At 67.5% G+C, this 57,671-nt stretch carries 42 protein-coding genes and 1 tRNA gene (2 of these 43 cut by a window edge); 13 read left to right on the top strand and 30 right to left on the bottom strand.

The window, feature by feature from the left end; translation table 11 throughout:
• Window positions 1–1,376: the 3' portion of an FGGY family carbohydrate kinase gene (locus AC07NF_RS09540; RefSeq protein WP_494632006.1), read on the top strand. 73 nt of this gene lie to the left of the window's left edge; 1,376 of the gene's 1,449 nt are visible here — the last part of the coding sequence; the start codon falls outside the window, past its left edge; the stop codon is at window positions 1,374–1,376.
• 130 nt (window positions 1,377–1,506) lie between these two features.
• Here the strand turns inward: AC07NF_RS09540 and AC07NF_RS09535 are convergent, their stop codons facing one another.
• Entirely contained in the window at window positions 1,507–3,876 is a 2,370-nt protein-coding gene (locus tag AC07NF_RS09535; RefSeq protein WP_494632007.1) for a glycoside hydrolase family 31 protein, read from the bottom strand.
• 107 nt (window positions 3,877–3,983) lie between these two features.
• Window positions 3,984–6,917, bottom strand: coding sequence for a TonB-dependent receptor (locus tag AC07NF_RS09530; RefSeq protein ID WP_494632008.1), 2,934 nt, complete (start codon window positions 6,915–6,917; stop codon window positions 3,984–3,986).
• Between the two features lie 558 nt (window positions 6,918–7,475).
• On the opposite strand from AC07NF_RS09530, the gene AC07NF_RS09525 reads away from it, so the two are divergent.
• Window positions 7,476–8,954: a nucleoside hydrolase-like domain-containing protein gene (locus AC07NF_RS09525; RefSeq protein WP_494632009.1), complete on the top strand. Its 1,479-nt coding sequence runs from the start codon at window positions 7,476–7,478 to the stop codon at window positions 8,952–8,954.
• Here AC07NF_RS09525 and AC07NF_RS09520 read toward each other — a convergent pair.
• From AC07NF_RS09520 to AC07NF_RS09505, 4 genes are all read right to left on the bottom strand, one after another.
• Window positions 8,938–10,293 carry a pectinesterase family protein gene (locus AC07NF_RS09520; RefSeq protein WP_494632010.1) on the bottom strand — a complete coding sequence of 452 codons (1,356 nt, stop codon included), beginning with the start codon at window positions 10,291–10,293 and terminating at the stop codon, window positions 8,938–8,940. The genes AC07NF_RS09525 and AC07NF_RS09520 overlap by 17 nt on opposite strands.
• Window positions 10,290–11,885 (bottom strand): pectate lyase, encoded by a 1,596-nt coding sequence (locus AC07NF_RS09515; RefSeq protein WP_494632011.1) that lies wholly within the window; start codon window positions 11,883–11,885, stop codon window positions 10,290–10,292. The genes AC07NF_RS09520 and AC07NF_RS09515 overlap by 4 nt, the downstream gene beginning before the upstream one ends.
• 116 nt (window positions 11,886–12,001) lie before the next feature.
• On the bottom strand, window positions 12,002–15,463 hold the full coding sequence (locus AC07NF_RS09510) for a TonB-dependent receptor domain-containing protein (protein WP_494632012.1): 3,462 nt from the start codon (window positions 15,461–15,463) through the stop codon (window positions 12,002–12,004).
• Window positions 15,464–15,594: 131 nt separating this feature from the next.
• Window positions 15,595–15,912, bottom strand: a complete 318-nt coding sequence (locus AC07NF_RS09505; protein WP_494632013.1) for an HU family DNA-binding protein — start codon at window positions 15,910–15,912, stop codon at window positions 15,595–15,597.
• 348 nt (window positions 15,913–16,260) lie between these two features.
• Here AC07NF_RS09505 and AC07NF_RS09500 point away from each other — a divergent pair, with 348 nt between their 5' ends.
• Both AC07NF_RS09500 and AC07NF_RS09495 read left to right on the top strand, forming a co-directional pair.
• Entirely contained in the window at window positions 16,261–16,854 is a 594-nt protein-coding gene (locus AC07NF_RS09500) for an RNA polymerase sigma factor (protein WP_492814117.1), read from the top strand.
• Window positions 16,832–17,770 (top strand): FecR family protein, encoded by a 939-nt coding sequence (locus tag AC07NF_RS09495; RefSeq protein WP_494632014.1) that lies wholly within the window; start codon window positions 16,832–16,834, stop codon window positions 17,768–17,770. Before AC07NF_RS09500 ends, AC07NF_RS09495 begins: the two co-directional genes overlap by 23 nt.
• Before the next feature lie 111 nt (window positions 17,771–17,881).
• On the opposite strand, the gene AC07NF_RS09490 is transcribed toward AC07NF_RS09495, so the two are convergent.
• The 6 genes from AC07NF_RS09490 to kduI form a co-directional block, all read right to left on the bottom strand.
• The gene (locus tag AC07NF_RS09490) at window positions 17,882–20,716 is read right to left on the bottom strand and encodes a TonB-dependent receptor (RefSeq protein WP_494632015.1); all 2,835 of its coding nucleotides are present in this window, start codon (window positions 20,714–20,716) and stop codon (window positions 17,882–17,884) included.
• A gap of 379 nt (window positions 20,717–21,095) precedes the next feature.
• Complete coding sequence (locus AC07NF_RS09485; protein ID WP_492814112.1) at window positions 21,096–21,887, bottom strand: IclR family transcriptional regulator; 792 nt, start codon at window positions 21,885–21,887, stop codon at window positions 21,096–21,098.
• Between the two features lie 109 nt (window positions 21,888–21,996).
• Window positions 21,997–23,247, bottom strand: a complete 1,251-nt coding sequence (locus AC07NF_RS09480; protein WP_494632016.1) for a DUF2264 domain-containing protein — start codon at window positions 23,245–23,247, stop codon at window positions 21,997–21,999.
• Window positions 23,248–23,256: 9 nt separating this feature from the next.
• Window positions 23,257–24,468 carry a glycoside hydrolase family 88/105 protein gene (locus AC07NF_RS09475; protein WP_494632017.1) on the bottom strand — a complete coding sequence of 404 codons (1,212 nt, stop codon included), beginning with the start codon at window positions 24,466–24,468 and terminating at the stop codon, window positions 23,257–23,259.
• Window positions 24,465–25,772 (bottom strand): MFS transporter, encoded by a 1,308-nt coding sequence (locus AC07NF_RS09470; RefSeq protein ID WP_494632018.1) that lies wholly within the window; start codon window positions 25,770–25,772, stop codon window positions 24,465–24,467. The genes AC07NF_RS09475 and AC07NF_RS09470 overlap by 4 nt, the downstream gene beginning before the upstream one ends.
• A 12-nt stretch (window positions 25,773–25,784) precedes the next feature.
• A complete protein-coding gene (gene kduI / locus AC07NF_RS09465; protein WP_494632148.1) occupies window positions 25,785–26,633 on the bottom strand; it encodes a 5-dehydro-4-deoxy-D-glucuronate isomerase in 849 nt (282 codons plus the stop codon).
• A gap of 351 nt (window positions 26,634–26,984) precedes the next feature.
• On the opposite strand from kduI, the gene AC07NF_RS09460 reads away from it, so the two are divergent.
• The gene (locus tag AC07NF_RS09460; protein WP_494632019.1) at window positions 26,985–27,956 is read left to right on the top strand and encodes an alpha/beta fold hydrolase; all 972 of its coding nucleotides are present in this window, start codon (window positions 26,985–26,987) and stop codon (window positions 27,954–27,956) included.
• A gap of 34 nt (window positions 27,957–27,990) precedes the next feature.
• Window positions 27,991–28,887 carry a LysR family transcriptional regulator gene (locus tag AC07NF_RS09455; protein ID WP_494632020.1) on the top strand — a complete coding sequence of 299 codons (897 nt, stop codon included), beginning with the start codon at window positions 27,991–27,993 and terminating at the stop codon, window positions 28,885–28,887.
• A 115-nt stretch (window positions 28,888–29,002) separates the two neighbouring features.
• Here the strand turns inward: AC07NF_RS09455 and AC07NF_RS09450 are convergent, their stop codons facing one another.
• Window positions 29,003–29,290: a hypothetical protein gene (locus AC07NF_RS09450; RefSeq protein WP_494632021.1), complete on the bottom strand. Its 288-nt coding sequence runs from the start codon at window positions 29,288–29,290 to the stop codon at window positions 29,003–29,005.
• 244 nt (window positions 29,291–29,534) lie between these two features.
• Here AC07NF_RS09450 and AC07NF_RS09445 point away from each other — a divergent pair, with 244 nt between their 5' ends.
• The 3 genes from AC07NF_RS09445 to AC07NF_RS09435 are packed head-to-tail and all read left to right on the top strand — an operon-like array spanning window position 29,535 to window position 32,725.
• Window positions 29,535–30,146 (top strand): glutathione S-transferase family protein, encoded by a 612-nt coding sequence (locus tag AC07NF_RS09445; RefSeq protein WP_494632022.1) that lies wholly within the window; start codon window positions 29,535–29,537, stop codon window positions 30,144–30,146.
• A gap of 27 nt (window positions 30,147–30,173) precedes the next feature.
• A complete protein-coding gene (locus AC07NF_RS09440) occupies window positions 30,174–32,228 on the top strand; it encodes a 2Fe-2S iron-sulfur cluster-binding protein (RefSeq protein WP_494632023.1) in 2,055 nt (684 codons plus the stop codon).
• A 32-nt stretch (window positions 32,229–32,260) separates the two neighbouring features.
• Window positions 32,261–32,725, top strand: a complete 465-nt coding sequence (locus AC07NF_RS09435; protein ID WP_494632024.1) for a nuclear transport factor 2 family protein — start codon at window positions 32,261–32,263, stop codon at window positions 32,723–32,725.
• On the opposite strand, the gene AC07NF_RS09430 is transcribed toward AC07NF_RS09435, so the two are convergent.
• Complete coding sequence (locus AC07NF_RS09430) at window positions 32,726–33,094, bottom strand: hypothetical protein (RefSeq protein WP_494632025.1); 369 nt, start codon at window positions 33,092–33,094, stop codon at window positions 32,726–32,728.
• Window positions 33,095–33,122: 28 nt separating this feature from the next.
• A tRNA-Arg gene (locus tag AC07NF_RS09425) sits at window positions 33,123–33,199 on the bottom strand.
• A gap of 79 nt (window positions 33,200–33,278) precedes the next feature.
• On the opposite strand from AC07NF_RS09425, the gene AC07NF_RS09420 reads away from it, so the two are divergent.
• The 3 genes from AC07NF_RS09420 (at window position 33,279) to AC07NF_RS09410 (ending at window position 36,276) form a co-directional block, all read left to right on the top strand.
• Window positions 33,279–34,556 carry a dicarboxylate/amino acid:cation symporter gene (locus AC07NF_RS09420; protein WP_494632026.1) on the top strand — a complete coding sequence of 426 codons (1,278 nt, stop codon included), beginning with the start codon at window positions 33,279–33,281 and terminating at the stop codon, window positions 34,554–34,556.
• Window positions 34,557–34,777: 221 nt separating this feature from the next.
• Complete coding sequence (locus AC07NF_RS09415; protein ID WP_494632027.1) at window positions 34,778–35,923, top strand: sensor histidine kinase; 1,146 nt, start codon at window positions 34,778–34,780, stop codon at window positions 35,921–35,923.
• Entirely contained in the window at window positions 35,920–36,276 is a 357-nt protein-coding gene (locus tag AC07NF_RS09410) for a response regulator (RefSeq protein ID WP_492814091.1), read from the top strand. Before AC07NF_RS09415 ends, AC07NF_RS09410 begins: the two co-directional genes overlap by 4 nt.
• 6 nt (window positions 36,277–36,282) lie before the next feature.
• Here the strand turns inward: AC07NF_RS09410 and AC07NF_RS09405 are convergent, their stop codons facing one another.
• Window positions 36,283–37,173, bottom strand: a complete 891-nt coding sequence (locus AC07NF_RS09405) for a LysR family transcriptional regulator (protein ID WP_494632028.1) — start codon at window positions 37,171–37,173, stop codon at window positions 36,283–36,285.
• A gap of 122 nt (window positions 37,174–37,295) precedes the next feature.
• On the opposite strand from AC07NF_RS09405, the gene AC07NF_RS09400 reads away from it, so the two are divergent.
• Window positions 37,296–38,141: an oxidoreductase gene (locus tag AC07NF_RS09400; RefSeq protein ID WP_494632029.1), complete on the top strand. Its 846-nt coding sequence runs from the start codon at window positions 37,296–37,298 to the stop codon at window positions 38,139–38,141.
• Here the strand turns inward: AC07NF_RS09400 and AC07NF_RS09395 are convergent.
• From AC07NF_RS09395 to AC07NF_RS09330, 14 genes are all read right to left on the bottom strand, one after another.
• Window positions 38,138–39,220: an esterase-like activity of phytase family protein gene (locus tag AC07NF_RS09395; RefSeq protein WP_494632030.1), complete on the bottom strand. Its 1,083-nt coding sequence runs from the start codon at window positions 39,218–39,220 to the stop codon at window positions 38,138–38,140. The genes AC07NF_RS09400 and AC07NF_RS09395 overlap by 4 nt on opposite strands.
• A complete protein-coding gene (locus AC07NF_RS09390; protein WP_494632031.1) occupies window positions 39,217–40,386 on the bottom strand; it encodes a glycosyltransferase family 61 protein in 1,170 nt (389 codons plus the stop codon). Before AC07NF_RS09390 ends, AC07NF_RS09395 begins: the two co-directional genes overlap by 4 nt.
• Before the next feature lie 3 nt (window positions 40,387–40,389).
• Window positions 40,390–41,301, bottom strand: a complete 912-nt coding sequence (locus AC07NF_RS09385) for a glycosyltransferase family 61 protein (protein ID WP_494632032.1) — start codon at window positions 41,299–41,301, stop codon at window positions 40,390–40,392.
• A 116-nt stretch (window positions 41,302–41,417) separates the two neighbouring features.
• Window positions 41,418–43,874, bottom strand: a complete 2,457-nt coding sequence (locus tag AC07NF_RS09380; RefSeq protein ID WP_494632033.1) for a glycoside hydrolase family 99-like domain-containing protein — start codon at window positions 43,872–43,874, stop codon at window positions 41,418–41,420.
• The gene (locus AC07NF_RS09375; protein ID WP_494632034.1) at window positions 43,871–44,791 is read right to left on the bottom strand and encodes a class I SAM-dependent methyltransferase; all 921 of its coding nucleotides are present in this window, start codon (window positions 44,789–44,791) and stop codon (window positions 43,871–43,873) included. Before AC07NF_RS09375 ends, AC07NF_RS09380 begins: the two co-directional genes overlap by 4 nt.
• Complete coding sequence (locus tag AC07NF_RS09370; protein WP_492814078.1) at window positions 44,788–45,540, bottom strand: ABC transporter ATP-binding protein; 753 nt, start codon at window positions 45,538–45,540, stop codon at window positions 44,788–44,790. Before AC07NF_RS09370 ends, AC07NF_RS09375 begins: the two co-directional genes overlap by 4 nt.
• Before the next feature lie 9 nt (window positions 45,541–45,549).
• Entirely contained in the window at window positions 45,550–46,341 is a 792-nt protein-coding gene (locus AC07NF_RS09365; protein WP_494632035.1) for an ABC transporter permease, read from the bottom strand.
• Between the two features lie 129 nt (window positions 46,342–46,470).
• The gene (locus tag AC07NF_RS09360) at window positions 46,471–48,489 is read right to left on the bottom strand and encodes a glycoside hydrolase family 97 protein (protein ID WP_494632036.1); all 2,019 of its coding nucleotides are present in this window, start codon (window positions 48,487–48,489) and stop codon (window positions 46,471–46,473) included.
• Between the two features lie 159 nt (window positions 48,490–48,648).
• The gene (locus AC07NF_RS09355; protein WP_494632037.1) at window positions 48,649–49,365 is read right to left on the bottom strand and encodes a DUF6445 family protein; all 717 of its coding nucleotides are present in this window, start codon (window positions 49,363–49,365) and stop codon (window positions 48,649–48,651) included.
• Window positions 49,362–50,402, bottom strand: coding sequence for a cupin-like domain-containing protein (locus AC07NF_RS09350; protein WP_494632038.1), 1,041 nt, complete (start codon window positions 50,400–50,402; stop codon window positions 49,362–49,364). The genes AC07NF_RS09355 and AC07NF_RS09350 overlap by 4 nt, the downstream gene beginning before the upstream one ends.
• Window positions 50,395–51,870 carry a tryptophan 7-halogenase gene (locus AC07NF_RS09345; protein ID WP_494632039.1) on the bottom strand — a complete coding sequence of 492 codons (1,476 nt, stop codon included), beginning with the start codon at window positions 51,868–51,870 and terminating at the stop codon, window positions 50,395–50,397. The genes AC07NF_RS09350 and AC07NF_RS09345 overlap by 8 nt, the downstream gene beginning before the upstream one ends.
• Entirely contained in the window at window positions 51,867–53,408 is a 1,542-nt protein-coding gene (locus AC07NF_RS09340) for a tryptophan halogenase family protein (RefSeq protein ID WP_494632040.1), read from the bottom strand. The genes AC07NF_RS09345 and AC07NF_RS09340 overlap by 4 nt, the downstream gene beginning before the upstream one ends.
• 58 nt (window positions 53,409–53,466) lie before the next feature.
• Window positions 53,467–56,829, bottom strand: a complete 3,363-nt coding sequence (locus AC07NF_RS09335) for a TonB-dependent receptor (RefSeq protein WP_494632043.1) — start codon at window positions 56,827–56,829, stop codon at window positions 53,467–53,469.
• A 466-nt stretch (window positions 56,830–57,295) separates the two neighbouring features.
• Window positions 57,296–57,671 carry the final stretch of an MFS transporter gene (locus tag AC07NF_RS09330; protein WP_494632151.1) on the bottom strand. 1,073 nt of this gene lie beyond the right edge of the window, so only the last 376 of its 1,449 coding nucleotides appear in the window; its start codon lies off the right edge, out of view — the gene reads right to left on this strand; its stop codon occupies window positions 57,296–57,298.

Genomic DNA, 57,671 nt, shown 5'->3' with positions numbered 1-57,671 from the left:
TGGCCCAGGCCTCGCGGCCGACGGCGGTCCGCTATCCGCAACCCGGCTGGGCGGAGTCCTCGGCCGACGACATCTGGGCCAGCGTCGCTGGCGTGATCGAAGAGATCGTCGCCATGGGCATGCCGGTCGCCGCGATCGGCCTCTCCAACCAGCGCGAGTCCGTCGTGCTGTGGGACGCCGCCACCGGTCGTCCGGTCGGTCCCTGCGTGATCTGGCAATGCGGTCGCTCGGCCACGCGCTGCGAAGCGTTGAAGGCCGAGGGCTACGAGCCGGACGCTATCGCCCGCACCGGCCTGACGCTCAATCCGATGTTCTCGGCCGGCAAGCTGGCCTGGCTGCTGGACCACGCGCCCGACGGCCACGCCCGCGCCGCCCGTGGTGAACTCAAGGCCGGCACGGTCGACGCCTGGCTGCTGTGGAACCTGACCGGCGGCGCGCAACACGCCACCGACCACAGCAACGCCTCGCGCACCCAGCTGATGAACCTCTCCAGCCTGGCCTGGGACCCGGAGATGGCGCGGCTGTTCGACATCCCGCTGGAGGTGCTGCCGCAGATCCGGCCGTCCGACAGCCTGTTCGGTGAAACCGCGCGCGGCGCGACCGCCCTGCCCACCGGCGTCCCAATCCACGCGGCCATGGGCGACTCGCATGCCGCGCTCTATGGCCACGGCCTGGACGGGCCCGGCCGGATCAAGGCCACCTGCGGCACTGGCTCGTCGCTGATGACCGTGACCAAGGAGCGGATCTGGTCGGCCCATGGCCTGTCCAGCACCATCGCCTGGAGCCGGGCCAGCGGAGCCTTGCACGCGCTGGAAGGCAATATCTCGGTCTCGGGCCACACGGTGGCGTTCGTGACCAAGCTGCTGGGCCTGCGGGACGAGCACGCCCTCACGGACCTGGCCCTCACCGTGCCCCACAGCGGCGGCGTCGCCCTGGTGCCAGCCCTCGCCGGCCTGGGCGCTCCGCACTGGCGCGACGAGGCCCGAGGCCTGGTCAGCGGCATGAACCTCGGGACCACCCCCGCCCATCTGGCCCGCGCGGCGTTGGAGGCTGTGGCCTTGCAGATCCACGACGTCTTCATGGCCATGCAGGCCGACTTGCATGGCGACCTGCCAGCCCTGAACGTCGACGGCGGCGCCTCGCGCAACGACGTGCTGATGCAGCTGCTAGCCGACCTGATCGACCGCCCGGTCATCCGCGCGGATGCCGCCGAACTCAGCGCCCTGGGCGCGGCGCGGCTGGCGGCCGAGGGCATGGGGATCAAGGCGCCGCCGGTGCGGCCGGCGGAGCGGACCTTCGCGCCGAGCATGAGCGCCGATGTCCGCGAGGCGGCTGTGGCTCGGTGGCAGGATGCCCTGCGCCGGGCGATGCTCTAACGCCCACAAAAATTCCGCTCATCCCCGCGAAAGCGGGGACCCAAGCTGACTCTCGGGATTGGGCGCGGCCGAGCCAGAATTGCTGACTCGGCTTGGGTCCCCGCTTTCGCGGGGATGAGCGGTGTGGGGGTTAGAAGGCGATGTCTATTGGTGCGCCGCTGTACCGAACGGTCTTCACCCGCTCGCGACCGCCGTCGATCAGCACGACCTTGAACGTCCGCTCCCGCACCATCCCCGGGAAGCTCCCCACCCGCGCGCCGATGGTCAGCTTCCGGCCGCCATCGCTCCACGCCAGCGGTGTCACCGCCCGCTCGCCGCGCTCGTAGGCGTAGCTGTCACCAGCGTCGTCATAGAGCTCGAACTGGCCGTCCGCGCCGGCATAGACCCGCAGCTCCAGCGGCCCCTGCGGATCCTGGTCGGCATAGGTCACCGCCCCACCCAGCGGCAGTATCGCACCAGCCTTCGCATACAGCGGGATCTTCTCCAGCGGCGCGGCGGCGTCCAGCCACTGGCCGCCCGCCAACTTCTTGCCGGTCCAGAAGTCGTACCAGGGCGCGCTCCCCGGCAGGAACACCTGCCGCGAGCGCTGCCCCGCGTTCATCACCGGCGCGACCATCAGCGAAGGCCCGAACAGGAACTGGTCGCCGATGTTCCAGGTCCGCTCGTCGGTCCGCCAGTCCATGACCAGCGGCCGCATGATGGTGTCGGCCTTGTCGGTCACCCGCCAGGCCAGGCCGTAGATGTAGGGCATCAGCCGATAGCGCAGCCGGTCGTAGTCCAGGAGGATCGGCGTCTTATCGCCATAGGCGAACAGGTCGTTGCGGTTGTTCTCGCGCTTGCCGTGGGTGCGGAACAGCGGGTTGAAGACGCCGAACTGGTACCAGCGGACATACAGCTCCTGGAACGCCGGGTCGGTGGTCGCCGGCCCCGTCGGCGGGTTGTCCAGCACGCCGCCGTAGTAGCCGCCGATGTCGGTGGTCCAGTACGGCATGCCCGACAGCGCGAAGTTCAGCCCGCCCTGCATCTGGCGCTGGAACACCGGGAAACCGTTGAGGATGTCGCCCGACCACGAGGCCGCGCCGTAGCGCTGCACGCCGGCGAACGACGAGCGCGACAGGATGAACACCCGCTTGTCGTCGCGCTGCTTTCGCCAGCGGTCCGACACCGCCGCCACGTGGGCCAGCGGGAAGGCGTTGCCGTAGAGCTCGCCCGGTCCGATCGCCAGTTTGCGGCCGTTCAGGGTGCGGTCGGTCTCGGCCATGGTCGGCAGGTGCAGCTCGGGCTCGGAGCCGTCCAGCCAGAACGCGTCCCAGCCCTGGTCGAGCAGCTTGGATCCCAGGTGCGACCAGTAGAGGTCGGCGGCTTCCGGGTTGGTCGGGTCGTACAGCGCCGTGCCGGGGATCAGCCAGCCGCGCTTGTTCATGAGCTTGTAGAGCTGGGACGACTTGGACAGCAGCGGCCACATGCTGAGCATGGTGTGGACCTTGCGCTCACGCAGGGTGTTCAGCAGGCCCGGCACGTCGGGATAGCCGTCGGGCCGGAACTCCGGATCGCCCATCCGGCTCCACCACCGCCAGTCCTGGACGATGACGTCGACCGGGGCGTCGCCGTCGCGATAGCGCTTAGTGACATCCAGCAGCTCCTGGCCGCTGGCATAGCGGTCCATCGACTGGAACAGGCCATAGGCCCAGCGCGGGAATAGCGGCGCCGCGCCCGTCATGTCGCGGTACTTGGCGACGACCTGGTCGAACTCGGGGCCGTAGACGAAGACGTAGTCGATCGCCTGGCCGACATCAGCGGTCAGTGTCAGTTCAGTCGGGAAGCGGTTGTCCAGGGTCGAGGCCGAGGCGGTGTTCCACAGCAGGCCGAAGCCCTCGGTCGACATCATCAGCGGATGGGCGATGTCGGTATTGGCCTGGGCCAGGCGCACCACCGCGCCCTGGTAGTTGAACTGGCCGGACTGGTGCTGGCCCAGGCCGTAGAGCCCCTGGCGCAGGGCCGGGTGGAAGCGCTCGGTGACCTTGTAAGCCTTTGAGCCATCGGACAGCGCCTGGGGTTCGTAGATGCGCGGCCGCTCGCCCATCTCCTGCAGCAGGATGCGGTCGTCGGGGGCCAGGAAGGTCAGGGTCCCGTCGGACAGCGAGATCGAGACGCGCAGGTCGCCGGTCGTCAGCACCTTGGCGACGGCCTTGGCCGTGCCGCCGCCGGCGGCGGTGTTGACGCCCGTGCCGGTCGCCGTCGCGTCGGTCAGGGTCACCGCCTGAGGCATGCAGGGTTTGGAGAACCACGGCTGCTGCGGCGACGAGCCCACCGCCTGGCCGTCGGGGCTGGCCACCACCCGCACCACGCCGTCGGCGCAGACTGACAGCCGCATGACATCGGCCCCGTTGCGGACCTCGACCACCTCGCCGACCTGGCTGACCTGCACCTCGGCCAGGGCTGCGGCCGGCAGGGCCAACATCGCCAGAACCGCCAGTCGAAGCGCCATACGAGGGGCCATGTTCTCAAACCTCGCCGGGAAACAAAGGCGGCGCCGGTCGGGGGGACCGGCGCCGAAGTACGGTTTGCGCAGGAGGGCACACACCGTTGGTGAAGGCTAGCGGGCGGCTAGAAGGTGTAGCGCGCGCCCACGTAGAACTGACGGCCGCCGACCCGGTAGTTCTCGAAACGCTGGGTCGTGGAGTCGATGTACGAGATGTCCTTCTCGTTGCTCAGGTTCAGCGCGTCGACGCTGACCGACAGCTGGTCGGTGACCTTGTACGAGGCCGAGGCGTCGAAGAACGTGGTCGACAGGTTGCCCTGGACATCTTGGTTGTAGCGGCCCGGGACGGCGGTCAGGTACTTGTCGCGATAGTTCACCGACACGCGCGCCTGCACCTTGCCGCGCTCGTAGTAGAGCGTGGCGTTGGCGGCGTTCTTCGACAGGTTCAGCAGCGGCGCGTTGATCTTGGCCGCGCCCGCCGCCGTGGTGGCGAAATAGTCGATGCTGCTATCGACATAGGTGTAGTTGGCCAGCACGCCGAAGCCGCGGAACATGTCGGGCAGGAAGTCCAGCGGCTGCTGGTAGTTCAGCTCGAAGCCCTTCAGCGGACCGCCGGGGGTGTTGATGACGTTGGTGATGCTGAAGTCGTCATTGGCATTGACGCCCGTGCCGTCCAGCAGCGAGACCGGCAGGCCCGTCGACGAATAGGGCGCCACGGTGGTGATGGTCTGAACGTAGGTGCTGATCTTCTTGTAGAAGAAGCCCGCCGACACGATCGTCCCCGACTTCGGATACCACTCGATCGAGAAGTCGGCCGACTTGGCGCGGTAGGGGTCGAGGTTGGCGTTGCCGGTCGAGACCGAGCGCGAACCGCCGGCCACCGAGACGCTGGTCGCCGCCGCCAGGTTGCCCAGGGCCGGACGCGCCATGACCTTGGCCGCCGAGAAGCGGACCTGCAGCTTGTCGGTCGGCTCCAGCACCAGGTTCAGCGACGGCAGGGTGTCGGTGTAGGTCCGCTTGACCGTGGTCATCACGAAGCCGGCGGCGTTCACCGAGGTCGGGACGTTGGTGTAGAAGTTCGAGGTCTGGTTGGTCTCGACATAACGGACACCGACGTCGCCGCGCACCCGCCAGCTTCCGACCTCCTGGTCGAAATTGGCCATGACGTAGCCGGTCTTGTCCTCTTCTTTCACCGAGCGGTTCTCGCCGCGCACGCTGGCGACGGTCTGCGAAAGGGCCGTGCGGCCGGTGTTGGAGTAGATGTTGTAGGCGGCCTGGAAGGCGTCGATGTTCGGCGTCGTCCAGCAGGTCGGGGTCGGCGTCGGCACGTTCATCTTCGCCAGGCCGCAGAACTGCTCGGTCAGGCTTTGGATGGTGTAGCCGGCCGGGATGGCCGGGAAGTTCGCCTCGCCCAGGGCGTAGCGATAGGACTGGGCGCTGAAGTCGTACTGCTTCCAGTTGGCGCCGGCGCGGACCGTCAGGCCGTCGTTGAGGGCGTACTTACCGTTGACCTGGACGGTCTTGTACTTGTTGTCGGTGTAGTTCGGGCGCAGGCGGATTTCGGGACCGGTCGGGCCGGTGCCGCCGGGCTGGGTCACGGTCGGGCCGAAATACCACAGCGACGGGTTGGTGACGTCGAAGCCGTAGTTGATCGCCGGCAGGTACTGGCCCTTGGGCCGGATGTCGATCGAGTAGCCATCGACGTTGAAGCGGTCGATCTGGGTCGAGATGTCGTTGAAGTTGTCGAAGTCCGAGTACGAATAACCGGCGACGCCGTCGATACTGAACTTGTCGTTGAACTTGTGCTCGGCGGTCAGGGTCCACTGGCCGAAGTCGGTCGAGAACTCGTCACGGTTATGCTCCGAGCGCATGTCGACATTGTCGAACAGGCCGTAGAGCATGGTGTTCTTGCTATCCAGGATCATGTCCCGGACCAGCATCTCGGGCTTGCCGCCTTGCGAGGCGCCGCGGGAAAAGCCGATGGCCTCCAGGGGCCAGTCATCGCGGCTGACCTTGTAGCGCGAGAACAAGCCGTCCAGCGTGACCTTGGTGTCGTCGGTCGGCTGCCATTGCAGCGAGCCAGTCAGGCCCAGGCGCTCGGTCTTACCCAGGCCCTGCACGTAGCGCATGAAGCGCGGGTAGTAGGTCGTGGGCGAGCTGGCCAGGGTGTAGATCGAGTTGGCCTTGGCGAAGTCGGCCGCCGGCACGTCGCAGATGCCGCCCGTACCCGTGGTCGGCTTGCACCAGCCGCCGTCGCCATTGCCCTGGTTCCACAGGCCCGAGCTGGACTGCTGGAAGTCGACGGCGGTCTTGGAATAGGCCACCGAGAACAGCGCGCCCAGCTTGTCGTCGGCGAAGGTGTTGGACACCAGCAGCGCCATGCGCGGGCGGGTCTTGCCGGTCTGGTCGTTGTAGCCGGCCTGGGCCGAGGCGGCCAGCTTGAAGCCCTTGTAGTCGAACGGATGGCCGGTCACGAGGTCGACCGTCGCGCCCAGCGAACCTTCTTCCACGTCGGCCGACGGCGTCTTGCGCACGTCGATGCGGTTGAAGAGCTCCGAGGCGAAGACGTTGAAGTCGAAGCCGCGGCCACGGTTGGCGCCGCTGTAGCCGTCGGTCGAGGCCTGGGCCTCCATGCCGTTGATGCGCACGCGGGTGAAGTCGGGACCCAGGCCCCGGACGGACAGCGCCCGGCCTTCGCCTTGGTCGCGGCTGATGGCGACGCCGGGGATCCGCTGGATGGATTCGGCCAGGTTGTTGTCGGGGAACTTGGCGATGTCCTCGGCCAGGATCGAGTCGACCACGCCGGTGTTGGTGCGCTTCAGCTCCAGGGCCTTGGCCAGGCTGTTGCGGAAGCCGGTCACCACGACCTCGGTCACGGCGGTGTCGTCGGCCTGGGTCGCGGCTGCGTCTTGCAGGGCCGCGGCGGCCATGGCGGTCGGCGCGGCCGCGCTGCTCGCCGTGGCGATGGCGTCCTCGGCGTGGGCGACGCCGCCCAAGGCCAGCACCAGGGCCAGGCCCGAAACGCCGCCCGCCAATTGTTTTTGGAACCTGTCGATCATTTCCCGTTTCCCCTTCGCCGCGCGCTCTCGGCGCGGTCGTTTGCGTTTCCTCGTGACGCTTCTGTCGAGCGCCTCGTCGTCTTGAAGTCCGACGCCCGGAAACACGCCCCGGGCGGAAAGCGGCGACGTCGGCCGGAAAGGAAGCCGACGCCGCCTTAGACACGGCCCCAACCCCGAGAGGAGGTCTGGGATGGCACCGTATTCGCTGTTCGCTGAACAAAAGCGTTATCAAAGGACATCAATCGAAATCAATCGAAAACGTATTGATGGCGAAAGATATGTCTGAGGAATGGGTTTTGGACGCCTCATGGCCTCATGCGAGGCCGTCGCCCGGCGCGTTCTGACAAGGGATTTCAAGGCGAAAGGCTATTTCCCAGATGATGGGAACAGTGACTTTCGTTTTCCTTTCTTTTCGATTGAACCGCGCGAAATCCGCGTTGACCCCCACCTTGGCCATCGGTACCTGTTGCGCCAGCCAAGGCGCATGAGCGCCAGAAAGAGGACCCAGATCCCGGAGCGCCGGGACCACGAAGGTCCGAACGGGGAAAGGATCCGCGCATGACGGGATTTGCTTCGCTAGCCGCCGGGCTGCGCACGGGCGTCAGCCTGGCCATCATCGCGGCCCTGACGGCCTCGCCGGCCATGGCGGCTCAGGCTCCGGCCGCCCCTGCCCCGTCACAATCGCCCCTGAAGGCCGCGCACGAAAAGCCGCGCCTGTTCGTGCTGACCGACATCGGCGGCGATCCCGACGACCAGGAGTCGATGGTCCGCCTGATGACCTATGCCAACCAGGTCGACATCGAGGGCCTGGTCGCCACCACGGTGAAGGGTGAGGTCAATCCGCAGCTGATCACCCACATCGTCGACACCTACGGCCAGGTCCGCGACAATCTCGAGCAGCACGAGAAGGGCTTCCCCACGGCGGACGCGCTGAAGGCGACGATCTCCCAGGCCCTGGTTCCGGACGGCAAGACCGCGATCGGCGCGGGCAAGGACTCGCCGGGCTCCGATCTCCTGATCAAGGCCGTCGATCGCGATGATCCGCGTCCGGTCTGGGTCACCGTCTGGGGCGGCCCCACCGTGCTGGGCCAGGCCCTGTGGAAGGTGCGCAACACGCGCTCCAAGGCCGCCCTGGCCAAGTTCGTCTCGAAGCTGCGCGTCTATGCGATCTCGGACCAGGACGACAGCGGCCCCTGGATCCGCCGCGAGTTTCCGGGCCTGCACTACATCGTCAGCCCCGGCGTCAGCTTCCACATGTCGACCTGGATCGGCATCGGCGGCGACAACTTCCACGGCCGCTTCGGCGGGGCCAACGAATACCTCGTCAGCAACGAGTGGCTGAACGCCAACATCCGCGCCAAGGGCCCGCTGGGCGCGGCCTATCCCAGCTGGAAGTTCCAGATGGAGGGCGACACCCCGTCCTTCCTGAACCTGATCGACAACGGCCTGTCGGATCCCGACCACCCCGAATGGGGCGGCTGGGGCGGTCGCTATGAGCTCTACACCCCGCGCAAGGAGCGCTGGTTCCTGGAGCCCGAAACCCGGCCGATCTGGACCAACGCCATGGACGAGGTCTATGGCCGCGACGGCGAATGGCACACCACCGCCCAGGCCACCGTGTGGCGCTGGCGCGAGGCGTTCCAGAACGACTTCGCCGCCCGCATGGACTGGACGACCAAACCCTACAAGGAAGCCAACCACCCGCCGGTCCCCAAGCTGGAGACCCCGGACTACATCGTCGCCAAGCCCGGCGACCGCGTCGACCTCAGCGCCGTCGGCTCGTCCGATCCGGACGGCGACGCCCTGTCCTACGAGTGGTTCTGCTACGAGGAGGCCGGCACGCGCGGCATGACCAGCTCGGCCTCGGGCGTGAAGCTGGACATCAACAATGCCGACCAGCCCAAGGCCTGGCTGACCGTGAAGACCAACCGCGTCGTGCCGCCGGGCACGGGAACGATGCACATCATCCTGGCCGTCACCGACCATGGCTCCCCGCGCCTGACCCGCTACAAGCGGGTGATCATCGACGTGAAATAGGCAGGCTGGTCCGCGCGAAGGCCGTCTTCGCGACGGCCTCCGTGCCGATCACCACGCCTTGCGCGAAGTCCAGGCGCGCGGGCTTATCGGCCGTTTCGAAGGTCAGAGTGTTGGTCCCGCTGCCTTCGACGTACTTGCCCGCCTGGCCATTGGCCGAGACCAGCCCCGGCGCGCCCTTGACCGTCACCAGGCGGTCGAAGGTCAGCTTCGCCTGGCCGCCCTCGACAGCGACGGCGATGACACGCGGGCCGTCGGTGCGCTCGGGATTCCAGGTTCCGGCGAAGGTCCAGGCCGCGTCGATCTTCGCCGCCTGGGCCTTGCTCAAGCTATCGGCCATCCAGGCGTAGTCGCCGCCCGCGCGGTGGCTGTTGCTGAAGTAGCGGCGCTCACCCCATTTGGTCTCGGCGGCCGCGACGCGGTTGCGCTCGATGTCGGCCAGGCTGGGGGTCCCGCCGTCCAGCGGATAGATCACCTGATAGGTCGGCTTGTCGCGCATCCGTTCGGAGAAGGCGCAGTCGAGGAAGTAGAACTGCGCGTCGCGGTGATGGCGGCCCAGATAGAAGTTCGGCGGGCCGTCGAACGTGCAGCCCTTCATGACGAACTTCTTGTCGGCATTGCCGCTGCCATCGTGCCAGACGGCGGCCTCGGCGCGGGGATAGATCTGGACAATCTCGGAGTCGGCCATGAAGCACCAGCCGCGCGGACAGACGAAGTCCACCGCCCCGGTGATCCGCAAGCCCGTGTGATAGTAGCGCCCGCCGTCGGGGCTGAGCGGCGTCGCGCCCGGCGCTTCCGACAGGCCGTCCTCGGCCTTGGACTTGCCGGTCCGCCACAGGGCCAGGGTGTCGGCGCCCAGGCTCAAGAGGTCGGCGTCCTGGATGATCGTGCGGTCGGCGCGGCCTAGCACCGCGAAGGCGTGCGGCCCCGCGACGGTGACGATGTTGTGCACCGTCATGTGCTCGAGGACGAAGTCGTGGGCGGTGGCGGCGATATTGACCACGCCCTGGCCGATCTCGTCCTTGGTCTCGTTGGCGGGACGATTGGCCTGCAGGCGCACACCCAGCCGGCTCTCGCCGCGCAGGGTCACGTACGGCGCGTCGACCCGCACGGCCTCGTCGTAGAAGCCGTTGCGGACCAGGATCACCTTGCGTTCGCGGTTGTCGGTCGGGATCGACTTCAGCGCCGCCGCGATCGTGCTGAACTGCCCCGAGCCGTCCTTGGCCACCACGATGTCGGCGACGAGGGCGTAGGTGGCCGGGGCCGGCGTCGCGGCCCGCGCCGCCATGGGCAGCGCCGAGATGCCCGCCAGCGCCACGCGGCGCGTCATCGAGAAAGTCATGCTTTCTGGGTCCGCAGATAGGTGATCAGGCGCGCCATGTTGTTGATATAGGCGCCGGTGGAAATACCCATCGGGCCGCTGGGCAGGGTGAAGGGCGAGGTGTCCCAGGCGTCGCCGACCTGGCCGACATCGACGAAGCCGGCCGGCGGCTTGTCCGGACCGGGCCCCTGATAGGGATGGCTGGTCGTGCGCAGCTCGACGGGCCAGTAACCCTCGGCGTTCAGGCCGCCGACCAGCTCGGCCACCGCCGCCGCGCGCTTGCCGTCGGCGACCGTGACGTTGAGGTCCGAACCGCCGACATGGCTGATCAGATAGGGCGGCAACAGCGACGGTCCGCGGCCCATCAGGGTCGAGTTCTTCGTGGCCTCCTCCGGCGACATCGCCGCGACGCGCTCGTAGCGGGCGCGCAGGGACGCGACGTTGATGTGCTTCTCCGCCCGCGTGTCTTCGGTGTTGAAGTCGGCCCAGAACTTGCCGTTCTGGCTGTTCGAACCGCTGCGGTGGCCGCCCAGCAGCTTGCCGGTCGAAGGATCGTAGTTGCGGTAGAAGTTGCGGCCATCGGGCCCGCGCTTGTCGGCCGGGATCTCGACGGCGGCCAGCCAGTCCAGCGCCTCGGGCACACGGGCCAGGTACCGCCGCTCGCCGGTCTGCTGGTAGTAGTTCAGCAGCTGGACCACCGCCGCGGCGGTGCCGTGTGGGGTGATCGAGACGGGCTCGTAGGTACGGCCGGTCGCCGGCTTCAGATCGAGCGAATACTGCATGGCCCAGCCCGGCGCGGGCTGAGGCTGCTGCAGGGCGATGATCAGCTCCATGCCGCGCTTGACGGGTTCGCGGACCCGCTCGTCCTTCAGCTGCTGCAGGACGAGCAACAGGAAGTCGATGTTCTCCTCGGCGACCTCGTCGTTCATCGTGATGAAGCCGGTGTAGTCGGGCCGCCCTTGCTTGGTGAACTCGCCCATGCGCGGCCAGCGCTGGGGCCAGCCGCCGCTGGGGTACTGGCTCTTCAGGACGAAATCGACAGCCTTGTCGACGGCGGCGCGGTACTTGGGATCGCCCTTCTCCAGGTGCAGGCGCAGCAGGAAGCGGCCGCACTCGACCGTCACGTGGTCGTCGAAGGTGGCGTTGCCGTAGTAGTGCTGGAATTCCTCCAGCCGCCAGCCGTTGGTCCCGATCGTCTCGTACCACCGCTTCAGCGAGGCCTCGCCGGCGAAGTCGATGATGTAGTTCCAGCCGCCCGACGGATGCTGGCCGGCGATCAGGGCGGCGGCCGACTGCTCGGCGGCCTTGTAGTAGGCCTCGTCGCCGGTGGCGTGATAGGCGTCGAGGAAGATCTGGCCCATCTCGGGCGTGCCCGGCGCCTGGGTCCAGACCATGGACGGATAAGCCTCCATCTCGCCCCAGCGACGCGAGAGGTCCGGCAGGTAGGACCAGACATAGCCGCCATGCACCGCGACCTTGTCGGTCATGAAGCGCGTGGCCCGGGCCATGGTCGCCTTGACCTCGGCGGGGGTCGGCCCCGTCGCCGCTTCGGCGGCCGATCCAAGGAAAGGCAGGGCCGCCACGGAGCCCAGCAAGGTGCGTCGCGAGAACATTCCACACTCCACTCGAGAAGGGGCCGTCCAAAAAAGCTCGACGCCGGCGATGGGGATCGCCGGCGTCGCTCTGGAACCCGGACCGTTGGAGGCGGTCCGGGCTAGAGGAAGTCAGCCTAGAACTTGTAGCGGACGCCCAGACGATAGTTCGGGCCGCTGGCGCCGTACGACTGGATCACCGGATCGGTGTAGCTGTAGCGGGTCGCCTTTTCGTCGGTGATGTTCAGCGCCTCGAAGGTGATGCTGACCTTCTTGAGCGGCGACCAGCGCACCGACATGTCGACATTGGTGGTCGCGGCCGACGAGCCGAACTCGTTGATCAGCGGGCTGTCGCACGCCGCGCCGTTCGACTGCAGACCGGGGTCGCAGTTGCCGGCGGTCAGCGGGTAGGTGGTCTTGTAGGCGTCGCGCTTGGCCACCGAGACGCGGGCGTTGAACTTCTCGGTCTCGTAATAGAGCGTGAAGTTCAGGCCCTTGGGCGAGGCGCCCAGCCACGGGCCCTTGCCGTAGGTCGGGGCCTTGGTGACCGTGCCGGCGCCGGCCACCACGGTGCCCGGGTCCAGGATGTAGGTCAGCTGGGTGTCCAGCTTGGTCATGTTGAACTGGACGCCCAGGTTCTTGAAGTACCAGGGCAGGAAGGTCAGGTCCTGCTGGAAGTTGAACTCCCAGCCTTGCAGGTAGCCACCGGGCGCGTCGCGAACCTGGCGAGCCAGGACCGGGTTGTTGGCGTCGATATAGGCGCGACGCAGGACGTCGGCGCCGGTCTCGCCCGGGAACTGCAGCTTCAGGGCCGCGATCGCGTCGGCGTCCAGGAACTGGGTCAGCGGCGCTTCGTAGAAGACGGTCTGCGGGAAGCTGGAGATATCCTTGCGGAAGTAGCCCAGGCTGATCAGGCCGCCCTTGTTGAAGTACCACTCGGCGGCGATGTCGTAGGCCTCGCCGCGGAACGGCGAGAGCTTGGTGTTGCCGACCGTGATGGTGCCGCCGATGCTGGAGCCATCGCCCGGGATGCTGATGCCGGTGATGGCCGGCGACAGGTTGCCCAGCAGCGGACGGGCCATGACCTTGGCCGCCGCGGCGCGGATGTAGAGGTTGTCATAGGCCTCCCAGGTGATGTTCCCGGACGGCAGGGTGTCGGTGTAGTGGTTCTCGCCGGTGATGCGACGACCAGCGGTCGTCTCGCCATAGGCCAGGACGTCGGTCTCGGCCTGACGCACGCCGACGTTACCGAACAGGCGACGGCCGCCCCAGACTTCGTAGTCGAAGTTGAACTGCGCGTAGTACGACAGGTTCTTCTCGGTCACGCCGAAGGTGGCGGTGCGGTTGCGCTTCCGCGTGATCGTGAAGTCGCCGAACTTGTTGATGCAGTTGCAGTCGAAGCCGAAGACGTTGCTGAACGCCTCCATGTTCGGAACGATGAAGCTGGTCGTCGAACCGGCCGGCACGTCCAGGCCGTTACCGAACTCGATCACCTGGCTCAGCGACGCCACCGAGACCTTGGCTTCCTTTTCGGTCGGGTTCAGCAGGTCGTTGTTGCGCTCGTACTGGTCGGTCGAGAACTTGAACTCACGCTTGGTGATACCGGTCTTGATGGTCCAGTGATCGTCGAGCTCGTAGGTGACGTCGATCTTGCCGCCCGTGTAGTCGTTGATCGTCGTGCGCCGATAGTGGCGCATGCCCGAGAAGCCCTTGATGATGCCCCAGTTCTTCGGGTCGGCGGCGTTGAAGCCGGCGTCGAACTTGGGCATGCCCGTCGCGCCGCGCTCGTCGAAGACGAACGGGCCCTGGACGTCCATGGCGTTGAACTCGACCAGGGTGCCGACGTTGACGTTTTCCGAACGCGAGGTCCCGAGCGAAGCCGTGGCCTTCAGCTTGTCGCTGAACTCGTGGTCGACCGTGGCCGACACCTGGCGGAAGTCGGTGGTGTAGGCGCCGCGGTCGGCGGCCGAACGCCAGTCGACATTACCCAGCTTCAGATACTCGGCGTTCTGGCCCACGACGTCGGCGTCCAGCACCTTGACCGCCGGGCGGCCGATCAGCTGGCCGCGGAACGGCAGGGACGAGGCCGGACCGGCGTAACCGGGCGAGGCTGGGTTGGTGTAGTACTCGTAGGCGTCCAGGTTGTTGGGGTTGTAGCTGAAGGTATAGCCCGGCAGCGGGTTATTGCCGTTCAGCGCCTGGCCGCAATCGGTGCCGGGCGCGAGCTCGGTCTCGGCGGCGGCGGTGCAGGTGCCGGGATAGAGCGCGCGACGCTGGGCGTCGGTGAACGGCGTGCCGGCGCGCGCCGTGGCCGTCGGGACGTTGGCGCCGTACTGATAGCTGGCGTTGGTGTTGTTGCGGTTCAGGCCGACCGGACCCAGCTGGTAGTTGGTGCTGGTGCTCTCGAACTTCGAGTACAGGCCGTCCACCGTCAGGCGCGTGCGCTCGGCCAGCTGCAGCTGGAACGACCCCGTCAGGCCCAGACGCTCGGTCTCGACATTGCGCTGCTGGATCGACGGCAGGGCCGGGAAGCGGACCAGCGAGTTGTTGCAGCCCGGGCTGGTGGGGGTGAGGCCCGCCACCGGAGCCGAGGTCACCGCCGCGCAGCCCGGATAGAGCTTGGCGTAGGCGACCGGGTCCGAACCGGTCATCGCCGCATAGGCGTCCGGATTGGCCATCGGGTTGTAGTAGTTGGCCGGGTTGGCCTTGTAGGCGTCCAGGGCCGAGCCCGTCAGTGTGGTCGGGATCAGGGCGCTGAACACCGTGCCGGTCGGCGCGGCGAAGCCGGCGCGGCCGGGCAGTTCGTCACCGGTCCAGGTACTGCCGCGATAGACATAGTCCGACGAGCCGGTGCCGCGGGCGTAGTTGTCGTCCTCGGAATTGCGCTTGGCCCAGGCGGCCGAGACCAGCACGCCCAGCTTGCCGTCGAAGAAGCGGTCGGAGAACAGGCCGGTGATGCGCGGCGCGTGCTTCTTGCCGTTCTGGTAGTAGGAGTCCTCGGCCGAGAAGGCCGCGGCGCTGTTCTTGTAGTCGAACGGGCGGCCGGTGATCAGGTCGACGGTCGCGCCCAGCGAGCCTTCGTCGGCCTCGGCCGACGACGACTTGCGCACGCGCACCGAGCTGAACAGCTCCGAGGCGAAGGCGTTGAAGTCGAAGGCGCGCGAGCGGTTGGGGCTGGAGCCGGCGTCATTGGCCGCGCCGGTCGACAGCGCTTCCATGTTGTTGATCCGCACGCGGCTGAAGTCGCCCGACAGGCCGCGCACGCTGATGGTGCGGCCTTCGCCGTTGTCGCGGTCGATCGAGATGCCCGGCAGGCGCTGCAGCGACTCGGCCAGGTTGGAATCGGGGAAGTCGGCGATGTCCTCGGCGTTGATGGCGTCCATCATCACGTCCGAGTTCTTCTTCAGGTTCAGCGCGCTTTGCAGAGCGGCGCGGTAGCCCGTGACGACGACCTCGGTGACGGTGTCGGACGTGGTGGCCGGCGCGGCGGCCGTATCCTGGGCGGCCGCGAAGCTCGGCGCGGCGGCGACGAAGGCGGCCGTGGAGATGCTGGCGAGCAGCAGGGCTCGCTTCTTGTGGTGGTCTCGATGGATGGTCATTTAGGTTTCCTCCCCAATCTGACTTTCGACTCCGGGCGGCGGATGTTTCTCTGTCCGTCCCTTCGCCTGTTGATGGCCCCTAGTCGGCCGTGGTCCGTCGGCTGGCGTTCACGCCCTGCGGTGCGTGGCGGTCAGTCGACATCGTGATCTTTCCGGGTGGCGTTCAGCTCCCGCACCAGCTGGCGGTCAGGGCGAAACAGCACGGTGCGCTCGCCGCCCAGCTCGCGGGTCTGGCCGCTGGTCGGATTGACGAGGGCGCGAGGCCGGGTCTGGTGGATGGTCAGTTCGCCGATGCTCGGCACGTCCAGGCTGTGACCGTCCAGCAGCGCCTGGCGCATGCGGTTCAACAGCGCCTGGACCAGCACGTCGCTGACCTCGCGATCCATGCGCGAGAAATCCATGAAGGGTTGGACGAAGCCGCCATCAACGCGCATGGGCGCCCCGCTCATCCGAGGCGATCCGCGCAAGGCGATCGATATGGCTCAGGGCTCGCAATTGGCCCGCCTCCCCTTCCCTAATCGGCGAAAACGCCGCTTTCCCGGTTGGACACCGGTGTCACTTGTTTCGACATAAACATGCCGAATTTAAATCGGAAAGAGAAAAGTTACCGGTCACATGCGATTTATAGGGCAAATACTTGCTTAGAATTGCCCTAAACCAAGATCAACGAATGAGCTAAACCGATCCGCACAACAAAGATGTCCGAACGGCGATTTTTTTGTTGGCGCATTGAACCGGCGGCCGCGAACCCGCATCGTCGGCGGCATAAGACGGCGCGTGACTTATAGGGAGGGGCCGTGGCGAAACCGCACCGGCCGAGCGCCGACAACGACGTGCGAACGTGGAGCGGCCAGTCGGCCTTCCGCGAGAGCTACTGCGATGACTGGGAGGACCTGCGCCGCTTTCTGCGGGCGCGGTTCGGCCCCGGCCCGCCCGAGCCCGAGGACCTGGCGCAACAGGCCTTCGTCAAGCTGGGCGAGCGACCGGCGGACCAGGACCACGAGAGCCCGCGGGCCTTCGTGTTTCGCGTGGCCATCAATCTCGCGCGCGACGCCTTGCGACGTCAGAAGATGGCTTCCCGCCTGGTGTCGGCCTCCGCGCCGGCGCTGGAGGCGGACGCCGAACCTGACGCCGAGCGGACTATCATCGCCAAGCAGGAGCTGGGCGTGCTGAGCCGCGTTGTCGAAGGCCTGCCTCCGCGTCACCGCCGCTTCCTGGCGGCCAACCGCGTGGCCGGTCAAAGCTTTGCCGAGATCGCCCGCCAGAACGGCGTGTCCGAGGCGTTGGTGCGGAAAACGGTCGGGGAAGCCGTCGCCGCCTGCCAGCGCGCCATCGCGGGCGGTCAGATAGACTTTCGAGGATTGTCTCGTGAACGCAACCGTCGCGCCTGACGACGACATCGAGGGAAAGGCCCGCGACTGGGCCCTGACCGTGTTCGGCGAGCGCCTGTCGCCCGAACGCGCCGACGACCTGCGCGACTGGCTGGCCGCCGATCCTCGCCATGCGGAGGCCTATGACCAGGCCGAGCAACTGATGCTGGCCCTGAGCAGCGTCGATGTCCTCGCCCAGGAACAACGCCCGGCGCGCGCCCCGGCCTGGCGCTGGGTCGCCGCCGCCGGCCTGCCGCTGGCCGCCTGCCTGGCGATCGGCGTCGGCCTAGCGACGCGTCCGCCCGAGATCCTGGAGAGCGGCCGCGTGGTGCGCACCGCCACGCTCAGCGATGGCAGCGTCGCCACCCTGGCCCCCGAGACGCGCCTGCGGAAGGTCGGCCTGTTTGGCGGCCGCCACTATGTGCTCGAGCGCGGCGAGGCGCTGTTCGACGTCCGCCACGCCCAGGGCCGCAAGTTCCAGGTCGAGGCCGGCGAAACGGAAGTCACGGTGCTGGGCACCCGCTTCGAGGTCCGCCATGCGCCCAGCGGCGAGATCGGCGTGGCGGTCGAGCGCGGCCGCGTCGCCGTGCACCGCGACGAGGGCGGCCCCGCCTTTGACGCCGTGCTGGCGCGCGGCGACAGCGTCACCCTGGACGCGGCCGGCGCCCACCCGGCCAAGCTGGCCGATCCGGCCGCGATCGCCGGCTGGCGCCAAGGTCGCCTCAGCTATGTCTCGGCCCGCCTGACCGACGTCGCTAGCGACATCGGCCGCTTCTCGGCCGTGCGTGTGGTCGCCGCTCCGGCCGTGGCCGACCTGCGGGTGACCGCCAGCTTCCGCGCCGACCAGTCGCGCGCCTTCGTCGCCAACCTGCCGACAGCGCTGCCGGTCACGGTCCGCCCACGCGCCGACGGCGTCCTGGTGGTGAGCGCCCGCTAAAAGAAAGCCGGCGAGGCGGACCTCACCGGCTTCAGTCATGCCTGTGTGCGGGGGAGTGCTCACAAACATCAGGGAGGTAGACGGGGGAGAGGCTCCCCCGTCTGGAGGCGCCTAGAACTTGCCGCGCACGCCGAACTTGATGGTCCGGCCATTGTACTTGGCGTAGTCCATGCGGGTCTTGCGGCCATTGCCGTAGCGACCGCTGACGTCGTCGAAGAAGTCGTACTGCAGGGCGTTGGCCAGGTTCAGGGCGTCGAGGCGGACCTCGATGCTGTCATTGACCTTGTAGGTCACGTTGCCATCGAGGAACCCGGCGCCCGAGTGCCAGCGCTGCAGGTCCGAGCCGTTGTTGGACGTCTCGATGATGTTCTTGGCCTTGTAGTTGTACGACAGGCGCACCCCGAACGGGCCCTTCTCGTAGTAGCCGGTCAGGCTGTACGAGTACTTGGGCACCGTGTTGACGTTCAGGATCTTGCCGCCCGTCGTCGTGTAGTCGAAGCCCGACGTGTTGACGTGGGTGAAGCTGGCCAGGGCGCCGAAGCCGCTCCAGAAGCCGGGCAGGAAGTCGAACGACTGCTGGTAGGCCAGCTCGTAGCCGTCCAGCTTGATCGTGCCCTGGTTATAGAAGGTCGACAGGGTGATCGGCAGGTTCGGGTCGATCTTGCCGGTCGCCGGGTTCTGGAAGATCGGCGCCAGGGCCGCGTCGGGCAGGCCCAGCGACGAGAACGGCACGTTGATGTTGGTCGAGACGGTGGTGTCCTTCAGCTCCTTCCAGAAGAAGCCGGCGCTGAGGATGCCGCCGCGGCCGAAGTACCACTCCACGCCCGTGTCGTAGTTGGTCGCCGTCTGCGGCAGCAGATTGGGATTACCGGCCGTGGCGCGGGTCTCGTAGATGTTCGGGATCACGGTGTTGGCGGCGATGATCGACAGCGAGGCGCGAGTGATCGTCTTGCCCCACGAGCCACGCCAGATCAGCTTGTCGGTCAGGTCGTAGGCGAAGCTGGCTGACGGCAGGGTGTTCTTGTACGAGCCCTCGGCCTCGTTGGGCTGATAGGTCGTCACGCCGTTGTTGGTCTGGCGCAGATAGTTGTCGATGTGGGTGTCGGTTTCCGAATAGCGGACGCCGACATTGACGCGCAGCTCGCGGTCCAGGACCTGGCCCTTCAGGTCGCTCTGCACGAAGGCGGTCTTGACCGTTTCCTCGGCCCCGAACGAGGCGTTGAAGTCGACCGGCGTGGCCTTGGCCGTGCCGATCGGGTCGAAGGTGCTCATCACATAGTCGCGGCCGAACACCGCCCACTGCTGCGGATAGCCCGAGCCGATCACCAGGTTGTCGATCGGCACTTCACGCAGCATGGCGTTGCGCAGGGCGGTGGCGCCCAGCGACGCGATCTTGGCGGTGCCGGCGGCGGTGGCGTTGCGCTTGGTGGTAGTCTTCCTGGTCGAGACGTACGAGAAGCCGCCCTTCAGGTGACCCTCGATGCCGAACACGCCGTAGTCGTAGTCGGCGAACAGCTTGGCCGTCTTTTCCTTGTCGACCTCACGCCGCCAGTCGAAGCCGACGCCGAAGTCCTCGTAATTGGCCGGGTTGGTGAAGTCGACGCCGGGCGCCGACAGGGCCGGATAGACGTGATCGTCCGTGTACTTGATGGTCGTCGTGACGCCGTACAGGTTCGAGATCAGGCGGTTGCCGGTGAAGAAGGCGTCGCTTTCGCTCAGGCTGCCCTGGGCGGTGACCTTCAGCTTGTCCGTGGCCTGATAGGCGGCGTTGAACGACGCCATTTTGAACTCGGTCTGGGAGTCGTAATAGTAGCTCTCGCCCAGGTACGAGGTGTTGCCGAACGTGCCTTCCAGCAGGTTGGACTTCGGATCCAGGGTCACGTTGATCGGCACGAAGCCGTTGTGACCCGGCGCGCCCGGCTTGGCGGTCGGGATGGTCGTGCGCGAGTTCCGGATCGGCAGGCCGAAGGTGTATTCGTCCAGCGAGTCCTGCAGCTTCGAGTACAGGCCGTCGACGCTGATGTTCACCTTCTCGTTCTGATACTGCAGCGAGCCGACCGCGCCGGTGCGCTCGCGCGTGTTTTCACCGCCGTAGTAGCGGTAGAAGCGCGGCAGATAGCCGTTCTCGATCTGGGCCTGGGTCAGCGAACCGCGGTTGTAGCGCGGGTCGGCGAAGTCGAACGCGAAGGCGAACTGGCCCTTGTTGGGCGACAGGCTGGCCAGGGCGTGGCTGTTGTAGCCGCCGGTGGCCTCGAAGCCGGAACGGTTGTTGACGCTCTTGGAATGGGCCACCGCGAACAGGGCGCCGAAATTCCCCCAGGTGTTGGAGAACAGCGCGAAACCGGCCGGGTCCAGGTGCTTGGACTTGTCGTTGTACGAGCCGACGACCTGGTAGCGGATGTTGCGGCCGGCCTTGTCGAACGGACGCGGCGTCTGCAGATCGACGACACCGCCGATGCCGCCTTCTTCCAGCTCGGCCAGGGGCGTCTTGTAGAAGTCGACGCGGCCGAACAGTTCCGAGGCGAAGACGTCGTAGTTGAAGTCGCGCGACGAGCCGCCGACATTGCCCGACGAGGTCGTGCGGACCGGGGCGCCGTTGATGGTGGTGACGTTGTAGTCCGAGCCCAGGCCGCGGATCGAGATGCGCTGGCCCTCGTTCGACGCGCCGTCACGGCTGAGATACACGCCCGGAATGCGCTGCAGGGCTTCGGCGACGTTGGCTTCGGGGAACTTGCCGATGTCCTCGGCGACGATGGAGTCGCGGACGACGATGGCGTCCTTCTTCAGGCCCAGCGACTTTTGCAGCGAGGACCGGAAGCCGGTGACGATCACCTCCTCCACGGTGTCCTGGCCGGCCGCCGGAGCCGCCGTTTGCGCCCACGCGTTGGTGGCGACGCCGCCCAGGCCAGCGGCCAGAATCGTCGTCAGCAGAAGTTGCTTCTTCATGTTCCCTCCCCGTCGCGGTCATTCGCCGCGCAGTTTTCCCCTCCCCGCCCGGCGTGCCCGAGGGGGTTGCCCGCCGTTGGCGGAGCATTTCAAAAATCGAACTGGAGACGCGTTATGCGTGATGGCGCGGACTAGCCGCGCCGCAGTGCCCTAGACATGTTTCCTCGCATTCGAGCTTTTCGCTTCTGTCGATAGGCGTAACACATATCGAAGCGAGTCCACATATATCGGAACGACGTTTGTCTGATTTTTTCGCCGCTGAAATGTTTCGACAGGCGCCGTTGCACGCCGGCCACATCAGACCTCAGAGCATTTGACATACGAAAACACGCGCGCGGTCGCCCGCGCGCGTGCTCGAAGGATTCGAAGAGGAAGCGGGTTAGCGGTAGCCGAACTCGGCGCTGATCTTCTGGGTGGTTTCCTTGACGTAGTCAGCCACGGCCTCGATCCGCGCGTCGTCCATGTACTGGGCGATCGAGGACACCGAGACGGCCGCGATGATCTTGCCGCCCATGTCTCGGATCGGCGCGGCCACACAGCGGATGTGGTCCTCGTTCTCGTCCAGATCCATCGTGTAGCCCAGGCTGCGATAGCGGGCCATGACGTCCAACCACTGGCGCAGGTCGTAGCGATAGCGCGGGAAGATCGTCGCCTCGCGCAGGAACACCTCGCGCAGGACCTCTTCACTCTCGTCCAGCAGCAGGGCCTTGCCCAGGCCCGTGTGGCGCAGCGGCTGGCGCTCGCCGATCACGCAGCGCACCTCGATACGGCGGGTGCCGGGGATCTTGTCGATATAGTGGACCTGGTCGCGCTCCAGCACGCCCAGGTTCACGGTGTCGCCGGTGTCGACCGACAACTGGCGCAGGTGATCGTGGCTGACCCGAGTCAGGGTGATCTGCTGCGACGCCGCGTAGCCCAGCTCCAGGAGCTTGGTGCCCAGGGCGTAGCCTTCCCGCGTCGAGAACGACAGGAAGCCGGCCTCGACCAGGGTCGAGGCCAGGCGGTGCACCGTCGTCTTGTTGAGGTCCAGCGACTTGGCCATCTTGCCGAGCGTGGTGTCGCCCTTGGCCACCCGGCTCAGAACCTCGAGCCCCTTGAAGAGGGTCTGGGCGCCGGCATTGGCCCGCGCCGACGCGACCTCTTCCACATCCGCCGTGGCGATGTCCTTCATATCAACCGTTCATGCTGGCCCGATGGCGACATTGCCCCGGGCCGTCCCGAATAGTGATACGCCCCTCGCAGGGCAATACAAGCCTGACACCGGTGTCGGAACTCATATCCTAGTAGTCGACGGCGTAGTCCTTGAGGAACGGCTGTCCCGCGAATGCCAGCTTCTGGGTCCAGGGTTGGGCCGGCGTCGTCCAGAAACTATCGGTCGCCGGCAGCCCCAGGGCCAGGAAGCCCTCGCTCGTGATGTACATGCTGCCGTTGTTTGAATACCAGTCGCCCAGGGCCGGGTTGGCGCCGACGAAGCCGATCGTCAGGAAACCGTCCTTGAAGTTGCTGGCCTGGCTGAACACCGCCTTGTGTACGGCGGTCAGGGCGGCCCGCACCTGCCCTTCCGACAGTTTCTGGGGCAGCTGCTTGCGCTTGGCCATGAACGCCAGCGGCTGGAACGCCGCGGTGCGATAGGTCAACGAGCGGCCGAACGGCGGGAAGGTCCCTTCCGGCGAGACCAGGCGCTCCAGATGTTCGCAATAGCGCTGGGCGCGCTTGACGGCCAGCTCGCGCCACTGGGTCAGGTTGTCGTTCCAGAACGGGGCCTTGTTGGCCTCCATGATCTCCAGCACCTGGATCATCATCGGGTGCATGACGAACGAGTTGTAGTAGTCGAAGTGGAACTTCTCGCCGTCCTTGATCCAGCCGTCGCCGACGTACCAGCTGTTGATCGCGCGCACGGCCATGCTCATGCGCATCGGGTCGTACTCCTCGCCGATCTGCATCAGGAAGGCTTCGTTCATCGCCGCGAACAGCAGCCAGTTCGTGATCGGAGGATTGGCCCGGCGCAGGCCCTTGATCTCGGCGACGATGCGTTTCTTGGTCGTGGCGTCCAGCGGGTCCCACAGGGTCTTCGGCGCCCGCAGCAGGGCCTGGGTGTAATAGGACGAGTCGACTAGGGCCTGGCCCGTACCGCCCCAGGCCAGATAGTCGGGGCTCTTGGGATCCACCGAGTGGACATAGGCCTGCACCGCCTGGTCTTTCAGGCGCTTGCGCACCTTGCCCTCGGCGGTGTCGTCGTCGGGCAGGGCCAGCCATGGCGACACGCCCGAGATCAGGCGGCCGAAGCACTCCAGATAGGCCACATTGCGGTCGCGGCCGTCCCAGGTGGGGCTGAGCTCCAGCGGGAAGGTCTTCTTCAGCTCGCCCGTCGACATCGCCGCCAGGACCGGGCTGGCGATCTTCTCCAGCAGCCCAGCCATGTAGGCGCGGTCGTCGATCGCCGCCGCCGGCTTGGCGGCATTGGCCGCGCCGGCGGAGCCCAGGGTCGCGGCGCCAACCAGGGCCGCCTTCATGAAATCGCGCTTGTGCATGACTGCCCCCTATCGAGCTTGTTTGGACGCCGCGGGCGCCTTGAGATCGAGATCCGCCATCGCCGTCGCGGCCAGCAGGAAGGCCCCGACGCCGTAGAATTGAGTGTCCTCGTAGCTGACGCTTTCGGGACGATCGCCGATCGGCTGCACCCAGCCGAACTTGCCGTCCGGATGCACCGCGCGGGTCAGAGCGCCCCAGCCCTTGCGGATCGTCGGCTCGTAGGTCGCGCGGTCCAGCAGGCCAGCCTTCACGCCCCAAGCGAGACCATAGGTGAAGAAGGCCGTGCCGCTGGATTCCGGTAGCGACTTGGCCGGGTTGGCCAGCAGTGACGGCGACCAGTAGCCGTCGGGCTTCTGGATGGCCTTCAGCTTAGCGGCCATCTCCTTGAAGACGGCCTCCAGGCGCACGCGATCGGGATCGCCCGGCGGCAGCATCGGGATCACCCGCGCCAGGCCGGCCACGACCCAGCCGTCGCCGCGGCTCCAGAACACCTTCTCGCCGTCAGGGCCGCGGCGGGTGAAGAACCGCGAGTCCCGGTAATAGAGGTGCTCCTCCTTGTCGTAGAGATAGTCGGTGGTCGCCGCGAACTCCTTGCGGGCATAGGCGGCGTACTTCGGGTCGCCGGTCACGGCCGAGAGCTCGAACCAGGTCGCCGGGGCCATGAACAGGGCGTCGCTCCAGCACCAGCGCTGGTCGCAGTCGACGCCGCGCGGGTCGGTATATTCGGCGTGTTCCAGTCCGACCTTGGGCGGATAGGCCAGGATGGCGTCGAAGCGCTGGCGTAGCGGGCCTATCGCCGCGTCGCCGGCCCCGTGCTTGGCGGCCCACAGATAGGACTGGCCGATCACATGCTCGTCGGCGTGATAGAAACGCTTGCCCAGCGCCCACTTGTTGGCCGCGCCGCGCGCCAGGATCGCCTGGCGGTAGGCGGTGTTGTCCGAGCGGTCGGCCAGGTCGCGTAGGCCCACGAACAGCGCGCCCTGCACCCAGCCGGCCGGGTCGACGGTGTCGCGCGCGGCTTCCGGCGGGATGTAGCCAGCGGCCATGGTCGCCAGCTGGTAGTCGGCAACCCGCTCGGCCAGCCGCATGACGTCGGCGCGGCGCCAAGGCGTCTCCACACCTTGGGCGACCTGGGCCGCGGGAGCGATCTGGGCCGAGGCGGCCATGGGCAGGGCGCTCAGAGCGGCCAGGCCCAGGGTGAGTCCAGCGATGACCTTCATCGGGCGGTTTCCTCTCCGGTTCGTGGTGTCAGGTCCTCGGCTCGTACCGGACGGAGCCTGGGCGTCAGCAGGTGGATCAACAGCAGGGCGAGCAGATAGGCCCCGCCGGCGACCATGAAGATCGGCTGGTACGAGCCCAAAGCCTCGAGCACGCGGCCGTTGAAGGTGGTCATCAGCATGCCGCCGATCGCGCCCGCCGCGCCGCCCAGCCCGATCACCGAGGCGACCGACTGGCGCGGGAACAGGTCCGACGGCAGGGTCATCAGATTGGCCGACCAGGCTTGGTGCGCCGCGGCGGCCAGGGCGATGATCGCCACCGCGCCCCACAGGTTGTCGACGAACTGCACCAGCACGATCGGCGTCACGGCCAGGGCGCAGGCCAGCAAGGTCCACTTGCGCGCCGCATTCGCTGATCTTCCCGCCTTCATCTGCCGCGACGAGCTCCAGCCGCCCAGGATCGAACCAACGTCGGCGACCAGGTAGATGGCGATCAGGGGCGGGCCGAACGACTTCAGGTCCAGGCCGTGCCGCTTGTGCAGGAAGTCGGGCAGCCAGAAGAGATAGAGCCACCAGACCGGATCAGTCAGGAACTTGCCGACCGCATAGGCCCAGGCCTCGCGCCGTTGCAGCAGGCGCCGCCAGGGCGTGCGCACGGCGACCTCTTCCGATCGCCCGTCCTGGATATAGGCCAGCTCGCTGGCCGAGATCTTCGAGTGCTGCTCGGGCGAGCGATAGACCAGCAGCCAGGCGACCAGCCATAGCAGGGTGATCAGGCCGGTGGCGATGAACGCCGCGCGCCAGCCGAACGCCAGGGTCACGGCCGGCACCAGCAGCGGCGTGACGATGGGACCCAGCGCCGTGCCGGCGTTGAACAGCCCGACCGCCTGGGCGCGCTCCTTCTGCGGGAACCACTCCGACACCGCCTTCAGGCTGGCGGGGAAGGCGCCGGATTCGCCCAGGCCCAGGCTGAAGCGGGCGAGCGCGAACTGGGTGACCGTATGGGCAAAGCCGTGGGCGATGCTCGCGATCGTCCAGACCACGAAGGCCACCGCATAGCCGATGCGCACGCCCAGCAGGTCGATTGCCCGGCCGAAGGAGACGAAGCCGATCGCATAGGCCAGCTGGAACCAGAAGACGATGTTGGCATAGGCGACCTCGGTCCAGCCCAGGTCCTTCTGCAGGGTCGGCTTCAGGATGCCGATCATCTGCCGGTCGATGTAGTTGATGCCGATGGCCAGGAAGAGCAGCGCGCAGATCAGCCAACGATAACGCGTGGCGGGCTTGTCCGACGGGGCGATGGTCATGGCGCGCGCTCCCTATCGCAGCTGGCAGAGGTCGACGGGGGTCATGTCCTCGTAGTCGAGGTTCTCGCCGCCCATCGCCCAGATGAAGGCATAGGCGTGGGCGCCGACCCCCATGTGCACCGACCAGGGCGGGCAGATCACCGCCTCCTCGTTGGCGACCACCAGGGTGCGCAGCTCGTCGGCCTCGCCCATGAAATGCAGCACCCGCTCGGTCTCGGGCAGGCGGAAATAGAAATAGGCCTCCGAGCGCCGGTCATGCACGTGCGGCGGCATGGTGTTCCAGACGCTGCCCGAACGCAGGATGGTCAGCCCCATCAACAGCTGGGCCGAGGCGCAGACCCCGGGGATGACCATCTGGTAGATGATGCGGTGATTGGCGGTGTCCTGCGTGCCGCGCTCCAGCGGGATGGCGGCGGCGGTCGACAGGGCCTTGGTCTCGAAGGCGGCGTGGGCCGGGGTCGAGGCCAGGTAGAAGCGAGCGGGATTGGCCGGATCGTCGCTCTCGAACCGCACCTCGGCCGCGCCGCGCGTGATGTAGAGCGCGTCCAAAGGCGCCAGGGCGAACACCTGACCGTCGACGATGATGCGCCCGGCGCCGTGGCCGACATTGACGACGCCCATCTCGCGCGCCGCCAGGAACGGCTTACCGGCGTGGGACGGTGGCTCGGTCTGGACAGGCAGCGCCAACGGCTGGCTCAGCGGCGTCACGCCGCCCAGCACCAGACGCTCCTGGTGCAGATAGTTCAGAGTCAGGCCGCCGGCGACGAACAGGCCATCGACCAGATACCGCTCGCGCAGGTCCTGGTTGCTGGCGCCGGCCATCATGTCCGGATGGGTGGCGTAGAAGACTCTGTCGTAGATCAAGCCAAAGTCCCCACCCCAACGCGCCTCGGCGTATGCGCCGATGGCGGGCGGCGTCTTAAAGTCCGCCCGATAGGATTTTCTGGCAAAACTATATTCGGAACGCAAGTCCACAAATCGGAACAGATGGTCTTAAAAGGCTGAAAAGCGCGATTTCCGTCACGGACTTTCACACTTTGTCACACAAAAGTGGAACGGCAGTGCGGCCAGTAGGAACTGGGCCAATAATTGCGAAAGCCGAAATAATCCCTTCCACACCGCGCCAATTAAAGAAATTCGACGCAGCAATATCTTCCTCGCCATGAGGCGACGACGACAGACGGTCGGGCCTCACATCTGAGGAGATCCGACATGAAGCGCCTGCTCGTTCCGTTGCTGCTGGCCACCGCCAGCCTGGCCCCGCTGACCCCCGCAATCGCCGCGCCCAAGGCGCCGGCCGCCGTCGAGCGCCTGGCCCCGCCGGTGGTCCACTACCGCTCCGCCACCATCGACGGCGTGAAGATGTTCTACCGCGAGGCCGGCCCCACAGGCGCCCCGGTCGTCGTGCTGCTGCACGGCTTCCCGACCTCGTCGCACATGTTCCGCAACCTGATCCCGCTGCTGGCCGACCGCTACCACGTGATCGCCCCCGACTATCCGGGCTTTGGCCAGAGCGACGCGCCCGACCACACCAAGTTCGAATATAGCTTCAGCCACTATGCCGACATGACCGACACGCTGCTGACCCAGCTGAAGGCCGAGCGCTACGCCCTCTACGTGATGGATTACGGCGCCCCGGTCGGCTACCGCTTGGCCATCAAGCACCCCGAGCGGGTCAGCGGCCTGATCGTCCAGAACGGCAACGCCTATGAAGAGGGCCTGCGGGAGTTCTGGAACCCCATCAAGGCCTACTGGGCCGACGGCTCGGCCGCCCACCGCGAGGCGCTGGCGGGGGTGCTGACCCTGGACACCACGAAATTTCAGTACACGGACGGCGTGAAGGACGTCAGCCGCATCAGCCCCGACAACTGGACCCACGACCAGGCCCTGCTGGACCGCCCCGGCAACAAGGACATCCAGCTGGACCTGTTCTACGACTACCGCACCAATGTGCCGCTCTACCCGCAATTCCAGGCCTTCTTCCGCGAGCGCAAGCCGCCGACCCTGGTGGTGTGGGGCAAGAACGACCAGATCTTCCCCGCCGAGGGCGCCCTGCCCTACAAGCGCGACCTGCCCGACGCCGAGATGCACCTGCTCGACACCGGCCACTTTGCCCTGGAAGACAAGCTGGACGAGATCGCCCCGCTGATCCGCGACTTCCTGGATCGCAAGGTCGCCCGCTGACTATAAGGGAGACTTAAGGTAGGGGGCGGGCGTCATGGATCGCTGGCAAGCGATGAGAGTGTTCGTGAAGGTGGCCGAAGCCAAGGGCTTCGCCGAGGCCGCGCGACACCTGCACATGAGCCCGCCCGCCGTCACCCGTGCGGTGGCGGCGTTGGAGGAGACCATCGGCGCGCGCCTGCTGACCCGCACCACCCGCTCGGTCACCCTGACAGACGCCGGGGCGCGGTTCTTCGAGGACTGCACGCGGATCCTGGCCGACCTGGCCGAGGCCGAGGCCAGCGCCGCTGGTAGCTTCGCCCGCCCCAGCGGCGTGCTGACCATCACCGCCCCCGTGATCTTCGGCCACCGCTACATCCTGCCGATCATCATGGACTATCTGGCGCAGCACCCGCAGGTCAGCGTCCGCACCCTGTTCGTCGATCGCATGGTCAACATCGTCGACGAGGGCGTAGACCTGGCGGTGCGCATCGGCAACCTGCCCAATTCCGGCTTCAGCGCCCTGCGCGTCGGCCAAGTCCGCCGGGTGATCTGCGGGTCACCGGACTATTTCGAGAAGAACGGCGTGCCCGCCGCGCCGGCCGACCTGGCCAACCATGCGGTCATCGCCACGACCAGCGCCTGGGCGTCGTCGGAATGGCGCTTTGGCCAGGACGACAAGACCATCGTCCACGTCCACCCGCGCCTGTTCTGCAACACCAACGACGCGGCCCTGCAGGCGGCGATCGCCGGGTTCGGCCTGACGCGGGTGCTGTCGTACCAGGTCGCCCCCTCGCTGGTGTCGGGCGAGCTGCAGACGGTGCTGTCGGCCTATGAAGAAGCGCCGCTGCCGATCCACCTCGTTCACCCCGAAGGGCGACAGGCGCCGGCCAAGGTCCGCACCTTCATCGACTTCGCCGGCGAGCGACTGCGGGCCGACCGCCTGCTCAACTAGGCTACAGCAGGCCCATCCACGAGATCGCGTCGACGGTCTGCCCTTCAGCGAGCCTGGCGAAGACGTCGTGCAGGAAGGTCTTGGCCGTCTTGCGGAAACGAAAGCGGGACATCGCTCAGTGCTCCCGCGCCAGGGTCAGCAGCGCCCGGATCTGACCGGCGCACAGGCCGACACGTTCGGCCCGGCCGCGCGCCGCATCCATCGTGACGCCAGCTCGCAACGCCAAGGCCAGGACGATCGCCGCCTGGACCTGGATGTCGAAGCTTCGCCCTTCGCGGGCGGCGTCGATTTCGGCCCCGGTCAGGCCGGCTTGCGAAGCCTCCTCCGCCACGGCGGGTTCGGTCGGAAACAGGGCCAGCCGGACCTGCACGGCCAGCTTCGGGTTCAGATCTGCGGGGGTCATCGTTCTCTCCGGCGGGGTTGGCCGATGAGATCGGTATGAGCCCCACGCGGGATCGGAAGAACGCGGATCCGGCGGAATGGATTGTTCCGCCGATCGAAACGTCAGCGAGACGATCCACTCACCATTTCACTGTGCGGAATAGTGCCTTTACCCCGTCACGGCTTCAGCGCAGCGGGGCGGCGTCTAGTTTTCGGGACATCGGATGGACGCCGTGTCCAGCCGCTCCGCCCCAAAGGACACGACGATGCGTCTGCACTACTTCCCGCTCTCGGGCCACGCCCACCGCGCCCAGCTGTTCCTGTCGCTGATCGGCGTCGAGGCCGAACTGATCGAGGTCGACCTGGCCGGCGGCGCCCACAAGACGCCCGCGTTCCTGAAGCTGAACCCGTTCGGCCAGGTGCCGGTGCTGGAAGACGGCGACATCGTCATCCCGGATTCCAACAGCATCCTCGTCTATCTGGCCAAGAAGTACGGCAAGACCGACTGGCTGCCGGAAGACGTTGTCCAGGCCGCCCAGGTGCAGCGCTGGCTGTCGGTCGCCGCCGGCCAGCTGGCCTACGGCTCGGCCGCCGCGCGCCTCGTCACCGTGTTCGGCGCCAAGTTCGACACCGACGAGGTCATCGGCCGCGGCCACGCCCTGCTCAAGACCCTGGAAGACCTGCTGACCCAGCAAGACTGGCTGGTCGCCGGTCGCCCGACCATCGCCGACGTCGCCCTCTACAGCTACACGGCCCGCGCGCCCGAGGGGAATGTCGACCTCGAGCCCTATCCCGCCGTTCGCCAGTGGCTGGCCCGCATCGAGGCCCTGCCGGGCTTCGTGCCGTTCCGCCGCACGCCCATCGGCCTGGCCGCGTAACGCCGCCGGATCGCCAGGGAGAGCGCCATGACGACGACAGAGATCGAAAAGCCCTCTCCCTGGCATCGCGGCGAGATCGAGATTCAGCGCGCGGTCGGCGTCGACAAGCGCATGGACGAGATCGGCCGCCGCGTGCTGCGCGACTACCTGCTGGACCAGCATCGCCAGTTCTTCCCGCAGCTGCCGTTCCTGGTGGTCGGCAGCGTCGATCCGACCGGCGCGCCCTGGGCGACGATCGTCGCCGGCCAGCCAGGCTTCATCAGCTCGCCCGACATCCACACCCTGGCGATCGCCGCCGTGCGCCAGCCCAGTGACCCGGCCGATGCGGGCATGGAGGACGGTGATCCCGTCGGCCTGCTGGGTATCGAGCTGCACACCCGCCGCCGCAACCGCATGAATGGCGCGCTGGTCCGCCGGCCCTATGGCTTCGACGTCACGGTCGGCCGCAGCTACGGCAACTGCCCGCAATACATCCAGCTGCGCGACTTCGACGTGATCGGCGATCCGGCCGCGCCCTATGGCGGTCAGGTCGAGACCTTCGAGGTCCTGGACGCCGAGGCCCGGCGGACAATCGAAGCCGCCGACGCCTTCTTCGTCGCCTCCTATAGCGACGAGAACGGCCGCGAGGTCGACGTCTCGCACCGGGGCGGCAAGCCCGGCTTCGTGCGGATCGGGCAGGACGGCGTCCTGACCATCCCCGACTTCGCCGGCAACCTGTTCTTCAACACGCTGGGCAACATCCTGCTGAACGGCAAGGCGGGCCTGGTGTTCGTCGACTTCGCCACCGGCGACCTGCTGCAACTGACCGGCGACGCCGAGGTGGTGCTGGATTCGCCCGAGATCGCCGCCTTCCAGGGGGCCGAGCGCCTGTGGCGCGTGCGCCCGACCCGGTTCGTGCGCCGCCGCGCCGCCCTGCCCGTCCGCTGGAGCACCCGCCAGCACGGCGCCTCGCCCAACGCCCTGATCACCGGTAACTGGGACGAGACCGCCGCGCGCCTGAAGGCCGCTGAATTGGCCAACCAGTGGCGACCGTTCCGGGCACGGAAGATCACGCAGGAAAGCGCCACAATCGCCTCGTTCGAGCTGGAGCCCGCCGACGGCGCGGTCGCCATCCCACACCTGGCCGGCCAGCACCTGCCGATCCGCGTGCAGCCGCCCGGCGCCGAGCGCCCGGTGATCCGCACCTATACCCTGTCGGTCGCGCCCTCGGACCCGTTCTACCGGATCAGCGTCAAGCGCGACGGACTGGTCTCGCGATATCTGCATGACCACATCCGCGAGGGCGACCTGATCGAGGCCCGCGCCCCGGCCGGTGACTTCACCATCGACGCGCTCGAGAAACGTCCCGCCGTGCTGCTGGCGGCCGGCGTCGGCATCACGCCGATGATCGCCATGGTCCGCCACCTGCTGTTCGAGGGCTTCCGCAAGCGCGGCGTCCGGCGGACCTACATCTTCCAGGCCGCGCGGACCAAGGCCGAGCGGGCCTTCGACGCCGAGCTTTCGGCCCTGGTCGAGGCCACCGGCGGCGCGATGCATCTGACCCGGATCCTCAGCGACACCGAGGGCGCCGATCCTGACGACTACGAGCTGCTGGGTCGCCTGGACATGGACGCGTTGCGCGCCGAGCTGCCGTTCGACGACTACGACTTTTATCTGTGCGGCCCGCCGGCCTTCATGCAGGCGGTCTATGACGGGCTGCGCGGGATGAACATCGCCGACCGGCGCATCCACGCCGAGGCGTTCGGTCCTGCCTCGATGCAGCGCACGCCCGACGTCGGGGCCGCGCCAATCCCGGCCGGCCCGCCGCCGGCGACGACCTCCAAGCCGGTCTTCTTCATGGAGTCCTCCAAGGAGGCCCGCTGGGAGCCTGGCTCAGGCACGCTGCTGGACCTGGCGGAGGCGCGCGGCCTGCAACCGGAGTTCAGCTGCCGCGCCGGGACCTGCGGCTCCTGCAAAACCAGGATCGTTCAAGGCGCGGTCTCGTATCTGAGACATCCTACGGCCCAGGTCGGCGACGACGAGGCGCTGATCTGCTGCGCGGTCCCGGCGGCCGACGGCCAAGCGCTGCAATTGGCGCTGTGATCCCTATCTACCTTGCGAACCAGGAGCTCCCCATGTCCCGTCCGCCGCTGCCTCCGTTCACCCGCGAGAGCGCCATCGAGAAGGTCCGCCTGGCCGAGGACGGCTGGAACAGTCGCGACGCCGCCAAGGTCGCCCTGGCCTATACGACCGACACCCGCTGGCGGAACCGCGCCGAGTTCCTCAACGGCCGCGACGAGGCCCAGGCCTTCCTGACCCGCAAGTGGGCCAAGGAGCTGGACTACCGCCTGATCAAGGAGCTGTGGGCGTTCGAGGGCAATCGCATCGCGGTGCGCTACGCCTACGAATACCACGACGACAGCGGCAACTGGTTCCGCGCCTACGGCAACGAGAACTGGGAGTTCGACGCCGACGGCCTGATGCGCCACCGCCACGCCAGCATCAACGAACACCCGATCAGCGAAGCCGACCGCAAGTTCCGCTGGCCGCTGGGCCGGCGGCCGGACGATCATCCCGGGCTGAGCGACTTCGGGTTCTAGTCAGCGGCCCTTCAGCCAGACCTCGACCCACCAGCTGGGCGAGGCGTCCTCGATCGAGGACGTCGTCCACGCCAGGACATCCGGATGGGTCATCCAGAAGCCGAGCGGCGGCGCGTGCCCCGTGTTCTCGAAACGCAGGTCCGCGTCCCGGCCACGCGGCACGTTGCTGTTCGGCATGGCCCACTGCTCTTGAGGAGGCGGACTGACGTCGTCTCGGAAATGCAGCGCGGCCTCGGTCAGCCCATCCCGCGCCGAGCCCGTGACCACCTCGCGCGTGGCGGGATGGCGCTGGAGGAACGCGACGCCGGCTTCCTCGGTGAGGACGATAGGCTTGAACGCGGAGGGCGGCTTGCGGGGTGTCACGGTCATGGTGGTGCGGCTCGTTGGCGCTAGGCCCTGGCGGCCCAGGAGGGACTCGAACCCCCGACCTTCGCTTTAGGAAAGCGCTGCTCTATCCTGCTGAGCTACTGGGCCTCGCTTCGCGCGGGCCAGGGTCAATAGCGCAAGATGGCGGGCGTGCGAACCCCGTCCACGGCAGGTGGGGGCGAACGCGGTGCGGCATTTCAAATCGATCTATGTGCAGGTCCTGATCGCCATCGCGCTGGGCATATTGGTCGGCGCGCTGTGGCCCAAGATCGGGGTGGCGGTGAAGCCGCTGGGCGACGCCTTCATCAAGCTGATCAAGCTGGTCATCGCGCCGGTGATCTTCTGCACCGTGGCCGGCGGCATCGCCCGCATGGGCGACATCAAGGCGTTCGGCCGGGTGGGCGTCAAAGCCCTGCTCTATTTCGAGGTCGTCTCGACCCTGGCCCTGATCCTGGGCCTGGTGGTCGGGCGCACCCTGCGCCCCGGCGACGGCTTCAATATCGATCCCGCCACGCTCGATCCGTCCATCGCCGCCGGCTATGTCGAGAAGGCCAAGCACGGCGAGGGGCTGGTCCCCTATCTGCTGCACCTGATCCCCGACACCTTCTTCAGCGCCTTCGCCGAGGGCAACCTGCTGCAGGTGCTGGTCATCGCCATCCTGACGGGCTTTGCCTGCACGCGGCTGGGCGACTTCGGCGACAAGGTCGCCAATGTGCTGGAGGACGCGGCCAAGCTGTTCTTCGGCGTCATTCACATCGTGGTCCGCCTGGCGCCGCTGGGCGCGTTCGGGGCCATGGGCTTCACGATCGGCAAGTACGGGATCGGGGCGCTGATGCAGCTGGGCGCGCTGGTGGCGACCTTCTACATCACCTCGCTGCTGTTCGTGCTGGTGGTGCTGGGGACGATCGCCTGGGCCAGCGGCTTCTCGATCCTGCGGTTCCTGGCCTACATCCGCGAGGAGCTGCTGATCGTGCTGGGCACCAGCTCGTCCGAGAGCGTGCTGCCGCAGATCATGGAGAAGCTGGAGAACGCCGGCGCGCGGCGCTCGGTCGTGGGTCTGGTCATTCCCACCGGCTACAGCTTCAACCTGGACGGCACCAACATCTACATGACCCTGGCCACCCTGTTTCTGGCCCAGGCGACGAACACCCACATCAGCCTGGGGCAGGAGTTGGCCTTGCTGGGCGTGGCCATGCTGACCTCGAAGGGCGCGTCGGGGGTCACGGGCGCGGGCTTCATCACCCTGGCCGCCACCCTGGCGGTCGTGCCCGACATCCCGATCGCGGCCCTGGCGGTGCTGGTCGGCGTCGACCGGTTCATGAGCGAGTGCCGGGCCCTGACCAACCTAGTCGGCAACGGCGTGGCCACCCTGGTCGTCGCGCGCTGGGAAGGCGCCCTGGACCGCGACAGGTTGTCGCGCGTCCTGCGGGGTGAAAAGGGCCCCGTCGAGCCCTCCGCGGCGTGAGCACGGCCAGCGAGCGCCGGCGCAAGACCTCGCCAGAACGTTGATCTAGCAGCGTTCTTGCACGGCTCGCGCCATATTCGTCGGCTATCCGACCCACACCGTCGCACAAGCTCAACCTTGGCGCATGTGCAAACGATCACACCAGCGTCCGGCGGCTCCGCTTGTCCGGCGCCGTCTGCATGTTAGGGTTTCAAACACAACCGACGTGCGATCTTCAAATAATGCTGGATTTGGCCCCTAGAGACGATGTCACGAAGTCCGAAACGGACCTGCTGACGCTCATCGAAACGATCGAGGCCCTGTCGGCGACCCGCACCATCAGCGAAGTGGCCGAGGTCGTCCGCAAGGCGGCCCGGCGCGTTTCCGGCGCCGACGGTGTCGCCTTCGTCCTGCGCGACAACGACAAGTGCTGGTACTTCGACGAGGACGCGATCGGCCCGCTGTGGAAGGGCAAGCGCTTCCCGCTGACAGCCTGCATCTCGGGCTGGGCGATGCTGAACCGCCAGACGGTGATCATCCCCGACATCTATCTGGACGAGCGCATCCCGCACGACGCCTATCGCCCGACCTTCGTCAAAAGCCTGGTGATGACGCCGGTGCGCATGGAGGATCCGGTGGCGGCCATCGGCGCCTACTGGTCGCACGAGCACGTCCCCGCCCCCGAGATCGTCAAGAAGCTGCAGGTGATCGCCCGCGCCACGGCCTCGGCCCTGGAAAGCGGCCGGCTGCACGACAGCCTGGTCGACGCCCGCCACCACGGCACCTTCCTGCTGCAGGAGCTGGACCACCGGGTGAAGAACACCCTGGCCATCGTCCAGTCGATCTCGCGCCAGACCCTGCGTTCGACGCCGACGCCGGAAGCCTTCGCCGAGACCTTCGAGAACCGCATTCTGGCCCTGTCGCAGGCCCACGAGCTGCTGACCCGCCGCGCCTGGGGCCGCGCCGACCTGCACGAAATCCTGAGCAAGGCCCTGGCCCCGTTCAGCCCCGACTTGGCCGAGCGGTTCGACATCATCGGCCCGGCCCTGACCTTCAGCGCCGAGACCTCGGTGTCGGTGCACATGACCCTGCACGAGCTGGCGGTGAACGCGGCCAAGCACGGCGCCCTGTCGACGCCCGAAGGCCGGGTGGTGATCCGCTGGAGCGTCGAGGAAACCGCGACGCCGCCGATGCTGACCCTGACTTGGCGCGAAGTTGACGGCCCGGCCGTAGCCGGCAAGCCCGAGCACAAGGGCTTTGGCCTCCAGATGATCGAGCGCGGCCTGTCGCGCGACCTGGGCGGCAAGGCCAATCTCGACTTCACGCCGGAGGGCGTGGTCTACACCCTGCGCGCTCCGCTGTCGCAAAGGATGAGTCTCGCGGCATGAAGTCCAGCAAGGTGATGATCGTCGAGGACGAGGCCCTGGTGGCCATGATGGTCGAGGACATGCTCGGCGATCTGGGCTGCGAGATCGCCGGCTCTTTTGGGGCCGTCAATGACGCCCTGGAATGGCTGGGCAGCGGCGAACCGGCGCCCGACGGCGCGGTGTTGGACGTCAATATCGGCGGCGAGATGGTGTTCCCGGTCGCCGAACAGCTGCGCGAGCGCGGCGTGCCGTTCGTGTTCGCCACCGGCTATGGCGACCTGCCGCGCAAGGGCTTCGAAAGCATCGAGGTCCTGGCCAAGCCGATCAATGCCGGCGCCCTGCGCAGGGCCGTGGACAAGTTCCAACCCGAATAGCCTGCCTCACCCGCCCTCGCGGATGAAGTCGATGAACGCTCGCAACGGCGCGGGCGCGCGGCGACGGCTGGGATAATAGAGGTAGAAGCCGCTGTAGTACGGACACCAGTCCTCCAGCACCCGCACCAGCTTGCCCGCCGCGATCAAGTCGGTGACCTGCTCCTCGAAGGCGAAGGTCGCGCCGATGCCGTCCAGGGCCGCCTGGATGGTCAGCTGCTGGTCATTGAGGGCCAGGGGCCCGTCGACCTCGATGTTGACCTCGATCCCGCCGCGCTCGAACTCCCAGGCGTAGAACCGGCCGCTGGCGAAGCGGTAGCGGATGCAGGGGATTTCCTTCAGCTGCTCGGGCGTGGTCGGCTTGGGATGTTTCTCGAAAAAGGCCGGCGAGGCGACGATGGCGGTGCGCTGGCGGCCGCCGATCGGCACGGCGACCATGTCCTGGGCGATGGTCTCGCCAAAACGGATGCCGGCGTCGCAACCCTCGGCCACCATGTCGACCAGGGCGGAGTCGGCGATGATCTCGACCGTCACCCCGGGCTGCTGAGCCAGGAACCGGGTCACCATCGGCAGCAGGACCATTTCGGCCGCCCCGCGCGCGGCGTTGAAGCGCAGCGCGCCCATCGGCTGGCCGCGGAAGTTGTTGAGATCGTCCAGCGCGTCGTCGATGTCGCGGAAGGCCGGCGACACGCGCTCGAACAGTTGCTCGCCGGCCTCGGTCAGGGCGACGCTGCGGGTGGTGCGGTTGACCAGGCGCAGGTCCAGGCGCTCCTCGATGCTGCGCAGGGCATGGCTCAGCGCCGACGGCGTGCAGCCCAGCTCGTCGGCCGCGCGGCGGAAGCTCTTGTGGCGGGCGATGGCCAGGAAACTGGCCAGGTCGGCGGGCGCGACGGGACGCATTGATGAGATCAACTCACTGACTTGTCGAGAAATGGGATGATTATCTCATCTAAGCGCGAGGTCTAGATATTCCTCCGTCGCCGCGACGCTCCCCGGACGCGGCCAAACGGAAGGAACGAGACATGCGCACCTGGTTCATCACCGGCGCCTCGCGCGGCTTCGGCGCGCTGATCGCCAAACACGCCCTGGCGGCCGGCGACGCCGTCGTCGCCACCGCCCGCAACCCGGCCTCGATCACCGAGCGCCTGGGTCAGCATCCCAACCTCCTGGCCGTGGCGCTGGACGTCACCGACGAAGCGCAAGCCCACGCCGCCGCCAAAGCCGCTGTCGAGCGCTTCGGCCGGATCGACGTGCTGGTCAACAACGCCGGCTACGGTCTGCTGGGCGCGGTCGAGGAAGCCACCGGCGCCGAGGTCGAGGCCCTGTACCGCACCAACGTCTTTGGCCTGCTGGCCGTGACCCGCGCGGTGCTGCCGCACATGCGTCGCCAACGCTCGGGCCGGATCCTGAACCTGTCGTCGGTGGGCGGCATCCGCTCGGGCGCGGGCTTTGGCGTCTACTGCTCGACCAAGTTCGCCGTCGAGGGCCTGACCCAGGCCCTGGCCGCCGAGCTGGCCCCGCTGGGCATCTTCGCCACGGCCGTCGAGCCCGGCTATTTCCGCACCGACTTCCTGGACTCGACCTCGCTGAGCATCAGCCCGGCCAGCATCGCCGACTACAACGAGACGGCCGGCGTGGTGCGGACCCTGGCCGCCCAGGTCAGTCACAACCAGCCCGGCGATCCCAACCGCCTGGCCAAGGTGCTGGTCGAATTCGTCGATGCGCCCAACCCGCCGGTCCGCCTGCCGCTGGGCAGCGACACGGCCGCCGCCACTGAGGCCGTCGCGGCCGCGCACCTGGCGGTGCTGAAGGACTGGCGGGCCGTGGCGGAGTCGACCGACTTCCCGGCCGAGGAAGCCGCCGCTTAAGGGCCGACCCGCAGGACCAGGATCTGGTTGACCTGGTTGGCGTCGTAATTGTCGTCCGAAGCCAGAACCAGCGTGCGGGCCCCGTCCTTGAGGCGCGGGCCCCACGCCATGACTTCCAGATTGTCGATCCGCACGCCCAGGCTGTCGAAGTTCAGCAACAGGCGCTTGTCGGCGGCCCGCACCGGCGTCGCCGACAGGCTCCCGATCTTCGAGACATCCTGTGCCTTGGCCAGGTCGGCCACATAGAGGCGGATGTGGTAGCTGTAGCGCCCATCCGCGCCCTTGATGCCCGAGCGCTCCAGCACCAGCAAACGGTGGCTATCCAGGGCCAGGACCTCGCTGATCCCGTTGTCGCCGACGCCCACGGGCGAGGCGACCTGCACCGGGTCGATGCGATAGGCGTACTGGGCCAGCACCTTGCCCGCGCGATCCAGTTTCGTCAGGCGCGTAAGGCCGCCCTCGGCCACCGAGGGGATCGGGCCGTCCTGGGCCAGGGGCCATTCCATCGACAGCCACAGGGACCGTCCGTCGACGGACCAGCTCATGCCTTCGGTGGTGGCGTTCTTGCGCGCGCCGGTCTTGCCGCTGTCGTGGAAGGTCAGGTTTTCAGGCACGACCTGTCGCGCGACCGGCGTCCCGTCGGCCTTCATCCGCCGCACCGACGGCGGATAGCCGTGGTCGAAGTCGCCCTCGGTGGCCCAGACCAGGTCGTGGTTCAGCGGATCGAAGCGGATGGACTCGCCGTCGGCGGCCTCGGTCCCTGCCTTGCGGTCGGGGAAGGTCGAACCGTCCTCGCGGCGCAGCGGGATCATCGCCTCCAGCACCGGACCGCAGGGTTTTCCGGGGCGCACGTCGAGCCGCCCCAGGAAGGCGTGCGAGGGCCCATGCTCGGACTTGTCGTCGCTGATGAAGGCCCAGAGGTCGGTGCGCGGATCGTGGTCTATCCCTGAGATCCCACCGTAGCCACCGCCCTGGAACGCGATCTGCTTCGGCGTCTCGCAGGCCTTGAGCAGCGAGACCCGCTCGGCCGAGGCGGCCGGCGTCGCCAGCAGCAGGACGGTCAGGGCCAGCGCCTTCATAAGGTCAGCTCCCGCAGGGCTACGGGACCATCCTCCCAGCCGATCAAGGCGGCTTTGGCCTCGGCGCGCTCGACCGCGATGGCCAGCTTGGTCCGGAACTCGACGGGATCGATCGTGAACGGTTGACTCTGTTGCTCTTCCGCATGCAGGCGCGCGCGCCCGTCCGCCGGCAGGATGTAGCCGACGTCCTGGCGGCGGAAGTTGGCGATCCGCGACTGCACGTCGACCAGCCAGTTCAGCGACACCACCTGGCAGCCCGCCGGCGACAGCAGGGCGTTGTGCAGGCCCGAGCCGAACTCGCCGGCCACCACGCTGGCGCGCGAGAAGATCTTGGCCTGCTCCGCCCAGGGCAGCGCCTCGGGCCGCACCAGGGTCAGGCCCAGCTCTTCGGCGACGCCCTCGATCTCGGCCTCGTTGGTCAGCTCGCGGAAGGTGGCGCCCACCCCGGCCCGGCTGACGAACACCTTGTCCGGCGTCCCGCCACGCGGCCAGGCCAGGGCCTCGCGCTCCAGGCTCCAGCGCAGGACATCGTGGAAATAGTAGTCCTGGCTCAGCATGTGCGGGAGCAGGACGGTCCCGATCTCCACCGCTTCATCGCGCGGGTAGTAGGTGACGATCTCCAGGTCGGGGACCAGCTCCTGGGCGATCTTGGCCACATAGGCCGGGGCGGTGACCGGCAGCAGCAGCGGCGCCACGACGCCCGCCGCCAGCAGCGCCCGGATCAGGAACAGCTTGGGATACATCTCGGTCAGCCAGTGACCCCAGACGTAGTTGTAGTGGGTGATCACGAACGCCCGGTCCAGCCGCTTGCGGGCCGGGACGTCGAAGCGCCAAGCGTCGGCGGCGATGTCGTGCGCGTAGCGATAGCGGATGTAGCGGGGATAAGCCTCGTCGGCATGGACATAGGCGTCGTCCAGCTTCAACTGCGCGCCCGATCCGCCCGCCACGGCGCGGTGGACGACCACCAGGTCGATCTCTGGCGCGACCACGTCGGGCAGGTCGTGCATGCCGTTCAGCATCTCGCCGGCGCAGGGCCACAGCATCGGACGCGGCGGGATCGGCCCGCTGGAGCCCATCAGCTTGACCCTCGCGACCCGCTGCGCGCCGTTCAGGGCCTTGCCCATCGAGAGCCGATCCGCGCCGGTGATGTCGACAAACGCGACCACGGCCTACAGCGCCTCGTCCAGGAAGGTCAGGAACGCGTCCAGGTCCAGCCGCCACGCGAACTCAGAGGCCGGAGACGACAGGCCTTCGGTCAGGACTTCGGTGTCGTTGGGCAACGCGGGCGATGAGAAGGTCAGCGTCTCGACGCCGCCCCGTTGAGCCAGGTCGCGCACCCAATCTCCTGCGAGAGCGTCGGGCTGGATCTCAACAACCTTCGTCCCCGATCGACAAAACAGAACATTGGCCATGGCCACGCCGGTTGCGCCTACAACGATGTCGGCGCGATGGAACAGGATAATCTGCGCCCGGATCGACCAGACCTCGGGGCGCACGACAAAGAAGCCGCGTGCTTCCAGAGCCGCTTCCAGTTCGGCCTCGTTGAGCAACTGGCCCTTCAGCGCGCCCCGGCGGCTGACATAGATGCGCTTGGGGGCGCCCGGGTCGTGCGGCACCGCCACATGGGTCAGGATCCGCTCGCGCGCCAACGCCAAGTCCGGCGCCGCGAACACCGCCTCGCCCAAGCGGACAATCGGCGCCTCGACAATCGTGGGCTTCACCGCCCCGCCCAGGGTCAGGTCCAGCAGTTGCGCCTGCCAGGGCAGCAGCGGCGGCGCGATCGGCGGATGGCTGGCCAGCGCGCCCGTCTGCTCGGCCGCGACGAGGCTTGGCAGGTCACCCAGCAGGAAGCTGGCGTAGTTGTGCAGGCCGCCCCAGCTCACGAACACCGTGGCGCGGGGGATCTGGACCGCCTCGTGGGGCAGGCCGAACTGGGTCGTCTCGCCCTCGCGCCACGCGTTCGGCAAGGCCGCCAGGGTCGGGGTGTAGGTCAGCGCCGAACGGACAGTGGCCTCGAACACCCGCCCCTGGTCATCGAACACCGCCCCAAAGGCCGGTGCGTACCAGGCGTCGCGCACCACGGGATCGCTGCTCTCAGCGATCGTCAGAGGTACAGAGGGCGGCCTAGGAAGCGGAGCTTTAGGAACCAGGGTCTTCAGCCGGCGCGCCGTTCGGCGGGCCAGGCTCATCACCTGTTTCACAGCTCGAAGCTCGCGCGATAGCCGGCGCGGGCGACGATCGCGGCGGTCAGCCGCTCGATCGCATGAGCCGTCGTGCCGTCGACCCGGCCCAGCTCCGGCTCGAAGCCGATCTCGGCGTCGGCCAGATCCGACAGCGGCGCGAAGGCCTCGGTCCGTCCCCAGAACATCGAGCCGGCCGCGAACGGCGTCTCAGGGCTAGGCTTCAGCCCCATGCGGGCCGACAGGCGCTCCACGGCCGCGCCATTGTTGGCCATGACGTCCGGATCGCCGATCCGCATGCGGGCCTCGGACGAGGCCAGCAGGCCCAGCTTCGAATCCTGGGCGAAGGCGCGCAGGGCCAGGGACGCGGCCTCGCCGCCCAGCAGGCCGTCGAACAGCTCGGCCCGCCATTCATCGCCCTTGGCCCGGTGCGGCGAGCGTTTTGAGTGCAGCTTGCAGAACACCGAATAGCCCAGGGCGCGGGCGCGGCGCAGGGTCTGGACGAACGGCCGGATGTCGCGGCCGCGGTTCTCGGCGATGGCCAGATGCGCGGTCGGGAAAGCGGCGCGGACGCGAGCCAGGTCGGCCTCGTTCCAGCTCTCCGGCACGGTGATCATCACATCCAGACCGCCGGCCGTCGCGGCCAGGCGCTGGGCGAACCAGTCGATCAGCTCGGGATAGAACAGGTGCAGCAGCACCACGGCGTCGGCACGCTTCTGGAAAGCGCCCTGCGCCTGCGCCACCAGCGGATGGGCGTCGGTCAGGCGCGGGACATAGGCCCCCAGGGCCGTGCGGGTGGCGTGCAGATAGCCGTGGCCGAACCAACGGTCAGGCTCGAGGTAAGCCCCCTCGCCCCACTCGTTCCAGGCGTTGACGAAGACCATGGCCTGGCCCTTCGGATGCCGCGCCTCGACATGCTTCAGCGCCCCCGACAGCCAGGTCAGGTAGCTTTCCGGATCGGCGTTGTGGAAGGCGTGGCCGGCCCACGGCTTGCGGGCCTGATTGTCCCAGCCCGGCATGACGCCCGGCACGAAGGCGGCGGGCGCGCCCTCCAGCTCGTCCAGCTTGTGCTGCACCACCGTTGGATAGTCGTAGACCTTGCCGGTGAAGTTCGGATGCAGCGGCGTCACCGAGCGGGTGATCTCACCCTCGACGATGGCGTGCGGCGGGAAGTCGATCAGCCCGTCGAAACCGTGACTGGCATAGTCCTGGAAACCGAACGCCGTGGTGCACAGCAGGTGCAGCTCGCCCAGGCCCATGGCCCGCGCCTGCTCACGCCAGCGATCGGTGGTGGCCTTGGCGTCCGGCAGGATCTCGGGGCGATACAGCACCAGCACCGGCTTGCCGCCGACCTTCAGGTAGCGCGGATCGCGGATGTAGCGGGCCATGTCCTCGAACACGGCGCGGTCGTCTTCGGGCGAGTGGTCCTGGCCCATCAGGACGTCGCTCTCGTCGCCGTCCCAGCGCCGGGTCCAGTTCTCGTTGGCCCAACACAGGGCGAACGGGAAGTCCAAGGTCGGATCGGCCAAAACGAGCTCAATCGGCCGCTCCAGCAGGCGCTTTCCGGCGAACCAGTAGTAGTGGAAGCAGAAGGCCGAGACACCCGCGCCCTTGGCCAGGTCGATCTGTTGGGCGATGACCTCGCGCTGGCGCAGGTCGTAGAACCCCAAGTCCGCCGGCAGGCGCGGCTGGTAGTGCCCCAGGAACTGCGGCTGGGCCTTGGAAACGTTGGTCCACTCGGTGAAGCCCTTGCCCCACCACAGGTCATTCTCCGGGAACGGATGGAACTGCGGCAGGTAGAAGGCCACGACCTTGGGCGCGTCGGCCGGCAGCACGATCGGCGCGGCGATCGGCGCGGCGAAGTGCGGGCTGCGAAGGTTTTTCGAGACCGCGATCGCATGCTGGTAGGTCGCCCGGACCGGTCCAGCGTCGCCAGCGGCCGCGCGGGTCCCGCGCGAGCGTTGCATCAGCGCCCTGCCTCGCCGCCAGACCGCGCCGATAGGCTTGCCCAGCGGCCCCAGGGCCGGCTTCAGCGCCTGGATCACCGCGCCGCGCAGGCCGCGCGGATCCGCGCCCAGGTCGCCGACACGGGTGACCTTAAAGTCGCTGACCGTGAAGGCGCACTCGCCCTCGGACGGGTCCAGGCGGACGGCGTTCAGCTGCCAGCTGCGAGCCGGCAGCGAGGCGAACCAGCCGTCGGGACCGGCCTTCAGGCGGGTGTAGGAGTCCTCGGAAAAGCCGTCGCCCCAGTCGGCATAGAGCGCCGGACCGACCAGCTGGCCCTCGACGGCGTCCAGCTTCAGGTCGATGCGGACCGCTTTGGCGGCCTTCAGCCCCGCCCGCTCGGCGCGGGTCGGAGTCCACAGCATCTGCGGGTCGCCGCCGGCCGCCGCCAGGATCGTCCGGCCCTGAGCGTCGCCGCCCCGGATCGTGACGTCGCGGCCAGGCTTGAGACCGGACGGGAGGCTGCTCATGCCTTGCCCGAAAGCCGGGCCAGCAGCCGCGTGAAGAAGCCTTGCGGGCGGTTGGGATCACGCTTGCGGATGACCACCGCCGCCTGAAAGAAGCGGGCCGGATCGTCGATGTAGCGCACCACTTCGCCGCCGTGCGGGGCGGCTTCCTTGGCCACGTACTTAGCGGTCACGGTCGTGTCGCCATAGACGTCGGACTCGCGATAGGCGCCGCCGCCCGAGGGCAGATAGGCGATGCCGTCCTTGGCCAGCTCGGCCCGCATGCGCGGCAGCTGGTCCTTGTAGGCCGACAGGGCCACGTGCCAGGCGTTGGACGAGTTGGGATCGGCCGCGTCCATGAAGTCCAGGAAGCGCGGTGGCTCGACCGTGAACACCAACAGGCCGCCCGGGGCCAGCACGCGCATCAGCTCGGCCAGCCAGGCGCGGAACAGGTGCGGCGGCAGGTGGGTGAAGACCGAATAGGCCGTCACCAGCCGGAAGTGGCCGTCGGCGAACGGCAGCGGCTGGCCGTTGACGATGGTGTCGAAGCTTCCCGGCAGGTTGGCGCCGGCGCAGAAGGCGACCATGTCGGGATCGATGTCGACGCCCACGATGTCGTCGGCCTGGAAATCGCGCAGGAAGAAGCGGCCGATGCGGCCCCAGCCGCAGCCGAAGTCCAGATAGCCCTTGCCGCTGGACTGCTTGTAGCCGCGATCGCCCATGCTCTCCTGGGCGAAGCGATAGAAGCGGCCGGCCTCGTCCAGGGCGTCCTCATAGGCCGAGCCGACGAACTGGCGCTGGATCTCGGCCGACGGGAAGTCCGGATACAGAACCCCACCCTGGACCCGCTCGGCGACCGAACGCTTCAGGCGCGCCAGCCACACGTCGGCGGCCACGCCCTTGAGGTCTTCGTGCGCGATACGACGGACGGTGTCGGTCATGCGGCCTGGGATTCCTTGTAAGCCAGCCATTCCTCGGTGGTGCCCAGGAAGGCGATACGGCCGCCCTGCAGTTCGCAGACGCGGTTACAGACCCGGCGGACCAGGTCGTGGTCGTGGGTGGCCAGGACCACGATCTTGGCGTCCTCGACCATCCGGTGCATGCGGTCGGCGGCTTTCTGCACGAAGGCGGCGTCGCCGGCGCTGAGCCACTCGTCCAGCACCAGGATGTCAGCCTCGAACTCGGTGGCCACGGCGAACATCAGGCGCGCCTGCATGCCGGCCGAATAGGTCCGCACCGGCAGGTGCAGGAAGTCGCCCAGCCCCGAAAACTCGGCGATGGACTCGATCCGGCTTTCGATCGTCTTGCGCGACAGCCGGCGCATCATGCCCAGCTTGTGGATGTTGCGAAGGCCGGTGGCCTCCATGTCGAGACCGGCGTTGATGGCGATCATCGAGGTGATGTCGCCGTCGATCGACAGCTCGCCACGCGTGGGATGATAGATGCCGGCGATGACCTTGAGCAGGGTCGTCTTGCCCGAGCCGTTGTGTCCGACCAGGGCGATGCGGTCGCCCTCGACAATGTCCAGGCTGATGTCGTGCAGCGCCTTGACCGCGGCGACATCGCCGGCGGCCTTGTACATCTTGCCGCCGACCGCGAGGTTGAACACGGCGCTACGCAGCGACTGCGAGCGCAGGCTGTAGACGAAGTAGTCGAGGTCGACGTTGTTCAGCGTGATCCGGTGCGTCATCGCCTGCTCCTACAGCCAGAAGACCACGCGTTTGCGGAACAAGGCCAGCAGCGTGAAGGCGATGACGGCCAGGACGCCGGTTGTACCCAGGGTCCAGCACCAGTCGATGAGGGCCGGCGCGTGGCCGGTCAGCGGGGCGCGCAGCAGTTCCACCTGGTGGGCGAACGGGTTCAGTTCGACCACCCAACGATGCTTGGCGCTGACATTGGTGGCCATCCAGAACACGGGCGTCACATAGAACAAGAGCTGGACGACATAGCTCATCATGTAGGCCACGTCGCGGAAGCGGGTCGACGGGACGGCGATGACGAAGCCCTGCAGGCCCACGATCAGCAGCATCACCACGACCGCCGGGATCAGCGTCCAGTGCGGCACCACGAACCGGCCGATCAGCAGCATCACCGCCCAGTATGCGATGGCCTGGAACAGGAAGTTCGTCGCGGCCTTCTGGACGTGCAGGAAGACGTAGAAGCTGAGCGGCAGACGCTGGTTCTGCATCAGGCCCGCATTGTAGAGGAAGATCGCCTGGGACTCGGCCATGGCCGTGCCGACCAGCGACCAGGCCAGAAGACCCGCCACCACCTGCGGATAGTTTTTCATGATGTCCGCGCCCATCAGGGCGCTGACCAGGAAAGCCAGGGCGAAGGCGACGACCAGCAGGTTGCAGGCCATCCAGAACGGACCCAGGATCGACCGCTGGAAGCGCGAGGCCGTCTGGTCCAGGCCGAGCCGCCACCACAGGGGCGCGAGACGGATCCCGTCTCCCACGTCCTTGAGCGCCGCCATCACGGGACTCGGCATTCGCGACCTTCCAAAACGCCACGTCGGGCGACCAGTAAGGGGCCTGCTTATAGAGCCCCGAGCCGCCCGACAATTGCTTTGGAAGGTCGATGAACGACGTGTTGCGTAAAAACTATAGTTCCAAGCCCGTCAGTCCAGGATTTTGAACCGGATCGCCGCCCCGCCGCCGGGCGCCATGTCCAGGTCCAGGCTGTCCTTGGCGGTGACGATCTTCTTCTCGACCGTCAGGGCGCCGGGGTTGGTGCGGAAGTCGGCCCAGGGGCCGTCGCGATAGATCTGGGCCTCGTAGCGCTTGCCGGCGGTCAGGAAGTCCAGCTTCTGGCTCAGCTTGCGCGGCTGCTCGTCGGTCAGGGCGCCCAGGAACCAGTCCTTGGCCCCGCGCTGCTGGCGGGCGACGACGACATAGTCACCGACCTGGCCCTGCAGGGTCCTGGACACCTCCCAGTCGGTCGGCACATCGCGGATGAACTGGAAGGCGTCCGGACGGGCCTCGTAGTTCTCCAAGAGGTCGGCGGCCATGTGGATCGGGCTGTAGAGCACGACATAGAGAGCCAGCTGGGTGGCGATGGTCGACTGGCCGCGACGGGTCAGCTCGGTCTTGCCGTGGACCACGTCCATGACGCCCGGCGTGAAGTCCATCGGCCCGGCCAGCATGCGGGTGAAGGGGATGATCACCGTGTGCTCGGGCGGATTGGTCGGATCGCCCCAGGCGTTGAACTCCTGCCCGCGAGCGCCCTCGCGGCTCAGCATGTTGGGCCAGGTGCGGCGCAGGCCGGTGTCCTTGACGGGTTCGTGGGCGTCGATCGAGATCTTGTGGCGGGCGGCGACCTCGGCGACGTGCAGGTTGTGGCGCACCATATATTGGCCGGCGAACCACTGCTGCTGGCCGTCCTGGTCGACGATCGTGCCGCTGTGGCGGACATAGCCGGTCTTGACCTGGCTGACCCCGACGCTCTCGTAGAGCTTCATGGCGTCTTCCAGCTGGGCCTCGTAGTTGGGCACAGCGCCGGCCGTCTCGTTGTGGCCGATCAGCTTGACGCCCTTCGAACGGCCATAGTCGGTGATCGCCTTGATGTCGAAGTCCGGATAGGCCTGGGTGAAGCTGAACTTCTCGCCATTGGCGATCCAGTCGCCGTCCCAACCCTTGTTCCAGCCCTCGACCAGCACGCCGTCAAAGCCGTACTTGGCGGCGAAGTCGATATAGCGCTTGGTGTTCTCGGTGGTCGCCCCATGGATCGGGCCGCTGCCCCAGGTCGACCGTTGCAGGTGCATCTCCCACCAGATGCCGACGTACTTGCCCGGCTTGATCCACGACGTGTCGGCGAGCTTGCTGGGCTCGTTGAGGTTCAGCTCGATGCGGCTGTCGGCCAGGGCCCCGGCGGTGTCGCCGATCAGCACGGTGCGCCAGGGCGTGGCGAAGGCGCCGGTCTTCTTGGCCAGGATCCCGTCCTGCCACGGCATCAGCTTGGCCTTGTAGGTCCCCGCGCCATTGCCGGCGAGCAGCATGCTGGGGAAGTCGATCAGCGCCGCCTCGTGGAACGACAGGTGCAGCCCGCCTTTCTCGCGCATGGTCAGCGGCGTCTCGGCCAGGGTGATGCGCCGGGCGTCGGTCTGCTTGTAAAGGTACTCGTCGCGCTCCTGGCCCAGAGCCTCGTACCACCAGGCGTCATAGGCGCCGACGGGCTTGAACTCGGTGCGGTCGTCGGTGACCGCCACGGCCTGGCCGGCCGGGATCGACGTGTAGGCGTAGCGGAAGCCCAGGCCGTCGTCGAAGAGCCGGAAGGTAACGTCAACACTCTTGTTCAACGGGGTGTCGCCGGCCAGCGAGACGGTCAGTTCCGAATGATTGTCGCGGATGACCCGCTGCTCGCCCCAGGGCTGCTCCCAGCTGGTGTCGCTAGCCGAGCGCTTGGCGGCCGTGATGCTCGAATAGCGCGCCTGCGCCTCGCCGGCGAAGGTCAGGCCCATCGCCCCCGGGGCCAGCACGACCTTGCCGCCCTTGCTCACCTCGTAGAAGGCCTGACCGTCCTTGGTGAAGACGCACACCTCGATCACCTTGCCCGGCGACTGGGCGCACTCGCGTTCCGCGGCCTGAGCGAGCGCCGGCGAGGCCAGGGCGGCCAGCAGGGCCAGGGTTCGGAAGCTCATCGAACGGTCTCTTTCGAAAAGGGCGCCCCGGCTCCGCAGGATCGGAGCCGGAGGCGCAGGGGGAGAACTTGGGCTGGACGGATCCAGCCGAACGCAAGGTTGGCGCGCACTGGACGCCCGCGCCGGACGAAGATCGGACAAGGGGGTACTGGGCGGGCGCTATCCGGTGTCGACCGCCTCGATGAAGCCATTGGCCGTCAGCCGGCCCGCAGCGGGATCGGCCGCGCCACGGCCTTGGCCCAGGAGGCCGGCGTGGAGGACGTGGCCTCGGTAGAGGATCAGTCGGTTGAAGACGGGCTCGACCGCTTCGATCAGCTCGTAGCCGGGCGTGTCGGCGCCAGCGAAGGCGCGGCGCTCGTGGGTCAACTCGGCCTTGAGAGCCGTTGCGTAGGCGTCCGTGCGGCTAGCGTCGACGGACTCAAAGCCGGTGGCCTGATGGCGGAAGAAGCCGGTGCCGCCGAAGTCGCCTTGGCAGAAGTAGTGGACCATGGCCAGGCGGCTGGGATCCGGCCCGTCCAGGTGCGGAAGCGTCTGCACCGGCGTGGCGGCCGAGGCCGGCGTGGTGGCCAGGGCGAAGAAGCCGAAAAACTTCAACACCGCACTGGCCGAGACACCGAACGCCGCCTCGATCGGTCCGCGCAAGGCCGTGACCACGGTGCGGTAGTAGGCCTCGGGCAGGTTGGCGTTGAGGCCCGGATAGTTGGTGTGCGGCGGGCGGTAGAAGTCGGCGGCGCGGGCGGCGTCGACCATGGCCCATGGGTCGGCCAGCACGTCGTCGACGATCAGCAGCGGTTGCTGCTCCTGGCCGATCTTGCGCAGGCGAACGCTGATGTTTGGCCCCAGCATCAGGGGTTTGACGGCGGTCGCGACGGTCATGTCGGCGACCTCAGCACGGCCATCTTCAGCTGCTGCTTCAGGGCGTTGCGCTGGGTGGGGCTCAGGGTCCCGAGCGCACCACGCAGGGCCTCGGGGATGTGCGCCGTCGCCTCGCCCCGGTCGCCGAAGACATAGGTCGCGAACATCTCGCGCCAGTAGGCTTTCTCGCCCTCGGGCAGGTCCTTCAGGGCCAGCAGGGCGATCTGGAAAACGTCGACCGGCCGTTCCAGGCCCACGGCCGTGTCGCCCCACCAGTAGTTGACCATGGCGTTGTAGGGCTCGAGCGAAGTGACGTGGTGCCACCAGTGCTTGGGCATGAAGAGCGCGTCACCGGGCTCCAGCCACGCCACGCGCGCGGCGGCGTAGGCGTCGCGGTACTTCGGGAACTTTGCGAGATCCGGCGCTTCCGGATCGACCAGCGACAGCGGCGGCGGGTTCTCCAGCGGGCCGACATAGAGGTTCGACACCTGCTCGGGCGGATAGAGCACGAAGCGGCGGCGGCCCGAGAGCACGCAGGCCAAGTTGTGGTCGCGGTCGTTGTGGGTCTGGGTCCGCAGCGATCCGCCAACCCACAGGCGCGGCATGACCTTGGGCGAGACCAGCGGCATCGGGTTCTGGCGCACGAACTCGGGCATGTGCGTGGCCAGCGGCAGCATCTGGATGGCCACGAAAGGCGCGTCCTTCTTGCCCAGCAACGCCTCGATGCGGTCCAGGGTCTGGCTGATGCCGGCGTTGCGCTTGGAGAAACTGAACTCACGCAGGTCTGGGCCGTAGGCGTACCAGCCATTGGTGCTGGCCGGAGCCTCCATGACCGGGCCCGGCAGGCCGCTGTCCATGGCCTTGAGATAGGCGTTCATGGTCCCCGGCGAGCGGCCAGCGGCCAGAGCGGGCCAAGTGTCGACCAGGCCCTTGATCACCACCGGCGCCTCGGCCGCGATGATGCGCTCGAAGCCTTCCGGGCTCGGCGCGGCGACGGCGGCCACGCGCGGCAGGGCCTCCAGGCTCAGGGCCGGATCGATGGCCAGGCCGCTATCCATGGACAGGCTCCCGGCCGCAGAAGCTCTCCAGATAGAGGTCGTGGGTCGGCTGGCGTTCGACCTGGTCCTTGATGAAGGTCAGGATGCGTCGGAACTCGTGCTTCATCAGCTCAGGCGAAGTCGCGTCGATCATCGGGGCGTGGCTGTCGGGCGTGACGCCATGGCCGACGAACACCGCCCGCCAGCTGTCATGAGAGAAGCTGTCGTGCTCGAACGGCGCGATCTCGCCCCGCGCGCGGAACAGGGCGATGCGCTGGGCCAGCTCGGTCGACACCGGCGCCTGGCGGGCGCGGATCCAGAAGTCCGAGGCGCCGTAGCCGTTCACCGCATAGTGCAGCTGCTGGAAGTCGCGCACCCGCTCGAACTGCTCGGCCACGGCCTTGTTGTAGGCGCCCTGCTCGTATCGCCAGTCACCGGAGACAGGGAACAGGGCCAACAGTTGAACGAGACCCATCTGCACCGCATGCAGGTCGACGCCGTGCAGCGGATCGAACACGCAGGCCGCCTCGCCGATGGCGACGACGTTGCGGTCCCAGGCCGACAGGCTGCGACCGGGGGCGAAGGCGCGCACCGAGGCTTCCCGGATCGGCAGGCCCGAGGCGGCGCTGGCCGCCTGCAGCGCTTCTTCGTCCGTACACAGATCCGAAGCATAAACCTGGACGATGTGGGTGGCGGTCTGGGCCGGATACAGCGCCGTCCAGCCACGCGCCCAGGCGCGGGTCTCGGCATAGGCCGGGATCGACGGGAAGGCCGGGGCCAGGGCGGTCAGGACGCGGTCGGCCGGGAAACTCCAGGCCTCGCGCGGGCTGTCGATCAGGCCTTCGACGTCGATGAAGAGGTCGCCGATCACGCGGCGGCCTTCGCCAATGCCAAGGGCGGTGACATCGCCGGCCTCGGTGCGTTCGACCGTGACGTCCAGCGCCTGATAGGCCTCGACGCCGCGGCGGACGGCCAAGCTCTTCAGCGCCCCGGCATAGGCCAGAGCCGGCAGGTGATAGCCGTAGTCGGCGCGGCCGAAGACTTCGGTCTCCTCGTCCGGCATCACGAAGCGGCCATGCTTGGCGGCGGCGGCCATCAGCGAGAAGTCGGCGAAGGCGGCATTGAGGCCCAAGCCTCGCGCCTTCAGCCAGAACGGAAAGAAGTCCCGCCCGTCTATCGGCGCGCCATGGGCGCCATGGGCGTGGAAGAAGCTTCCCGCCTGGCCGGTCAGGTCAGTGAAGTTGCCGCCCAGCGAGAACGTCCCGCCGACGCTGCGCAGCAGCGCCGACTCGTCCAGGCCCAGCAGATTGTGAAGAGCCTCCAGCGCCGGCAGGGTCGCGTGGACGCTGGCGGCGGTCAGGCGGCTGGGCAGCTCGACCGCCGTGACCGCCACACCGGCCGGCTGCAGCGCGGCGCGCAGCACGGCGGCGGACAGCCACAGCGGGGCGTCGCGGCCCACAACCACAACGGACTTGGGCGCGGCGCTCATTGGGCGACCGCCTTTCGCGGCGCCTCGGCCGCTCCCGGCGCATAGCGGGCGATGAAGTCGGCGTGCGAGCTCATCGCCGCCACGTTCGTGTCGATCCGCGTCTTCAAGTCGGCGAGCTTGGCGCCCAGCACGTCCAGCGGCATGGTCTCGGCCAGGCGGTCATAGGCGCGCGGCGTCAGCCCCTGCCCTTCCAGCACCGACAGCCAGCTGTCGCGCGAGAACAGACCGTACTTGTAGTCCGGCAGGCCGGCGCGGCCCTCCCACAGAGCCAGCTTCTCTTCCAGGCTGGCGGGGATCTCCATGGTCCGCACGTGGTCCCACAGCGGCTGGCCGTGATGCTGGTTCAGACGGTAGTGCAGGATCAGGAAGTCGCGGATCCGGTCGTACTGGATCTCGAACAGGCGGTTGAACTCAGCCGACAGGCGCGGATCCAGGCCGGTACGCTTGGTCGGCATCAGGTTGATCAGGTCGACCACCGCCGCCTGGATCAGGAAGATGCTGGTGCTCTCCAGCGGCTCCAGGAAACCGCTCGCCAGGCCCATGGCCACGACATTGCGGGTCCAGCCCGACTTGCGACGACCGGCGGCGAAACGCAGCAGCTTCGGCTCCATCTGGGCCGGCGCGTCCAGCTGGGCCAGCAGGGTGTCGCGGGCCCGTTCCTCGTCCATGAAGGCACTGGAAAACACGTAGCCATTGCCCGTGCGATGCTGCAGCGGAATGCGCCAGATCCAGCCACCCTCCTGGGCGGTGGAGCGGGTGTAGGGGGAAAAGTCGCCAGCGCGGCCGCACGGCACGGCCAGGGCGCGGTCGCACGGCAGCCACTTGGTCCAGTCCTCCCACTCGGCGCCCATCTTCCCGCCCAGCAGCAGCGAGCGGAACCCCGAGCAGTCGATGAAAAGGTCGCCCTCGATGCGCTGTCCGGACCGCAGGGTGATGGCGGTGACATCGCCGCGCTCGCCGTCCTGGGCGATGTCAGTGACCAGGCCCTCGATCCGCGTCACGCCCCGGGCGGTCGACCACCGCCGCAGATAGGCCGCATAGAGGCCGGCGTCGAAGTGATAGGCGTAGGCATAGGTCGAGCGGATCGACTTTTGATCCTCGTTCGGAAACTCGAAGGCGTTCGCGCGGGCCGCGACCACGGCGTACGAATAGGCCTGCAGCGGCGCCGGCTCGAGACCGGCCAGCTTGGCGCGCGCCCAGTGATGCTGGAAGTCGACCCCGGCCCAAGGCTCGCCGAACGTGCCGAACGGGTGGTGATAGAGGTCGCCCGGCTTGCCCCAGTTGCGGAACTCGATGCCGAGCTTGAACGTGCCTTGGGTCTCACGCAGGAACTCGACTTCGTCGATGCCCAGCATGTCATTGAAGGTCTTGATGTGCGGTAGAGTGGCTTCACCCACGCCCACCGTCGCGATCTCGTCGGACTCGACCAGGGTGATGGCATAGTCGCGCGGGTCCAGAAGCCGCGACATGCCGGCCGCGCACATCCATCCCGCCGTGCCTCCGCCGACGATGACGACTTTGAAGGTGTCTGCCCGCATGGCCGGACCTCGAATGGGTCCGGCGCCGCGACGGTGATCGCGGCGCCGTTCCTCTAGACTAGTACTTCACGCGGACGCCGAACTGGATACGGCGATCGTTGCGGATCCAACCCGTGTCCTTGACGACCGGCTTGGCGTTGGGTGTCAGGCCGCTGTCGCCGAACACCTGCTGCTGGAACACCGAGGTGGTGTTGAGCAGGTTCGAGGCTTCCATCGACACCTCGACCTTGTCGTTGACCGACCAGCGGATCGAGCCGTCCAGATAGCCGGCGGCCTTCTGGTAGATCGGCATGCCGATGCAGCAGTCGAGGTTGTTGGTCAGGAACTTGGACCGCCAGTTGTAGGCCAGGCGCATCGCGATCGGGCCTTTCTCGTACAGGCCCACGATGTTGTAGGCGTTGTCCGAGATGCCGGCGAGGCGGTGGCTGTCCATGACCTGGCCGTTGACCTGCAGGCCGCCGCCGAAGGCGACGGTGCCGCCGGCCGCGTAGCCGGGTTGGTTGGCCAGGTTGGAGTTGCTGATCCCCGACTGCTTAGTGTGCGTCCAGTTGGCCTGCACGCCCAGGCCGCTCCACAGGCCCGGCAGGAAGTCGAAGAAGCTCTGGTACGAGACCTCGAAGCCCTTCAGCTCGCCGCCGCCATTGCCGTTACGCGGGCCACGCACCAGCACGTTCTGGGTCGAGCCGTTGTTGGTGAACGAGCGCAGGAACTCGCCATAGGCGATGCTGCCGTTCAGCTTCTTGTAGAACGCCGCCACCGTGAACGAGCTCGAAGGCGTGAAGTAGTTCTCGTAGGTGACGTCGAACTGATCGGCTGTGATCGGCTTGAGCGCCGCATAGCCGGAGTCCGCGTTGAACTGGAAGTTATAGCCCTTGACGTTGGCCGCGGTGTGCGGCGCGTTCGGGTCGTTCCAGATGATGTACGGCGAGTCCGGGCCGGTGTTGATGGCCGGGCTTTGGACGCCGACATAGTTGCGCAGCAGGCCAAAGTCCGGACGCGATAGCGCGCGCGAGGCGGCGAAGCGGACGAACTGCTTGTCGGTCAGGCCGAAGCGGACGTTGAAGCTGGGCAGCCAGTTGTCGTGCTTCTGGCCGTACTCGTTCAGCGACGAGCCGCCGTTCGAGAAGGCCAGCAGCTCGGGCTTCAGCCAGCACGAGATGTTGGTGACGTTGTTGCCCGACAGCGGCGTGCCGCACGGGATCGCGGCGGCGGTCGTGTACCAGGTGTTGACCGGGAAGGCGACGCCGCCCGAGCTCTGGACGTCGGTGCGCACGAAGCGGATGCCGACATTGCCCTGGACGGTCATGCCGCCGATCGTCTTGTCGTCACCACCGAAGCGCAGCATGGCGTAGGCGGCCTGGGTCTTCTCCTGCACCTTCAGCATCTCGGGCGGGATGAAGCAGCCCTCGGTGTTGGTCGTGCGCTCGCACAGCGGGGTCCACTGCATGGGCGAGTTGGTGGTCTTGCCCGACAGCGCCTTGATCAGCCCGTCGTGGTCGGCCAGCGTGTCCTTGCTCAGGAACACCAGGTCGCCGTTCGGGAAGACCTTACCGTTGTAGAAGTCGTCCAGACCGGTCGAGGTCCAGATACCCGCGCCGTAGCCCTTGAAGGTGTCGGTGCGACCGCAGGCGGCCGGGTACGGGGTGGGCGTGGTGTTGTCGATGTTGAAGCCCGGGCCGTTGCAGTTCCACGGCGCGGCCACCGGCGACCAGTTGTAGGTCGAGTAGCGGACGTTCTGTTTCCGGTCGGCGTAACGCACGCCGACCTTCAGCGAGTTCAGCCAGCCGCCCCCGCCGAAGCTGTATTCGGCGTCGGCGCGCAGGGCCAGTTCCTTGGCGTCGTTGTCCTCGTAGTGGTCCTGGATGAACGGGATCCAGTAGTTGTGCGGGTTGGCCAGGCCGCCCGGCGCGTAGTTGACGTTCGAGCCCGGCAGCAGGGTGATCTGCGGCGTGCCGTCCTTGTTCACCGCGTACTTGGCGTCGGCCATCGTGCGGTTGGCGACCAGGATGTCGTAGTTGTTGGTGTCGGCCTTGATGTACTGGCTGTCGAAGCTGGTCTTCAGGTTCTCGCTGACATCCCAGTCGAGATGCATCGAGAAGTCCTTGGTCCCCTCCGAGTGATTGAAGTTGCGGGCCTGGTTCTCGATGTAGAGGCCCTGGCGCTGGGTGGCGCAGGTCGCGCCGGCCCCGCAGTAGTTGACGAACGGCAGGCCCGCGACGGCCGAGCCGCGCGCGATGTTGTCGGCCGTGCTGCCGCCCCAGTCGCCGGTCGGCTGGGTGATGGTGCCCGAGGTCAGCATGCCGTCGGCGCCGAAGGTGAAGGGCGAGGTGCCGGCCGCCGGGGCCAGGAAGGCCGTGGTCTGCGGCGAGAAGGCCGGCGAGGCCCACAGGCCAAAGCCCACCACGTTCACGCTGCGCTCAAGCCAGGCGTTCTTGTAGTAGCTGTCGTTGTACTGGGCCGTGAAACGAACGTTGCCTTCGTTGTTCTCGTACTGGAAGGCCAGCGCGGTGCCGTGGCGCTTACGGTCGTAGACGACCTGCGAATAGTTGACCTGGTCGGGGATGAACACCCAGCTAGAGCCGCCATACGGGTTGGCCGTACAGGCGATGGTGCCGTCCGACTTGACGATGGGCTTGCCCGAAGCGTCCTGGTAGCCGGCCGAGCAGAACGTGCCCAGGCGCTGCATGACCACGCCCTCGGTCTGGGTCAGGACGTGCGAGTTGGCGTAGTTGGCCATCAGGCCGACGCGGCCGATGCTGGTGTCCCAGTTTTTGGTGATGATGCCCGAATATTCGTAGGTGACCTTCTCGGACTTGTCGCCGTAGTTGGCCTTGCCGGTGAGCGAGATCACCTGGTCCTTGCTGTCGAACGGCAGACGGGTGCGCAGGTTGACCGTGCCGGCGATGCCGCCCTCGATCATCTCGGCCGTCTGGTTCTTGTAGCTGTCGACGCCGGCCATCAGCTCGGGCGAGATGTCGTTGAAGTTCAGGCCGCGATTGGCGTCGGCCGAGAAGCTGTCACGGCCGTTGAACTCGGTGCGCACCTGGGTCAGGCCGCGGATCAGCACGCTGGCCGGCTCGGCCGAGAAGTGCGAGCTGTCGTCGCTGGACTGCAGGCGCGAGACGGTGATGCCGGGCACGCGCTGCAGCGCCTCGGCCACGGACTTGTCGGGGAAGGCCCCGATGTCGGTCGCGGTGATCGAGTCGACCACCGTGTCGGAATTCTTCTTGATGTTCTGCGCCGTCTCCAGCGACTTGCGCACGCCCACCACGACGACCTCGTCGACGGTGTCGGCCGGATCGCTCTTGGCGGTCGCTTGCGCGTAGGCCGTGCCGGCCATGCCCATGGCGGCCAGCGCCACCAGCGATACAGTCCCCCGCAGGACAGTCTTCCGGCCTGGGCCGAAATCGAACTTCCTCATCCCTCTGCTCCCTAACGTCTTTGCGCCCGCGCCTGAACCGCGGGTCGTTTGTGTTCGCCTCGCACCGGTCCCACCGATCGGGCCGAGCGTATTGGTCTTGTGATGTCGATGATCCGGGCCGCGCTTCGTGCTCGCCAGCCGGACAGACGCCCTGCGGCGCCGTTCCCTCCTTCGTTTCCCCCGCGAGAGATTTACGCAATTTTTGCGCAATTCTTGGCGATCGCCGTGGACCGCCGCGCTCTCGTGTTGCGTTGTTTTTGCGCCAATTTGCGTCAGTTGCAATAGCGGCGTTACGGAAATTTACGCAAAAAGCCGCGCAAAGTCGTGCAAATCCCTTGCCCAGCAAGGCCTTGAGACCAGCGTTACGCAAAATGGTTGCGCAAATTTTGCGTGAAGCCGATAGTGCCGCTTGATGAAGGGACTCACCGCAATCCTGCGCAACGCCGCGCCAGAGCGCCGAACGCGATCAGCCGCGCTCGGCGTGGTCGCGCACGGTCAGGGCCAGCACGGCGGCGATGGCGAAGGCGCCGCCAGCCAGGGCCAGGGCCAGGATCGCCTGGCCGCCCAGCACGCGGGCGACCAGCGGTCCCAGCAGGGTCGCGGCCACCATCTGGGGGATCACCAGGAACAGGTTATGGATTCCCATATAGACGCCCATCTTGCCCGGCGGCACCGCGCTGGAGAGCATGGCGTAGGGGGCCGACATGATCGACGCCCAGGCCAGGCCGATGCCGACGATCGGGATCCACAACAGCACCGGATCGTCGATCAGCACGAAGCCGGCGAAGCCCGCCGCGCCCAAAGCGAGGCAGATGGCGTGGCTGGCGGGACGTCCCACCCGG

The organism is Caulobacter sp. GW821-FHT10A06, from assembly GCF_059415805.1.
The sequence above is the reverse complement of the archived record's forward strand: the minus strand, read 5'-3'. Positions and strand labels throughout refer to the sequence as shown.

Coding starts and splice junctions, on each gene's coding strand:
- AC07NF_RS09535 (WP_494632007.1), bottom strand. CDS start 3,876: ATGGCCCCTCGTATGGCGCTTCGACTGGCGGTTCTGGCGATGTTGGCC.
- AC07NF_RS09530 (WP_494632008.1), bottom strand. CDS start 6,917: ATGATCGACAGGTTCCAAAAACAATTGGCGGGCGGCGTTTCGGGCCTG.
- AC07NF_RS09525 (WP_494632009.1), top strand. CDS start 7,476: ATGACGGGATTTGCTTCGCTAGCCGCCGGGCTGCGCACGGGCGTCAGC.
- AC07NF_RS09520 (WP_494632010.1), bottom strand. CDS start 10,293: ATGACTTTCTCGATGACGCGCCGCGTGGCGCTGGCGGGCATCTCGGCG.
- AC07NF_RS09515 (WP_494632011.1), bottom strand. CDS start 11,885: ATGTTCTCGCGACGCACCTTGCTGGGCTCCGTGGCGGCCCTGCCTTTC.
- AC07NF_RS09510 (WP_494632012.1), bottom strand. CDS start 15,463: ATGACCATCCATCGAGACCACCACAAGAAGCGAGCCCTGCTGCTCGCC.
- AC07NF_RS09505 (WP_494632013.1), bottom strand. CDS start 15,912: ATGAGCGGGGCGCCCATGCGCGTTGATGGCGGCTTCGTCCAACCCTTC.
- AC07NF_RS09490 (WP_494632015.1), bottom strand. CDS start 20,716: ATGAAGAAGCAACTTCTGCTGACGACGATTCTGGCCGCTGGCCTGGGC.
- AC07NF_RS09485 (WP_492814112.1), bottom strand. CDS start 21,887: ATGAAGGACATCGCCACGGCGGATGTGGAAGAGGTCGCGTCGGCGCGG.
- AC07NF_RS09480 (WP_494632016.1), bottom strand. CDS start 23,247: ATGCACAAGCGCGATTTCATGAAGGCGGCCCTGGTTGGCGCCGCGACC.
- AC07NF_RS09475 (WP_494632017.1), bottom strand. CDS start 24,468: ATGAAGGTCATCGCTGGACTCACCCTGGGCCTGGCCGCTCTGAGCGCC.
- AC07NF_RS09470 (WP_494632018.1), bottom strand. CDS start 25,772: ATGACCATCGCCCCGTCGGACAAGCCCGCCACGCGTTATCGTTGGCTG.
- AC07NF_RS09460 (WP_494632019.1), top strand. CDS start 26,985: ATGAAGCGCCTGCTCGTTCCGTTGCTGCTGGCCACCGCCAGCCTGGCC.
- AC07NF_RS09455 (WP_494632020.1), top strand. CDS start 27,991: ATGGATCGCTGGCAAGCGATGAGAGTGTTCGTGAAGGTGGCCGAAGCC.
- AC07NF_RS09450 (WP_494632021.1), bottom strand. CDS start 29,290: ATGACCCCCGCAGATCTGAACCCGAAGCTGGCCGTGCAGGTCCGGCTG.
- AC07NF_RS09445 (WP_494632022.1), top strand. CDS start 29,535: ATGCGTCTGCACTACTTCCCGCTCTCGGGCCACGCCCACCGCGCCCAG.
- AC07NF_RS09440 (WP_494632023.1), top strand. CDS start 30,174: ATGACGACGACAGAGATCGAAAAGCCCTCTCCCTGGCATCGCGGCGAG.
- AC07NF_RS09435 (WP_494632024.1), top strand. CDS start 32,261: ATGTCCCGTCCGCCGCTGCCTCCGTTCACCCGCGAGAGCGCCATCGAG.
- AC07NF_RS09430 (WP_494632025.1), bottom strand. CDS start 33,094: ATGACCGTGACACCCCGCAAGCCGCCCTCCGCGTTCAAGCCTATCGTC.
- AC07NF_RS09415 (WP_494632027.1), top strand. CDS start 34,778: ATGCTGGATTTGGCCCCTAGAGACGATGTCACGAAGTCCGAAACGGAC.
- AC07NF_RS09410 (WP_492814091.1), top strand. CDS start 35,920: ATGAAGTCCAGCAAGGTGATGATCGTCGAGGACGAGGCCCTGGTGGCC.
- AC07NF_RS09405 (WP_494632028.1), bottom strand. CDS start 37,173: ATGCGTCCCGTCGCGCCCGCCGACCTGGCCAGTTTCCTGGCCATCGCC.
- AC07NF_RS09400 (WP_494632029.1), top strand. CDS start 37,296: ATGCGCACCTGGTTCATCACCGGCGCCTCGCGCGGCTTCGGCGCGCTG.
- AC07NF_RS09395 (WP_494632030.1), bottom strand. CDS start 39,220: ATGAAGGCGCTGGCCCTGACCGTCCTGCTGCTGGCGACGCCGGCCGCC.
- AC07NF_RS09380 (WP_494632033.1), bottom strand. CDS start 43,874: ATGAGCAGCCTCCCGTCCGGTCTCAAGCCTGGCCGCGACGTCACGATC.
- AC07NF_RS09375 (WP_494632034.1), bottom strand. CDS start 44,791: ATGACCGACACCGTCCGTCGTATCGCGCACGAAGACCTCAAGGGCGTG.
- AC07NF_RS09370 (WP_492814078.1), bottom strand. CDS start 45,540: ATGACGCACCGGATCACGCTGAACAACGTCGACCTCGACTACTTCGTC.
- AC07NF_RS09365 (WP_494632035.1), bottom strand. CDS start 46,341: ATGCCGAGTCCCGTGATGGCGGCGCTCAAGGACGTGGGAGACGGGATC.
- AC07NF_RS09360 (WP_494632036.1), bottom strand. CDS start 48,489: ATGAGCTTCCGAACCCTGGCCCTGCTGGCCGCCCTGGCCTCGCCGGCG.
- AC07NF_RS09355 (WP_494632037.1), bottom strand. CDS start 49,365: ATGACCGTCGCGACCGCCGTCAAACCCCTGATGCTGGGGCCAAACATC.
- AC07NF_RS09350 (WP_494632038.1), bottom strand. CDS start 50,402: ATGGATAGCGGCCTGGCCATCGATCCGGCCCTGAGCCTGGAGGCCCTG.
- AC07NF_RS09345 (WP_494632039.1), bottom strand. CDS start 51,870: ATGAGCGCCGCGCCCAAGTCCGTTGTGGTTGTGGGCCGCGACGCCCCG.
- AC07NF_RS09340 (WP_494632040.1), bottom strand. CDS start 53,408: ATGCGGGCAGACACCTTCAAAGTCGTCATCGTCGGCGGAGGCACGGCG.
- AC07NF_RS09335 (WP_494632043.1), bottom strand. CDS start 56,829: ATGAGGAAGTTCGATTTCGGCCCAGGCCGGAAGACTGTCCTGCGGGGG.